Source organism: Pseudomonas azadiae, from assembly GCF_019145355.1.
Taxonomy (GTDB): Bacteria; Pseudomonadota; Gammaproteobacteria; order Pseudomonadales; family Pseudomonadaceae; genus Aquipseudomonas; species Aquipseudomonas azadiae.
On sequence record NZ_JAHSTY010000002.1, the window covers coordinates 1,074,736 to 1,132,406 of the forward strand.

The 57,671-nt window shown below is 53.7% G+C and carries 49 protein-coding genes and 3 pseudogenes (2 of these 52 only partly in view); 27 read left to right on the plus strand and 25 right to left on the minus strand.

The genetic code is table 11. The features are described from left to right. Positions 1-833 carry the 5' portion of an aromatic alcohol reductase gene (locus KVG91_RS21350; protein WP_169378904.1) on the minus strand. The gene continues 121 nt to the left of window position 1, outside the view, so only the first 833 of its 954 coding nucleotides appear in the window; its start codon is at positions 831-833; the stop codon falls past the left edge of the window. 96 nt (positions 834-929) lie between these two features. On the opposite strand from KVG91_RS21350, the gene KVG91_RS21355 reads away from it, so the two are divergent. Beyond that, positions 930-1,373 carry a winged helix-turn-helix transcriptional regulator gene (locus KVG91_RS21355; RefSeq protein ID WP_169378905.1) on the plus strand — a complete coding sequence of 148 codons (444 nt, stop codon included), beginning with the start codon at positions 930-932 and terminating at the stop codon, positions 1,371-1,373. Between the two features lie 235 nt (positions 1,374-1,608). On the opposite strand, the pseudogene KVG91_RS27670 reads toward KVG91_RS21355, so the two are convergent. The 3 genes and pseudogenes from KVG91_RS27670 to KVG91_RS21365 form a co-directional block, all read right to left on the minus strand. Next, positions 1,609-2,092, minus strand: a pseudogene (locus KVG91_RS27670) (hypothetical protein). A 133-nt stretch (positions 2,093-2,225) separates the two neighbouring features. After that, a complete protein-coding gene (locus tag KVG91_RS21360) occupies positions 2,226-6,191 on the minus strand; it encodes a DUF4365 domain-containing protein (RefSeq protein WP_169378906.1) in 3,966 nt (1,321 codons plus the stop codon). Between the two features lie 279 nt (positions 6,192-6,470). Next, complete coding sequence (locus tag KVG91_RS21365; protein ID WP_169378907.1) at positions 6,471-9,092, minus strand: HD domain-containing protein; 2,622 nt, start codon at positions 9,090-9,092, stop codon at positions 6,471-6,473. Positions 9,093-9,413: 321 nt separating this feature from the next. Between KVG91_RS21365 and KVG91_RS21370 the strand changes: the two genes are divergently transcribed. From KVG91_RS21370 to KVG91_RS21380, 3 genes are all read left to right on the plus strand, one after another. Beyond that, positions 9,414-10,094, plus strand: coding sequence for a hypothetical protein (locus KVG91_RS21370; protein WP_169378908.1), 681 nt, complete (start codon positions 9,414-9,416; stop codon positions 10,092-10,094). A 143-nt stretch (positions 10,095-10,237) separates the two neighbouring features. Further along, positions 10,238-13,318 carry a TrlF family AAA-like ATPase gene (locus tag KVG91_RS21375; RefSeq protein WP_169378909.1) on the plus strand — a complete coding sequence of 1,027 codons (3,081 nt, stop codon included), beginning with the start codon at positions 10,238-10,240 and terminating at the stop codon, positions 13,316-13,318. Positions 13,319-13,490: 172 nt separating this feature from the next. After that, positions 13,491-14,861 carry a hypothetical protein gene (locus KVG91_RS21380; protein WP_169378910.1) on the plus strand — a complete coding sequence of 457 codons (1,371 nt, stop codon included), beginning with the start codon at positions 13,491-13,493 and terminating at the stop codon, positions 14,859-14,861. Between the two features lie 66 nt (positions 14,862-14,927). Here KVG91_RS21380 and KVG91_RS21385 read toward each other — a convergent pair whose 3' ends face one another. Further along, positions 14,928-15,263, minus strand: a complete 336-nt coding sequence (locus KVG91_RS21385; RefSeq protein WP_169378911.1) for a hypothetical protein — start codon at positions 15,261-15,263, stop codon at positions 14,928-14,930. Positions 15,264-17,026: 1,763 nt separating this feature from the next. Here KVG91_RS21385 and KVG91_RS21390 point away from each other — a divergent pair. Together KVG91_RS21390 and KVG91_RS21395 are read left to right on the plus strand one after the other, a co-directional pair. Beyond that, complete coding sequence (locus KVG91_RS21390; RefSeq protein WP_169378912.1) at positions 17,027-18,733, plus strand: AAA family ATPase; 1,707 nt, start codon at positions 17,027-17,029, stop codon at positions 18,731-18,733. After that, on the plus strand, positions 18,733-19,560 hold the full coding sequence (locus KVG91_RS21395) for a hypothetical protein (RefSeq protein ID WP_169378913.1): 828 nt from the start codon (positions 18,733-18,735) through the stop codon (positions 19,558-19,560). The genes KVG91_RS21390 and KVG91_RS21395 overlap by 1 nt, the downstream gene beginning before the upstream one ends. 282 nt (positions 19,561-19,842) lie before the next feature. On the opposite strand, the gene KVG91_RS21400 is transcribed toward KVG91_RS21395, so the two are convergent. The 7 genes and pseudogenes from KVG91_RS21400 to KVG91_RS21430 form a co-directional block, all read right to left on the minus strand. Next, positions 19,843-20,445: a DUF262 domain-containing protein gene (locus KVG91_RS21400; RefSeq protein WP_169378914.1), complete on the minus strand. Its 603-nt coding sequence runs from the start codon at positions 20,443-20,445 to the stop codon at positions 19,843-19,845. Next, positions 20,442-20,924 carry a hypothetical protein gene (locus tag KVG91_RS27675; protein WP_225927033.1) on the minus strand — a complete coding sequence of 161 codons (483 nt, stop codon included), beginning with the start codon at positions 20,922-20,924 and terminating at the stop codon, positions 20,442-20,444. Before KVG91_RS27675 ends, KVG91_RS21400 begins: the two co-directional genes overlap by 4 nt. A gap of 32 nt (positions 20,925-20,956) precedes the next feature. Further along, positions 20,957-21,415 (minus strand): thiol-disulfide oxidoreductase DCC family protein, encoded by a 459-nt coding sequence (locus tag KVG91_RS21410; RefSeq protein WP_169378915.1) that lies wholly within the window; start codon positions 21,413-21,415, stop codon positions 20,957-20,959. A 13-nt stretch (positions 21,416-21,428) separates the two neighbouring features. Then, positions 21,429-21,904, minus strand: a pseudogene (locus tag KVG91_RS21415) (endonuclease); the annotation flags it as partial. A gap of 127 nt (positions 21,905-22,031) precedes the next feature. Then, the gene (locus KVG91_RS21420) at positions 22,032-22,520 is read right to left on the minus strand and encodes a hypothetical protein (RefSeq protein WP_225927034.1); all 489 of its coding nucleotides are present in this window, start codon (positions 22,518-22,520) and stop codon (positions 22,032-22,034) included. A 286-nt stretch (positions 22,521-22,806) separates the two neighbouring features. Next, positions 22,807-23,277: a hypothetical protein gene (locus KVG91_RS21425; protein WP_169378916.1), complete on the minus strand. Its 471-nt coding sequence runs from the start codon at positions 23,275-23,277 to the stop codon at positions 22,807-22,809. 189 nt (positions 23,278-23,466) lie between these two features. After that, the gene (locus tag KVG91_RS21430) at positions 23,467-24,009 is read right to left on the minus strand and encodes a tyrosine-type recombinase/integrase (protein WP_169378917.1); all 543 of its coding nucleotides are present in this window, start codon (positions 24,007-24,009) and stop codon (positions 23,467-23,469) included. 1,075 nt (positions 24,010-25,084) lie between these two features. On the opposite strand from KVG91_RS21430, the gene KVG91_RS21435 reads away from it, so the two are divergent. From KVG91_RS21435 to KVG91_RS21445, 3 genes are all read left to right on the plus strand, one after another. Beyond that, the gene (locus KVG91_RS21435) at positions 25,085-25,600 is read left to right on the plus strand and encodes a hypothetical protein (RefSeq protein ID WP_169378918.1); all 516 of its coding nucleotides are present in this window, start codon (positions 25,085-25,087) and stop codon (positions 25,598-25,600) included. Positions 25,601-26,982: 1,382 nt separating this feature from the next. Further along, positions 26,983-27,138 (plus strand): hypothetical protein, encoded by a 156-nt coding sequence (locus tag KVG91_RS27685; RefSeq protein WP_225927035.1) that lies wholly within the window; start codon positions 26,983-26,985, stop codon positions 27,136-27,138. 208 nt (positions 27,139-27,346) lie between these two features. Beyond that, complete coding sequence (locus KVG91_RS21445; RefSeq protein WP_169378920.1) at positions 27,347-28,642, plus strand: colicin-like pore-forming protein; 1,296 nt, start codon at positions 27,347-27,349, stop codon at positions 28,640-28,642. 24 nt (positions 28,643-28,666) lie between these two features. Here KVG91_RS21445 and KVG91_RS28085 read toward each other — a convergent pair whose 3' ends face one another. From KVG91_RS28085 to KVG91_RS21495, 10 genes and pseudogenes are all read right to left on the minus strand, one after another. Then, on the minus strand, positions 28,667-28,885 hold the full coding sequence (locus KVG91_RS28085; protein ID WP_225927074.1) for a colicin E1 immunity protein: 219 nt from the start codon (positions 28,883-28,885) through the stop codon (positions 28,667-28,669). Between the two features lie 572 nt (positions 28,886-29,457). Then, positions 29,458-30,180 carry a hypothetical protein gene (locus tag KVG91_RS21455; protein ID WP_169378922.1) on the minus strand — a complete coding sequence of 241 codons (723 nt, stop codon included), beginning with the start codon at positions 30,178-30,180 and terminating at the stop codon, positions 29,458-29,460. 180 nt (positions 30,181-30,360) lie between these two features. After that, a complete protein-coding gene (locus KVG91_RS21460; protein WP_169378923.1) occupies positions 30,361-30,843 on the minus strand; it encodes a GNAT family N-acetyltransferase in 483 nt (160 codons plus the stop codon). Between the two features lie 208 nt (positions 30,844-31,051). Further along, the gene (locus KVG91_RS21465; RefSeq protein ID WP_256664895.1) at positions 31,052-31,387 is read right to left on the minus strand and encodes a GNAT family N-acetyltransferase; all 336 of its coding nucleotides are present in this window, start codon (positions 31,385-31,387) and stop codon (positions 31,052-31,054) included. Positions 31,388-31,851: 464 nt separating this feature from the next. Next, entirely contained in the window at positions 31,852-32,196 is a 345-nt protein-coding gene (locus tag KVG91_RS21470) for a hypothetical protein (RefSeq protein ID WP_169378924.1), read from the minus strand. Positions 32,197-32,515: 319 nt separating this feature from the next. After that, a pseudogene (locus tag KVG91_RS21475) lies at positions 32,516-32,683 on the minus strand (LysE family translocator); the annotation flags it as partial. 131 nt (positions 32,684-32,814) lie between these two features. After that, on the minus strand, positions 32,815-33,240 hold the full coding sequence (locus KVG91_RS21480) for a hypothetical protein (protein WP_217894935.1): 426 nt from the start codon (positions 33,238-33,240) through the stop codon (positions 32,815-32,817). A gap of 714 nt (positions 33,241-33,954) precedes the next feature. Continuing rightward, positions 33,955-34,770 (minus strand): hypothetical protein, encoded by an 816-nt coding sequence (locus KVG91_RS21485; protein ID WP_169374745.1) that lies wholly within the window; start codon positions 34,768-34,770, stop codon positions 33,955-33,957. Between the two features lie 175 nt (positions 34,771-34,945). Continuing rightward, positions 34,946-35,290 (minus strand): hypothetical protein, encoded by a 345-nt coding sequence (locus KVG91_RS21490; protein ID WP_225927036.1) that lies wholly within the window; start codon positions 35,288-35,290, stop codon positions 34,946-34,948. Positions 35,291-36,569: 1,279 nt separating this feature from the next. Continuing rightward, positions 36,570-37,355, minus strand: coding sequence for a hypothetical protein (locus tag KVG91_RS21495; RefSeq protein ID WP_318840898.1), 786 nt, complete (start codon positions 37,353-37,355; stop codon positions 36,570-36,572). A gap of 553 nt (positions 37,356-37,908) precedes the next feature. Here KVG91_RS21495 and KVG91_RS21500 point away from each other — a divergent pair. From KVG91_RS21500 to KVG91_RS27695, 3 genes are all read left to right on the plus strand, one after another. Further along, the gene (locus KVG91_RS21500; protein WP_169374746.1) at positions 37,909-38,331 is read left to right on the plus strand and encodes an RDD family protein; all 423 of its coding nucleotides are present in this window, start codon (positions 37,909-37,911) and stop codon (positions 38,329-38,331) included. A 208-nt stretch (positions 38,332-38,539) separates the two neighbouring features. After that, positions 38,540-39,001: an anti-virulence regulator CigR family protein gene (locus KVG91_RS21505; protein ID WP_169374747.1), complete on the plus strand. Its 462-nt coding sequence runs from the start codon at positions 38,540-38,542 to the stop codon at positions 38,999-39,001. Between the two features lie 205 nt (positions 39,002-39,206). Then, entirely contained in the window at positions 39,207-39,707 is a 501-nt protein-coding gene (locus KVG91_RS27695; RefSeq protein ID WP_225927037.1) for a superantigen-like protein SSL4, read from the plus strand. Positions 39,708-39,805: 98 nt separating this feature from the next. Here KVG91_RS27695 and KVG91_RS21515 read toward each other — a convergent pair whose 3' ends face one another. Together KVG91_RS21515 and KVG91_RS21520 are read right to left on the minus strand one after the other, a co-directional pair. Next, a complete protein-coding gene (locus KVG91_RS21515) occupies positions 39,806-40,015 on the minus strand; it encodes a hypothetical protein (protein WP_076950740.1) in 210 nt (69 codons plus the stop codon). 346 nt (positions 40,016-40,361) lie between these two features. Then, entirely contained in the window at positions 40,362-40,784 is a 423-nt protein-coding gene (locus tag KVG91_RS21520) for a glycine zipper domain-containing protein (RefSeq protein ID WP_076950739.1), read from the minus strand. Between the two features lie 250 nt (positions 40,785-41,034). On the opposite strand from KVG91_RS21520, the gene KVG91_RS21525 reads away from it, so the two are divergent. The 7 genes from KVG91_RS21525 to KVG91_RS21555 all read left to right on the plus strand — a co-directional run bounded on the left by KVG91_RS21525 (position 41,035) and on the right by KVG91_RS21555 (position 47,086). After that, entirely contained in the window at positions 41,035-41,196 is a 162-nt protein-coding gene (locus KVG91_RS21525) for a hypothetical protein (RefSeq protein WP_169374748.1), read from the plus strand. Between the two features lie 5 nt (positions 41,197-41,201). Beyond that, a complete protein-coding gene (locus KVG91_RS21530) occupies positions 41,202-41,519 on the plus strand; it encodes a hypothetical protein (protein ID WP_169374754.1) in 318 nt (105 codons plus the stop codon). A gap of 482 nt (positions 41,520-42,001) precedes the next feature. After that, positions 42,002-42,715: a hypothetical protein gene (locus KVG91_RS21535; protein WP_404822456.1), complete on the plus strand. Its 714-nt coding sequence runs from the start codon at positions 42,002-42,004 to the stop codon at positions 42,713-42,715. A 117-nt stretch (positions 42,716-42,832) separates the two neighbouring features. Next, the gene (locus KVG91_RS21540) at positions 42,833-43,102 is read left to right on the plus strand and encodes a hypothetical protein (RefSeq protein WP_169374750.1); all 270 of its coding nucleotides are present in this window, start codon (positions 42,833-42,835) and stop codon (positions 43,100-43,102) included. Between the two features lie 129 nt (positions 43,103-43,231). Further along, positions 43,232-45,343: a TonB-dependent receptor family protein gene (locus KVG91_RS21545; protein WP_169374751.1), complete on the plus strand. Its 2,112-nt coding sequence runs from the start codon at positions 43,232-43,234 to the stop codon at positions 45,341-45,343. A 271-nt stretch (positions 45,344-45,614) separates the two neighbouring features. Continuing rightward, positions 45,615-46,157 (plus strand): sigma-70 family RNA polymerase sigma factor, encoded by a 543-nt coding sequence (locus KVG91_RS21550; RefSeq protein WP_217894936.1) that lies wholly within the window; start codon positions 45,615-45,617, stop codon positions 46,155-46,157. Then, positions 46,154-47,086, plus strand: coding sequence for a FecR family protein (locus tag KVG91_RS21555; protein ID WP_169376348.1), 933 nt, complete (start codon positions 46,154-46,156; stop codon positions 47,084-47,086). The genes KVG91_RS21550 and KVG91_RS21555 overlap by 4 nt, the downstream gene beginning before the upstream one ends. Before the next feature lies 1 nt (position 47,087). Here the strand turns inward: KVG91_RS21555 and KVG91_RS21560 are convergent, their stop codons facing one another. After that, the gene (locus tag KVG91_RS21560) at positions 47,088-48,905 is read right to left on the minus strand and encodes a sigma-54-dependent Fis family transcriptional regulator (RefSeq protein ID WP_169376347.1); all 1,818 of its coding nucleotides are present in this window, start codon (positions 48,903-48,905) and stop codon (positions 47,088-47,090) included. 291 nt (positions 48,906-49,196) lie between these two features. Between KVG91_RS21560 and KVG91_RS21565 the strand changes: the two genes are divergently transcribed. The 8 genes from KVG91_RS21565 to KVG91_RS21600 form a co-directional block, all read left to right on the plus strand. Beyond that, a complete protein-coding gene (locus KVG91_RS21565) occupies positions 49,197-50,291 on the plus strand; it encodes an ABC transporter ATP-binding protein (protein ID WP_169376346.1) in 1,095 nt (364 codons plus the stop codon). Then, on the plus strand, positions 50,291-51,388 hold the full coding sequence (locus KVG91_RS21570) for an ABC transporter ATP-binding protein (RefSeq protein ID WP_169376344.1): 1,098 nt from the start codon (positions 50,291-50,293) through the stop codon (positions 51,386-51,388). The genes KVG91_RS21565 and KVG91_RS21570 overlap by 1 nt, the downstream gene beginning before the upstream one ends. Then, positions 51,385-52,251 (plus strand): carbohydrate ABC transporter permease, encoded by an 867-nt coding sequence (locus KVG91_RS21575; protein ID WP_122511609.1) that lies wholly within the window; start codon positions 51,385-51,387, stop codon positions 52,249-52,251. The genes KVG91_RS21570 and KVG91_RS21575 overlap by 4 nt, the downstream gene beginning before the upstream one ends. A 10-nt stretch (positions 52,252-52,261) precedes the next feature. Further along, positions 52,262-53,062 (plus strand): carbohydrate ABC transporter permease, encoded by an 801-nt coding sequence (locus tag KVG91_RS21580; RefSeq protein ID WP_076950728.1) that lies wholly within the window; start codon positions 52,262-52,264, stop codon positions 53,060-53,062. A 10-nt stretch (positions 53,063-53,072) separates the two neighbouring features. Next, on the plus strand, positions 53,073-53,345 hold the full coding sequence (locus KVG91_RS21585; protein ID WP_003232363.1) for a DUF2160 domain-containing protein: 273 nt from the start codon (positions 53,073-53,075) through the stop codon (positions 53,343-53,345). A 160-nt stretch (positions 53,346-53,505) separates the two neighbouring features. Then, the gene (locus tag KVG91_RS21590) at positions 53,506-55,248 is read left to right on the plus strand and encodes an ABC transporter substrate-binding protein (protein ID WP_076950727.1); all 1,743 of its coding nucleotides are present in this window, start codon (positions 53,506-53,508) and stop codon (positions 55,246-55,248) included. 395 nt (positions 55,249-55,643) lie between these two features. Beyond that, positions 55,644-57,023, plus strand: coding sequence for an iron-containing redox enzyme family protein (locus KVG91_RS21595; RefSeq protein ID WP_169376342.1), 1,380 nt, complete (start codon positions 55,644-55,646; stop codon positions 57,021-57,023). A 12-nt stretch (positions 57,024-57,035) separates the two neighbouring features. Continuing rightward, a protein-coding gene (locus KVG91_RS21600; RefSeq protein WP_169376341.1) for a methyltransferase crosses the window boundary here: on the plus strand, positions 57,036-57,671 show its 5' portion. 309 nt of this gene lie beyond the right edge of the window; the window shows 636 of its 945 coding nt (coding positions 1-636); its start codon is at positions 57,036-57,038; the stop codon falls past the right edge of the window.

The following is a 57,671-nucleotide window of genomic DNA, read 5'->3' on the forward strand; positions in this document are numbered from 1 at the left end:
GCGAATACAGCGCGATACTTCTTGATGTGATGCGTTGGATCTTTCTCCAACTCTTTGAGCAAGTACGGAACAGTCCACACGTTACGTTTGAATGGACGGCCCAGTACGCGTTCGAGAAGGCTCGCAACCTCTCCATACGTCACTGTGTCTCCTGAGAGATAAACGATTTCATTGTTAAAGCGCGGTTCGAAAAAAACGATTTTCGCTGTCAATGCACCGATGTCGTCTGGAGTCGTGAGTGTCACGCTGGTCTCGAGGCTACCAAGCGCGTTGACGGTATCGTTTTCCAAATCAACCACCTCGAATACAGGCTCGAACAGGAAGCTGGTGAACATACCCGTCGAGATGATCACCCATTCAGTTTTATCCTGGGCACGAAGCAATTCGCGGACATCAAGCTGAGCATCGAACAGATCCTGAGGACTGCCCCGACCGATTACTTCGAAGTCGACACCAAACTGCCACGGGAAGTAGCGCTTCACACCGGACTTGAGCGCAGCGGTAGCCAGCTTCATCGGAGTTTCCCGGCCTGCGACCATGCCCGCACAGCCTATTACGGTATCGAAGCGTGCGAATACCTCAGCCAGTTGATCGATAGAGTCGTGCACAAGGTCTGCGGCCACCATCTGGATGCCTAGGCCACGAAGCCCATCGATTTCGGCCTTTTTCTCAGGCACTTGAGTGTTGATGGTCGAGTCCCTGAGAAGGACGCTGATTGTGGAACCGGGCGCGCGCACTGCCACGCTCGCGAGATTGCGCAAGACCGGGAGCCCAAGCTCACCGGCGCCTAGAACCAGAATGGATTGCGGGGAAAATTGGGTCACTTCGGTCATGATTTCTCCTGAGACCTGTTGCCTGTAAGATGAACCAATGCTTGCACGATTAGGCAGCGCTCGTAAGAAGGCACACCTGTGATACCAGACAAAGAAATGACCGATCAGGAGGCTCTCAGCCAGGCAGAGATAATCTGCCGAACGTTGAGAGAAGACGATGATGGTGTCAGACGGGAAGTGCTTGCTCATGCAGGCAGCCGCTGGTCGTTGGGCATCCTGCACGCCTTGGGGGTGTACGGCACCATGCGTCATGCCGAAATAAAAAGGCAGATGACTGGTGTAACTCAGCGGATGTTGACCAAGACGCTACGCTCCATGGAGCGAGATGGCCTAGTGGTTCGCCGCGAGTTCGGTGAGGTTCCGCCACGTGTCGAGTATGAGCTGACTCCGCTCGGTATGGGGCTGTTGGTTCGTATGTCCCCTATCTGGACTTGGGTAGTCTCGAACGTCGAGGATTTCCGCAAGGCACGGCAGATTTTCGACAGCCAGGTTGATAAGAAACCTGAATGGCAAATACCCACGTCGATTCCATTGGATTGAGAACCGCCTCGATAATCATTGCTCACACCGCCCGAATGGGCCTGCAACCATTGGCAAAGTCGTTGCTGTTCAAGCTTTCTCGCCACCTGCGCTCGCAGGCTCGCCAACCGTCCCTGAGATATTCACACGTATTCAGCCCATCGAAGCGCGTCGACTGGATAAGACTCATGATCACGGTCGGCTCGGCAGTTGCCACGCAGGGAGTCGACGACAGCCAATTGGATTGTTCAAGCGCCTAGCTGAAGGTTTGTGTACGCAACCACACTTCTACTTTTTGCCATCGGCCAACCTCGGAAAGCTTTGACCTTGCTGTATCTAGAGTCTCAAGCAGTCGCTGTCTTTCCGCACGAGAGGGGAACCAATCATCAATCTCGACGCTGCAGTGTTTGGACTCGCTGAATGCCCATCTCACGATCATGTCCGCAGCGGCTCTGCAGTGATCCGCCATGTACAGCCGCCGCCCTTCAACAGACCATCCACGCTTTGCTAGCTCATCGGTCACGTCGATGACGCTAAGGTCGCCAAGTAGACTGTGGTGTCAGGATAATGGATACCTGCCAACGAGACCTCGCCACGTCGGACTCCCGATCATAATAGGAAAGGAAATGCCACGCACCCGTGGTGCTTCCAGGATCTGGAAAATTGATGGCGGCCTTGCCTGTTATGTAGTTTTCGCGGGATGCGCGTTTGAGGTCAAAGTCGAACAGAGGCTGCTTCATGTAAGTTTCCGTAACCGAATCAGCCTTTGATGTATTCCATGCGCTTATCGATCGTCTTCATCCAGCTCTGCGATCAGCTAGACGCTTGGCCTTCGAGGGGGAGTGTTCCATTTGGCGACGGAATTTTAAACGATCATTTTTCTCTTGCTCGCTCGTATTGTGAGGCTACCCGCGCGGCTGCATAAGCGGCGGAAAACTCAGTTTGTTCAAACGCATCCTGTATGAGGCTCGCGTTGAGAGCAGAGAACACTCGATGGCCCTCACCAGGCTCAACAGCTTCTAATTGGGCACAATGGGTACCTAAGAGTCGGATCGCTTCTCTCTCGCAAGACTCGTCCATCCTGGTGCCGTGGTGGGACTCTACCAATAGCATGTAGATCGTCCAGATTCTTCTTGCAGAAGTCTTCGTCAAGTCTTCATCTAGACCTGCCATCAGTATCAGGAGAGTTATTGCCTGGAGGCCGTGAGGGGGAGCATCCTTTTTCATGGCCGCTTTGACATACCAGTGCCTCAACAGCGCAGCCAGTCCGATGTCGGATAGCGACCGCTCTATAACGAGAGCGCGAAGCACAGCAGCAGCATGTGCCAGTGATTGCTCAAATGGTGAGCGATAGTCCCACAGCGCTGAGGCTATAGAAATAAATCCGGGTTCCGCATCAAGCATTTCCACGGCTAGACGTACGCTCTTGGCCGAACTTAGTAACGGAGGGAGAAGCACCATAATATCGGGTAGATGCACAACTACACCGACACGCCACTCACAGAGTTGCGCCATTTTGCGGGCCTTATCAATAGGGGTAATCAGTCCTACCTCTACCAGCGCGGCCAAGACATCAAGTGTGCAGATTCCATTAGGATCGGACTTTCCGGCACAAAAAATTCGGAAAGCAAAGTCATCAGAGTAAAGTCTGAACCGTTCGGGCTCTGCCGCGCAGATCTCTACAATCTGTGTATTGCTTCGGCCAACCGGTGCAGTATTAGAGGCCCTGTTGACTCCTCCTGACGACGACGGCTGCAGAATTGAAGCGAGATGGGGCTTCAAGGACTTTTGTAGGCCCAGGCACTTGCCACGCATTGGACTTCCATACATCGGGTTCGTGAACTCTGCAAGCTCCTCCATGGTGGCTTTGGATATCGCAATTTTCCCGAAGAAATTGACAACGGGTTCGATCAATTCCAAATCGTAGAGTACGAGCAGTGCCGTCCAGTCCAGTAAGGGAACAAGTTGCCGTAGAGCCTCAGCACCAAGAGGCTGCCAAGCAAGCTCGCTATTCATGGAAAGATGGTACTTTCGATCATCACGGCTCGACACCTTCGCAGTTTCCCAGAGGTGCACGACATCGCAGATGGAGGACAGAACAAATCGAGGACGCCATGAGAACGGAATGACTGTGAAACCTTGCTGCAATCCGTATTCAAGCCGACTCTGGAGCGCTTCCTGATCTGCGGTTATGCCTATAAGAGACTTGAGACTTTCTACCAACTCTGTGGCAGAAGAACCCTCCCGAATTTCCCCTCTCCTAAGCATTCGAGAATTGGGGAATTTCTGGAAAAACGCATTTGCGCGTGTCTGAAATTGCTCACGATCGCTGGCAAGATCGAGGTCAGTGATCGCTAACGTGGAGCTCAAATGCATCATCAGGTAGGCGCCTTCCTGGCTCTCCACATTTTGATCCACCAAGTCACCTGCCCGAATAGCAAGCTCAACAAGCCTGCTGCTGGTCTGATCCCCAAATTGGATGAGTGTAAACAGTAATTTCACACACTCTAGCCGTTCATGTTTGGTTTCTGCGGCTTCAAATACCTTCTCCGCCGCCTCCACGGCGTCCTCAACGTAGCCACACCTTGTAGCGATAGTTACGTAAGTGTTGAGTGCAACCTGATCGTCAGTTCCTTTGGCTAAAATGCCCTGCAATCGGTCTCGTGCTTGTTCTGTTTCTCCAAGATGATCGAGTGCCAATGCTTCGAAGGCTGCCATCCGATCCCCAGGCTCAGCCCGAACCCTTTTGCTCTGACAGAGTTCTAGAAGTGCCTGCCAGTCTTTCAGCGTCACCAACGCGATCCCCAATCGGGCTGCCATCTCTGGAGAAAGCAACAAGTGCTCTGTGATTTTCTCGCATAGACGCACGCACAGCACCGCATACTCAAGATCTGTAGGATCAGCCTCCTGGAATAGGGTGAGCGCAATGCTCAGAGGTCGGCCCAGCTCTTCATAGCGGGAATGCAAAGATTTCCATGCATCTTCCTTCGCCAGCCTGCTCACCTCTAGGGCAATGTAAAACTCTGAGAGTGCGGCTTGATCTCTCAGGTCTGGATGCGACTGTAGTTCTTCGATCCACTGTTTTACAAAGGTAGGCTGAGCCATCTTATGGGCTGAAAGGGAGGCAGCGATTGCTGCGGGCCCGAATAAAGGATGGCCTCTATCCAAAGACTCTATACATGCCCTGAAGCCTTGCCAGCAAAGCCTAAACTTGCGTGTCTCGTAAAGCAGCAGGATGTTCCACAGTTGTTTTTCGGAAGACTCAGGCAATTGGTCGTTTGCCGCTAGAGCAAGATCAAAGTCTTTTAACTGGGCAGCGACGCTTCTCAAAGCCTCCTGAATATTTGGTAGGCCCGGACGTGTACGCGTCGCTTCAATGAGGTCTGCAAGTATGCTTCGGCCCTTTCCGAGTGCTAAGGCGGTTGCAGCCCATATGTCCGCAATCTGCTCAATATTTGAGTCCCAGCCCACCGCCTTGATAGAAGTGACAGCATCGGTGATTGCTGTCCAAGCACTCTCTAGCGCCTGCCGATCTACGCCAGGCAGACCGGACGGCGGGATGACGTCTTTACTGATCGTGCTGGCTGTAGCAACCGCGAGAGTAAATTTGGAGCGGGCCCTAAGTAGCAGCAACAGCTGGTAGGAATCATGAGATCTGTCGCATACATCTAGGCCCGCCTCGGAGTCAGCTAATGCACTATCTGGATCGCCGGACAGCCAGTGCGCGAAGGCTCTTGCGAACGACCTCTTAGGCTCTGGCAGGTGATCTGCAATCTCAAGCGAAAGTTTGTAGTTCCCTTGAACCGCGTGCAGCCTCGATCTAGTCCCGATGATTACGGGGGCATCGCCCTCCAGCAAGGCGTGTAGCTCTGAGAGCGATTCTGGCCTAGTTTCGAATCTAATCCGAATTTCCGCTTCCACTTGTGCTGCAAGGTATTTGGGAAGGTTGTTTTCCTCATACGCGTTGCGATAGGCAACAACTGCTGCTTGATCAGCGCCCGACTCAACGTGCCAGTTTCCGCGTAAGCACCAGTATTCGCCAAGCTCCAATTCCGTCGCTTTTGCCAACATGGACTCGGCTTGATCTAGCTGATGCAGAGCTCTCTCCAAAGCATTGATACGCAGCTCAGCCCTGGCTTGGGTCAGATGCCAAGCAAGTGTGCCCGGCGCAGGGTTAATCCAATGCTCGTCTTTGGGGCCTGCAAGGGCCTCTATGAAGGTCACGCCTCTAGCTGCAACTCCTTGAACGGCACTTTGAACCAATATCAGACGATTTTCTGAATCCAGTGCAGGATGGGTTTGTTCCGCTTTTGCGCTCAGGGCATGCCCTGCTCGGGACAGCTCATTCTGATAGCGAATTTCTTCAGAAAGGTCGGTAGATGACGTGAGACGATTTTTTACCGGAACCCGAAGGGTGACGTATTTCTGCTCCTCAGGCAGCTCAGCTACATTAACGCGCAGCAGCTCATCTCTGATCCAAACGTAGTAGAGCCTGCAATCGACAGGATCCGGATCGACGGAAAGATCACAGATCACCAAGAGCAGGGGCTCCACCGCTCGGTCATAAAAGCGGACAGTCGATGCCTTCAGTGCTATGGAAAGATATTCCCCATCCGCCGTAATGTTAGGGGAACGAGTGCCTTTCAACTGAATGCGAAAAATATCCGTTGCTTGTTGATTTGGCGTAGTTTGGACTTGGTAGTCGAAGCCATAATCGTCCGTCCCACCTAGGCTCTTTAGTCGCCAATTCCTGGGTGTACGTGCCATTAGGCAACGATCGGCATCAGCATCAATATCGTGCTGATCCCCCGTCATTGGTAGAGGCCCTTCAACTGGCATGAGGTTTCCTCGGCATAGCTAAAAGAAATTTTGGCAGCCGCTTTCTCGGCTCTCGCCCGTTTGCCCCTAGGATTGTCGGAGAGATAATCAGGAGGCTCAGCACCGGAAGCTTTGGCTCAGGGCGATGAGCCAAAACGTTTTGTATGGTCGAATCATATGAAATGGATGCTCTCTGCAGACTGGCTCGCGACATCGTCAGACCAAGCGGCACGGTTCGACTTTCGCTAGGGCTCCACGTCAGATTGAAGCATCCTCCACTAACTGAGCTTACTGCGAGCTTCACTCTTCGAATGAGCTCTCAGACCCGGCGGATTCATCATTTCGCCTAAACACTGTAACGTTTCGTATTATCGGTGTGCCGTTAACCGTTCCGACCTCCACGTCTTCATCATCGACCTCGTAATTTTCGCTCCAGGCTTCGCTGATCACTATCCTGATCAGCTGTGCAAGGTTTGATCTTTGCCAAGAAAAATCTGGAGCCAAGGCTCTTGGCCATTGTGTCTGACCTACGGTTAACACTGAGCCGCTGTGTTTCGGAATAACCCAAATGTTGCTAACTGGCTCGAAGGAGCTTTTGAAATCTCGAGGATGGACATCGTCGGTGTCCTCCTCATAGGAGAATTCCCCGTCGAATGTGATCACCACCTCCGACGTGTCTTGGAATCGTTCACGTATCTCTCTGACGCTTAACCAGTCACTCGGGCCCTGGCATGCTATCGGCAGTTCACCAATGTCTCCTCCACACTCAAGTACAACTTCTGCACATCGGGCTTTGTGAAGCTCATCAGATCTAGCCGCCGCAATAATCTTCGCCTGCTCTGTTGCCCATGCCGCGAGCTGTTCTTTAGACAGAGTTGGCAAGGCGGAATCGCGAGACGCAGTTAAGGTTTCGCCTACCAACAAACCTTGAATGTTAGACATCCGAGACGCCCTAAGTCCTCCGATCGTGACCCATCCTCCATCAGCGCCGAAGAAACTACTTGGTTGGATAAATGCGCGACCTAGCGGTTTTCCAGTCTCATCAAGGATAGGTCGTATCGCGGAAATGCTCGTCCCATGCCTGTGTCTGTTTGACATTCCAAAGGGGTTAAGTCGGCTAAGCAAATCTGCATCAGGTAGGTCAAGCCAATCGCCGGAACTTACCGCTGGAAAACTTTCACCGCCTTCTTCAACCTCAATCGAAACGTCTAGGTTTGGCGCTATCGATGCAATGAGCTGTTTTAGAGTGAGAATGTTTTCGCCAGATTTACTGTTGAAAAGTATTCCCCCTTTAGTCCGTGGATCGGCCTTCAGCAAAATCTCAATCCTCGTCCCCCCGTCGACTGGTGATTGACCCCGTATCGCTTGGGCGAGAATGGGGCGCGATACAGTGCCATCTCTAAACTCTAATACGCGAGCGGCGGCTTCGCCTAAGTCAAAGCGGCGAGAAATCACCTTTACTAAGGAACCAATCATAAATACCGAGAAAAAGCCGATTCCATATCGTCCTATCGCGTTCATACCCTTTGCGATGAGACCAGGAAACTCCTGAGCTGCGAGTGATGACCGCCAAAATGATGTGCCGAAATCAATCAACGGGCCGGTCAAAACGAGCTCTGACATCCCAATACCATTGTCTTCGACGGTCAACCAGTGGCCATCCGTTTTTTCTATGAGGGACACCACTATGTTGCCCCAGGTATCGCGTCGTCCGGCTTGATAACGTCTACGTGCTTGGATGGCGTCGGTACTATTTTGGATGAGCTCCCTGATGACTACAGTCGGGTCGTCACCATAAAGCTTGGCGCCCCCCAGTGTTTCAACAACTTTCGGGATGTCTGAAACTTTTAACTGCGTATCAACCGGACGCCATCCTCGGGTATGAATAGTACGCGCTAACGATTCGGGGCTGCCGGCGCCCTTGACTCGCCGGGCTCGAAAGAACAATCCCTTTGCTCTGTTTTGCATCAACAAGTCTACATCCTGCAACTCGCGATTCACCGCCGAGATCGTGTCATATGCGAGCCACCAGGCGTCCGCGTCGTCGATATCGAAAGGTGCGCCAGCGGTGAAGACCACGGCTTCATGCTCGATATGGGGCGCAGCTAGCCGCTCTTGGAATGACCAATGCAGGGCAGATATGCCTTTGGGGTGTGATATCGCTCGCAGAAACCTCGGAGCTCTGCGCTGATCCAAATGGAGTGCGTCGGCAATACGGAGTAAACAAGCGAGTTTCACGCGGTCAATCTTACTCTTCGTCTTGCCTGCAAGAGCACCAAGATCCTCCGAAAGTTCCTGCTCCACTCGTGCTACCGACCACCAGTGGCTGTGCGCGATGAGTCCGATTGTCTCGCCATAAAAAAAGCGTACATCTGCATCGTCAATCAGGTAAAGCGTATCTCCGTTAACGGACGGCCAGCCTTGAGTTGCTAGCTTCTCAGCTTGTTGGGCATGCAACTGGCGTAAGACTTCAGGTACAGCACGGTTGACGATGATTGGTGAAGGGTTATTGACCGATTCGGGATCATGGTCATCTCCCCCAAGCAAAGCCGTCACGGTATCTTTCCATGCCACGGTCTCCCTCAAATCCTCAAGGCCGTTCGGATAAGCGGCAAGACTCATAGCCGAATCGTGCAGAAGGACACTCGCCCCGAAAACGAATGCTTCGGCAGGAGAAATTGTCAAGGCGCCTTCTGAAACGAGCGATGCTGTCTCCCACAAGGCGTCTAGGTGACTCAAGTCGTGGACTGTCATGCCTGGCATAGCTGCTACGATCTGAGCGACCAGTTGGCCCGCTTTTTCACGCATGGCTAGGTATCGTTCTCGGAAAAACTCCTGCTCAGCGGTCGTAATGTCTATTTGTGGATTGACGAAAGCGTGGCGCCACAACCAGGTCAAACGGAAATCAGAGACAGCAGACATAGTGATCCTTCCCCTAAGTGCTTCCTTGGTGAGCGTAGACCTAACTCTGCATCGATCAGTTGGCTACCCCGTATTGGTTAGGTTCGCGAACATCTAGCATGGTCTCACAGGCAGGTGGCCATCATAGCACCTTGACATTGAGTGCAATGCGGAGGACGCCAGTGAGTTCTTCTGTAGTCTGCTCTTTTACCTAGCCGGAACTAAGACTCATGGACGTCTATGGCCAGCGATCACACTGATTAACAACAGAATTTTCTCGCGAGCTAAAGTTTTGCCGTCGCGAAAACCGTTAGGTATATAAAACCATGCGGAGTGCCGGCAATGAGCGTAGTACCGATCAAAAACTCTCGGCCATTTTATGTGCCGCAAAGTGTCGAATTTACCCACCGGGCAGTCAGTCATGTATCTGCCACAACGGAAGACGGTCGCACTGTCGATATGTCGCTCGGATACTCGCGATATCAATTGAGTGCTCGGCAGGCCGACGCTATTGCCCAGGGGCTATTGATGTCTGTCATGCGCACAGGCTTGGACATTGCGAGCATGCCTTGGGACGGCGGACGTCTCGTGAAAATATCTCCGCTCTCTGGAGATCTAGGGGCTCCCAAATTTTCGGACGATACGATCCATGGTAAAGGCGCGTCGTTCCGATTTTTCGGCGTTTGTTGGACATATGAAGGTGTAGGTGCAGACCCAAACTATCCGGCAAATGCGCTCTGCATCCGGACTATGCATGACGGTGGGATCCTGTTCGGTAAGGGCAATGTCGATTATCTGCTGACTGGTGAGCAGGCGTACCAGCTGTTTCAAAGCCTCGCTAGCTGCGCGTATTCACTTGAAACCAGATCTTGGATGGTCTGGGACAAGATTATCGAATGGCGAACCGGCTCGGACTCAGATTTGAAGGATCAAACACTCGAGGAAGAGATGCTCCTCAAACATCTCAAGCTTTGCGAGCTTAGCTCGAGGCGAAAACGTGAGGCTAAAAATATCGGCGATTAGTGAAGGGGGATCCGGCGATGCCCATTTTCCGTATTCATTTGTCCAGATTTACTCATATTCCGGCAAAAGTTGTGTCAATGAGCTTTCATCAATGGCGGGTGGAGCTTCATTTGAGGTTCTGATCGGATATCGGGGAATGTGCAATGCCAGTTATTTTGCAGGGCTCAACATGGAAAAAATGGGATCTCCACGTCCACACCCCAGAGTCGTTGGTTCACCACTACCCCGGTGAAAAGGAAGCGGCGTGGGAGGCTTTTCTATCCGATCTAGAGGCATTGCCACCTGAGTTTAAAGTTTTAGGCATCAATGACTATCTGTTTGTAGATGGCTATGCCCGCGTTTTGCAGGAGCTGCAGAGGGGCCGTCTTGCGAATATTGAGCTTGTCCTTCCCGTTGTGGAGCTTCGACTAGATAAATTTGGTGGCATTCTTGAGCAAGGCGACGAGGGATACAGGCCTTCGAGTTGGAGTCGTATTAACCTCCATGTTGTTTTCGATCAGATCGACCCGCAGCTTATTCGCGAGCAATTTATGCCTGCCATCTCTCATGGGTACTCCCTGGTACCTGGATCCCCTGGCGAGCGATGGGCTGGTGTCATTACAAAGGCCAATCTGATTGAGCTTGGGGAGCGTGTCGTTGCCTCAATGCCAGAAGCTATGAGGGGGAGAGCTCCCTCACCTCTAAAGGTCGGTTTTAATAATCTCAACGTTAGCTTTGATGCAGTTCGCGCTGCTCTCAATACGCAGCATTTTCATGGTAAGCACATCATTGCGGTGGGCAAGAGTGAGTGGGACAGTCTGCGCTGGAATGATCATACGATCGCGGACAAGAAAACGATCATCAACGAAGCAGATCTAGTTTTCACTGCTGCAGCCAATCCCGAGGCTTACGTGAGGGCTCGTGATGGGTTAAAGGCTGCTCAGGTCAACGCGCGCCTCCTTGACTGCTCAGATGCGCACTCGCTTAGCACATCGGGTGACAAAGACCGTGTTGGAAACTGTTTCACTTGGATCAAGGCTGACTCCACATTCCAGGGGCTCGTTCAAGCGATCCATGAGTTCGATGATCGCGTGTACGTCGGTGATGCCCCGCCTAAGCGAATGAAGGTTGAACAGAATAGAACCAAATTCATAAGCTCAATAAAAGTGGGAAAGGTCACAGACTCGGGCCTTGCCGAACCATGGTTCGACTTGGACATCCCGCTCAACCCTGATTTGGTGGCAATCATCGGTAACAAGGGCAGTGGTAAAAGCGCTCTATCCGATGTCATCGCGTTGGTTGGCAACACAAAGCACTACGCGAAGTTTTCATTTCTAAAAAACACCCGGTTCCGTAGCCCAAAACGCAGATTTGCGGAACATTTCTTGGGATCCTTGACTTGGCTAGATGGCTCCGTAATGGAGAAAATCTTGCAGGAGGATCCTGAGCCAAGCAGCGTCGAGCGGGTTAAGTATCTTCCGCAAAGCTACTTGGAAGACTTGTGCAATGAATTGGGTGAGGGTGGATCTACAACGTTTGATGCAGAGCTGCGAAAAATCATTTACTCCCACGTTCCCGAGGAGGAGCGGCTCGGCAAAGCGTCCATGGATGAGCTCTTAGATTTCAAGGTTGCAGAAATTGAGCAGGCTCGTAAAGGCGTTAAAGAAAGCATCAGTAAGATCAACGCGGAAATCATTGAGGCAGAACGCAGATCGACAAATGATTTCTTGAGGTCGCTACATGAGTTAGTGGTGTCCAAGCAGGGAGAAATCGCTGCGTTGGAGGAGGCCAAGCCCCAGCCGGTGCTCGACCCGAGTGCTTCACCTGAGGCTCTGGCTGAGTCGAAGCAAGCCGCTCAGCAAGTTGAGGTTCTCGAAGATGAGGTTCGAAAGATTGAGGCTGAGGAGGCGGCGCTCAAGAACACGAGAGCTACGGCACTTAAAAGAGAAGCGATCGCCAAGAGAGTCTCCACCGCCCTTACTAATTACCGTAAGCAGCATGCGACCTTCGTTGCTGAACTGAAAGACCTACTCGCTGATCTTGATGCAGAGTTGCCAATTGATTCCTTGTTGCAGTTAAAGGTCGATTCAGGGCCGATTGAAGCCATCGCTGTAGCGGCACAAACGCAGGTCGCTGCGATCGATGCCGATTTGAAAAATGAAGATCAAGGTAGTATTTCGCAGCGAAGATCTCTTACGACGGCCCAGTTGGTTGAGGCCAAAGGCATGCTTGGAGAGGCGCAGCGACTTTATGTTCTCTACAAAGAAAATCTAGCGAACTGGGAGCGCGCTAAGGCAGAGCTGATTGGGTCACCTGATAAGCCAGGCAGCCTTTTGCAATTGCAAGCCGAAATAGCGTCTCTGGCGCTTTTGCCGGAGCAGCGAGCGAGGCTCCGTGCCGAACGCTCAGAGAAGACTCGGGAGATGCATGGTTTGATTCAGGCCATGGTTGATGAGTACGGTAGGCTCTATCTTCCTGTGCAGCGCTTCGTTAATTCGGATGAGCAGAGAGAGCTCAATTTACCTCTGGATTTTCAAGTTCGGATAGAAGAAAAAGGCTTTTCCGAGCAGCTATTGAGGCGCATTAACCAACGGGTCAGAGGTTCTTTTATGGGCGTCGACGAGAGCTCCCAGAGGTTGCGTAATCTGCTGCTTGCTTCCAATTTCGAGACCCCAGACGAGGCGGTGGCCTTCGCAGATATGATTGATGATCTGCTTCATTTCGATCGTCGAGAAGGAATGCCTGAGAGGGCGATTCTCCTGACCGACCAACTCGCACGAACCGTCACTGCGCAGGATCTTCTAGATTATCTGTACTGCTTAGACTACTTGGCTCCTCGATATTCTTTGACCTACGAAGGGCAGGAAATAGGCCAGCTATCACCTGGCGAACGTGGACTGCTGCTTTTGGTTTTTTACCTTTTGGTCGATGAGGATGACATACCGATTGTCATCGACCAGCCCGAAGAGAACCTGGATAACCAGACCATTTTTCGCGTTCTGGTTAAGTGCATCAAGCGAGCGAAAGAACGCCGGCAAGTAATTATGGTGACGCACAACCCGAACCTCGCAGTGGTTTGTGATGCTGAACAGATCATTTATGCGGCATGTGATAAGGCTGCGAGCCGATTCGATTATGAAGCCGGTGCGATTGAGCATCCTGACATCAAAGCCCGAGTGGTCGAAATTCTTGAAGGTACGGAACCGGCTTTCAAGAACCGGCAGGGTAAGTATCGATTGCAATAGACCAATGGCTTTGCGGAGCATCGTAACGGATGTGCTTAGGGTAATGGCCCGCCTTTGCGGGCTTAGCCATGGGTATGCTGATGGTATGAGTAGGTATGTTAGGAGCCAAACCGGGCACTCATTACCTGCGACGGCCTATACGAGCTGGTTTTTTTCACTAATGGATTAGCTGTTGAAAGCACTTCCTATTTCGATGTTTGAACTACTCGCCCTGGCGCTGCCTTGGGGGCTTAGCTTCGTCGACCACTATCCCTATGAAGGCTGCGCCGAGGAGGAAGGATGGATTTCCGACGATGGCGCCACCTGGGGGGTGGTCTGCTATAGCCCAGAAGCAAACACTTATTCTAGCTTGGTGGTCAGGCGCAGAATCGATCTCGTTTGGACGGTCATATATGGCGTAGGTGGCTTCGCACTATTCGAGGAAGCTAAAGCTCAAATTACGAGTCGATTGGAAGAGGGAAGGGCTCTTGAACCGTTGCCTCCAAGCACGCCTAGGCGACAACATCTTTTCGCAGGTGCTTCAGAAGATGCTGGCTCACTCTTCAGGTTGCTAAGACGAAAATCAAAAGCTCAGACAGCTTGGGTGTTAGGCCATCTCTACCTTTCGATGCCTAAGCCCGATCAGAACTTCGTAACCGATTTTCGCTCGAGCAATTCCCACACGAGACTATGGGAGCTTTTACTTCTGGCTTCCTTTCGTGAGCAGGGATGTTTTGTTAGTCAGGATCATCCCTCGCCGGATTTTCATATACGGCGCCGAAGCGGTGATGGAGCCTGGATCGAAGCTGTTACCGCCAACCCACCGGATGCGGATAGGTATGATCATGTTGATAGCCCGCTGGCACCTATTCCAAACGATCCTAGAGATCGGTGCATGGGAGGGGCGGCAGTCCGCTTCCATAAAACATTAAGAAGCAAGATCGATCGGCGATATGACCAGTATTCGCATGTTCAAGGTCAGCCTTTTGCGATAGCCCTTGCGGACTTCCATGCGCCGGGATCGATGATGTGGAGTCGAGAAGCGCTGATCACCTATCTGTACGGCGAATACGCAGAGGTACAAAATCTGGATGGTGTGCAAGCCGCAGTAAGCGTTGCCGTACAGGCGCTTTTGGATAATGAAGGCACCCCTGCGGGCCTATTTCGTTCCGGGGAAAATGACGGCCTCTCCGCAATTGTCTTTAGCAACGGATGTACCATCGCCAAGTTCGGGCGAGTTATGCAGACTATGAGTGGCATCGACTACGGTTTCACGCGCACCCGCGTCGGCATGATTTTCGATCGGACACCTGGCGTGTTAGAGGGCATTCCATTCTGTCTTGACGTCAGCAGTCGAGAGTACCAGGGGCTTTGGCCCCAACGTTACGAGCCTTGGTCAGCTGAGCTCGAAGTCTTTCACAATCCCTTCGCTACGTACCCTTTCCCTAAAAACGTTTTACCGGAAGCGCAGCATTGGTTTCGAAGGGACGGATCAATTGTCTGTGAAGCTTTTTACGAGACGTCTGTTCTTTGGTCGGAAACTCATGTAACGAACAAAAACTAAGCTGGCGGGCCAACAAAACGAGCTTGGGTTACCGCCAGATTTTATCGATCAAATGTCGGTAAGCTTTCAAAACAGACGGAATGGATTGGTGTACTTACTGGCTTTTCGCAGATACCTGGAGGCTAAACGCATCCCCGCACCTACAAATTTCACTTTTTGCAGCGTCCCCTGCCGATCGTGGAGAAAGTGGAACTGGGCATCCAGCTTTGAAAGTTCGACCAGAAGCAGCTGGCGGCCTTTTTCATCCAAGTGGGGGTTACAAAGCTCATCGTCGATTGCTTTTCGGTAACCACGGTACTCTCTCTTCATCGCCTCAGTTCTCCAAGCTGACGTCACCGGCATGACAAGGCAGAGTAAAGCAGTCCCGTCGAGGGCAGCGGCCACAGCTGTCGTGCTGAGCAAGCCATCGCGCCATAGACCTCCTATTATTAGAAAGGGGATGCTGACGACTACCGCCAGAAAAACTGGTTGGGTCGGGTAAGCCAGCAGTGGATGAGGGCGATACCGTATTTTTCGCATAGAGCTTCCAAGGCTTTGATAGATGATGAGATATTGGCAGTTGTGACAATGCTTGTCTTGCTAAGTGGGTGCTCAAAAATTCAGAGTCAGGAGCGTAGGCATTGAGGGCATTTTTACTTTTTATGATCCTGCACTCCTGAAAACATCAGGGTTTACCCAGCTCGCTCACTCAGGTCGCGGCATAGGTAAACACCTTCAAACTTGCGAGGGGCGAACATGACGATTCCGACGCCATGGGGTGTAATTTTCAAAGCGGGAGCATGGTGCTGGCGTCGCATCACCATAGCGCTGCTTTATAAAACCTATTCCGAGGCCCATCAACGGTGGACGAAACGTAACAGTTTCGGCGCTCGGTGGGAAAAGCTTGGAAAACATGTCGAGTATTCTCTCTATCTAACAAAGCCGACCGACGCTGAACCTCGGGTTTCCAAAGTCGCTTTCCGTGCGGTCGATGCTACGGTAGTGAGATTCGATTGCGTATTTGAGGCTGAGGGCGCAGGACTTCGATATCAAGATGCGATAACCGTACATGAGCTAGATCGCTCGCCGGTCGTTTTCAACCTCACGCGCGTTCCTTCGCAAGATTTCCTATCGCACCTCAAGGGTGATATCCGATTTTCCGTGGAGAGCTACCAATTCCGAAAATGCTCGGTAGCACTAGAAGGCAATCAGATACCCGAGTTCGATTCGCTTACCTCGTATCTCAGTCATAACTGGTTGGTAAGTGACACTTGGAATCGCCGGTGGGGCACTTTCTGGAATTGCAATTCGATCACTTACGCGAAGCAAGAAATTGAGATTTATTGGAAATGGGGTTTTGGCACTCGGGGCGGATCTGTTTACACGCCGGGATACAGTAGAACAAATTCGAAGGCACCTTTTTGGTCTTTTGGACGCAGAACGGTGGTTTGGGTGATGTCCAGACCTTGGATCCTAACGATGCAATTCTGGATAGCCATCTGGTCGCGTCAGTTTGTGTTGGATGAGAATGACCGATTGCGGCGTCGATAGTTTTCTGCGTAGGGGTGGTCGCTACCTATTCACCAGACCTTTATATCGTTCTCGAGACTCCAGGATCTGATCCCTGAGCTCTTCAGGATCAATCCTCATGCCACCACGAGGCGTGACCTGAAGCGTCTTTAAGCGGTTCGCAGCCTTGATGAATTCCCGTTCCTCTGCCTGAACCCACGCGGGCCGCTTGTCTTTCCAAAATAGCCAACCCATTTGCCCGGCCTCATCTTTGATCGGATGCTCAGCAGTATGTGGGAGCAGCCGCCAATGTCCAAGCTGGGAAGTGAGCTTGGTCATCATTCAAGCAGAGCGCGCAAATCAGGATCATCGAAGAACGTAAGAATGGAGCCTGGAGGGCGAGACCAGGTACCTGGTGGGGCTCGGTTTGCGACAGCGGCTTCGAACAGACACGCCCGACCGTTGGGCGATGGATTATTTCTCCACCTTGCGCTGGTAGCTGATCGGGACATCCCTCTGATTGCTCCGGCATAGGGATTGGGCAATCAAGCCCGGCACTCGAAAACCTGAGGTTGGAGTGATGCTGAAACGCCATCTTGATGGTGTATATTCGGCCACGGATAGACGGACGTACCTGAACCCAGCGGCCTTGTCGAAAACTGCTAAGGAGAGCTCCATTGAAAATCATTTATAAAGCCCGTGAGAGTCGTCGTACCAATCCTTTGCCTGAAGGTGAAGACGACGTGTTGGAACTTCTCTCCAACGATTGGAACGACTACGGGTACGAAACCACTTTCATGACGACCTGTAGGATTGCTGGCGAGAGGATACAGCTGGGTGCAATAAAGATTCTTTTTGAAAAGTCCAACTCCCGTCGCTATTTGAAGGAGCTCTTGCAAAATGGATGGGATGGATCATTTCCAATCCCAAACGAATCATATATTTCCACACCTGGCGAAATCACCTTCTACGAGCAGCTTGTAGGAGCCCTCTCTCCTAAAAAGGCTGTCAAGGCCGCTGAAGCGTTGCGAGATGCGAGTTACTTGATTCATGTCAAGGATGATGCCAGCGCGCAAGAAATGATACAGGAAGGGGGGTTTAAAGACTCTTTGCAACGCGAGCGCGGATCTATCGATGCATTTAATAGTGGATGGAAGATTCTGGATCAAAAGTCCTTAGCAGCTCGCGATGTTGACTTTAGTTTCAAGGATGTATTTGGTCAGCGTTCTAGTCTGACATTTAAATTTGGTGTAGGGGAAACATCGCTTCCAAGGGATATAAACGTATTGATTGGTGCAAACGGCACTGGGAAGTCTCAACTCCTTCATCAGATGGTGAAGGCGTGGCTTGCAGATCCTAGACAAGTTCGATCTGGAGATTTCGCTGTGCCACCTGATATCAGTCGATTGATTGTAGTTTCTTACAGCCCCTTTGAGCAATTTCCAGTGGATATGGAAGATTCTAAGCTCAATGACAAGGACGCTTATAAATATTTTGGGTTGCGAGGGGTTTCTAAGTCTTCATCTCCAAAAAGGAAACTAATCACCCTTTCTAGAGACATTCCTCGGCAAGACACTGTTGCTTCTCTGGTCTCCTGTGTTATGGATGATCAGCGGTTTCGCCATATTCAAGGATGGGGACGAAAGATTGCCACCGCTGAGCGTGTGCTTCGTGCGGCAATTAAATTTGACGCTATCGCTTTGAAGTTGAAGAGCAACATAAACCTCAAAGACTTATTCGAAGATCTGGATGAGCTTGATAAGGCTGTCAGTGTCATAAAGCAAGGAGGGAAAGAGGCAAGCTTTATTACTATAACAGCTTCTAATATTCGTCACATTGACGCTAATATGTTGGAGCGATTTGTCAATGCCGAGCAAGGTGTGTTGTTCTTGGCTGACGGCGTTATACAGCAGTTGAGCTCAGGGCAGCGACTCTTTACCTATCTTGTTATCAACGTTCTTGGGGCAATTAAACGCAATACCCTTATTTTGATCGACGAGCCGGAGCTTTTTCTTCACCCGTCGCTTGAGATACAGCTTGTGGATATGCTCAAGCAGATTCTTCAGAGCTTCAACTCGCGGGCTGTGCTTGCCACGCATTCTGTCTCGACTGTGAGGGAGATACCAGCCGACTGTGTTCACGTCCTTGAGCGAACGGATGATTCTCTGATAATTAAGCAACCTCCCTTCCAGACTTTCGGGGGAGATTTTCAGCGTATAGCCTCATACGTGTTTGGGGACAGAGCAGTATCCAAGCCCTTCGAGCGCTGGATCGAAGATCAGTTGGAGGGCATGTCAGCCGAAGAACTCATCCAGTCCCTTGGCGACGATGTAAACGAAGAGCTGATCATTCAAATCTTAGCGATGGGGCGCGACCAATGGTGATGTCTCTACCGTTACCTCCACATTGCAGTGTCGGTCTTATCAGTGACGTGGTGCAGGAGCGCGAGAAAGGCGTAAATTTTGCCTATTTCACGGGTATTCAGGCTGAATGGGAAAGCAGGACGCAAGAGTACCTTCGTCACCGAGGTTCGCCCCAGTATGTGCATCAATGGCTTGGGATAACGCCATCCAGAAAAACTAGCTTTCTGACCCTCTATCTGAGCCATAGAGAAGGTAGCTCCCAGCGAGTGGTCATCGAAGATCTCAACGATCATTCCTTGAACTACTGCCCTGCATGTGGAGAGTTCGGCAGACCGAACACTTTGGATCACTACCTACCCAAAGGGAAATACCCGCATTTCTGCATAACTCCTGCAAACCTGTTTCCAATGTGCGACAGATGCCAGAAAGAGAAGGGCGAAAAAACAGGCACAGTAGCCGAACCCCGATTTTTCCTGCATCCCTATTTCGATGCCTTTCTTTCCGAGCAGATATTACGAGTAATAATCGAGCCACCCTATAATGCCCCTTCCTTCCGGATCGCAATATCAAGCGCGCTCGATGCTGAACAGACTGCTGTGGTGGCGAGCCACATTAGGGAACTGGAAATCGAGGCAAGGTTTGCACACTTCTTCAAGGATGAGATCGTTCGAACGTGGAAACAGGCGGCTAAGATGCGGTCTACAAGGGTTCCAATTGAGCTTGCACTACAAATGTTCGACGATATGTATGAGCAAAACACTTGGCAGCAGCTCTACCATGCATCGGTGCTAGGCAACGCGGACTTTATTGATTATCTGCAGCATGGAGACCTTCCTGAGGACGTTTAACTTACTTATACGGTTGTGAAAATCAATCTCCGCGCGCCTCACCTCCACATGGCACCAATTTGCGCAGCCTCATCAAGGATTAGGGGGGAGCAATATGGGGGGAGTCGCGTCAACTCTTCAAGCTGGGAAGTGAGCCCTGTCATCATGCAAGCGGAGCGCGCAGACCATGATGGTCGGAGAGCGTAAGGATGGAAGCCCGGAGGGCCGAGCCCCGTCATCACGGGGCTCGGTTTACGACAGCCGCCCCCAGAGGGGTACGCCCGACTATTGGAAATGCAAAGATTATCGAATAGCTCGTTGATCAAATGACCGAGGCACTACGCCCAGCGCACAAAGATCGTATGTTCTGCGCAATGCCACCTCGTCACCAGACGAGACCCTGACATGGGTAAAGATCGTCGACAGAAAGCGTTTCCTTTCGCCGTTGCCGAGCTCAGACCAAATTCTAGGCTGTCCTTGTGCATCAGGAATCGCCAACCGGTCGAGGAGATACTCTTCCAGGCTGTGCAGACGTTGTTGGCCATCAATCAAAATTTCACTGTTTTCGGCCAATGCCCTGCTACCGATCACTGGCTCGTACCAGTCATTCGTGAGGTAGCTCCCCAGATCCCCGCCCGACCATACTGCAGAGATGAAGCGAGACTTCTGACCGAGGTTCCACTCCAACCCACGCGCCCACGATGGAACGGGCATGCCCATAACGAATCGCGCAGCCCACGGAAACTGCTCACGAGCGGAGGAGGGGTCTACGAGATACTTTTCCCAGTGGCCCACTAAGACCTCGATGGGACAATGACTGATGGTCGTGGGCAGAAGACGCTGCGGCATATGAATGTGTAGGTCTGATGTTCCGCCGTTGGCGTAGCGTTTAAAAAATGGAGTCATGGTTTTCCTGGGGCGTTCAGATAAGGCGAAGTGTTCGATTCAATACCGGTGCATCGCCAGGCGTCGACCGTTTCGATGATCAACAGATCTCGTTCGATAGAAACGTGGATCTGGTCGCTATCGACAAGCGCGTGCACATAGCCTTCGATGTAGGATGCTGCCTTATCGAATGCGGAAGGTGAGTCGGATGACTCAATGTAACTAATCAGTCGTTCCCAGGTTCTCCGCTGACGGTTGCCCTGGATCGTCTCGGGAAACGATATCGCTCCCCGCAGAATCTGAATGGATGAAGACATTGATTGGGTCAAGGCTGATTTCTCACCGTGTACATACAATTGAAAACGGTGTGTTTTGGCAAAACTTGAGCTGAATGAAGGATTTTTGTGCAGATGCTGCAGAGACGCTAATGCCCCTTCAGCAATAGAAGGCATTCGCGATATCTGTAAAGTGGAAAGCGAAAAGACCATGCGTTCGATCATATATCACCGACCCTGACGCCTGAATCTGAGGTCTAGTGAACCAATGCGACGTTTGCTTTCAAAAAGCGCTTATCGTGATCTGCCGCTGGAAGGTGGGTGGAGTCGTACTGACCAAACAACCGATAGCGATTTACCGCGATTTTGTCGTACATCCAATCTCGCATTGCTGCTGGTACAACACGTGCAGCCTTGAGCCAGCGCCACGGGACATTTAGGCGACCTAAAATCTCGAACATCGTCTCAGAACGTATGGACACCTTGTTGTTTGAGATGAGAACAATGGTGTTGAATTTGTCCTGCGGCAGTCCGGCCCACCTCAAAAGCTCTTGGCCCTCAGGCGACTGAACCGCAGCGAGCTGAATTCGGTGAGCCTTGTCATAGTGGATGATGAACCTAGCCCACCCGTTGCAGAGCTTGCATGTGCCATCGAAGAGAACTGCCGTGTCGCCCGATTGTAGGAACGGGGCAGGGGATTCGGTTTTCGTGGTCATTCAGTCTGCTGTTTCATTTACAGTTCCCTGCCTTTCGGTAGCCCGCAGATTTAGCAGCGGATTCTGAGTCGAAGGTTACCTGGTTCTTCGAGGACACCTTGTCGTAGCTTGGGCAACCTTCAGGTAGATGGTAAACGTGGCTTTTACTATTGCCAATGATGTACCCGGCTGACTCAGAGCGTGATGCGGTTGTTGTTTTTGGTGATTGCGCCGACTTTGCCGTAATGCCGATGAACACTCCGTCACCCACCGGCTTATAGCCTTGAGTCCAACTCCGTTCTTTAGTCACGAAAGGATTGGGATGCCCCATGATCGCGGTGATACGGTTATTTCGCTCCTTTTCCCAAGGCGTAACTGGAAATTGCTTGTCCCATGCCATTAGAAGCTGTTGCTGCTGGCGATACATATTAGGGTTGTATCGGTCGAAGAAGTAGAACGTCGTCTTGGATACCGATCCTTCACCTTGTCTCGCGGTTCAGTCGCACGCTTTGGCCGACTGGCGCCACGAATCTAAGTCATCGTCGAATAGGTCTGACTCGTCTCTCTGCAGTTCCGAGGCGGCGTCCGATTCCTCGGCAGGAGACGGCCCGGAGATATCTTCAGGCGACCAGTCATCTTAGAAAAGGAACATATCACGCGTAAAATCAGCGATTCCGACTTCGCTGTCGTCCAGGATGTCACGAGCAAAATGTCTGAAAATCCTGCCTCCATCAACGCCACGTCCGACATCCTTATCTTTGATTAGAAGGACAGTCCAATTCTCATACAACGCACCGGCAGCAATTTTCGCCCAGGCGAGGTGAAACAACTTATAAGTCTCACCGATAAGCATGGAGTCATACACCACGACAAGCATCCTTTTGGACGCATGCAAAAGCTTCACGGGGGAGAGAACTGCCAAGGTAATAGACTGCTCGATCAAATCGATCACCCTTGTGTCAGGTTGTCCTTCCCAGAGCACTACGAATCTCTGAATGCACACGACCTCGAGTGGCATGCAGTCAACGCCGAATAACTGCTGTGTAGAAAAAATCGTGTACGCGCCCTCACCATCATCGTTGTGAGGCTGCTCATGTTCGGTATAAAGCCAGCGGGAATAAATCATGTCGGATACCGTTTTGGCGAAGGATTTTCAATTTATATGTGGGGCGTCACTGTGGCGCGCCGAGACATCGATTGGTAATGGCTGGAAGTTAGCGGCAGAATTTGCTGTGGCATTTTGATGCTTTATCATTGGTATAGCGTCTAAAGAAACGAGGGAATGGTTTTCCCAGAAGCTACCGATAGGTCAAGGTGCTTGAGTCAAGAAGAGTGCGGCTAGGAGCGTCTGCCGTGTCGACGATCCGCAAGATTTCGTTTTATGAAAATATCGATCTAGTCTTCTACAACTCTCAGTCCAAAGCTTTTTCAAATTTCAGGCTTTGAAGTCTCATTGGTAGAACTTCAGTAGGGCACCAATCAAGCGCAGCAGAGATGCATAAATGCCAGATCACCATTTGGATGCGGAGAACATCTTTCGTGGGGTGACGCCACATCAGCTTGCGTGGTTTCAGAATTGATTGGAGAGTATTGACAACCCCTCTGGGGTAGCGCCCACGACCGTCTCCGTCTGCAACTACAGCGAATGCGAAACAACCACAATCTTGGTAGCTGTCCGCAATCTTTGTTAAACGATTTCTAAGCTCTTTCTTGCTAATTCTAGAGGCAACAATCCACCAGATTAACTCAACGTCTTCAAGATCGATCCATTCGGGCGGTATATCACAGTTGTTTTCATATTGCTCAAATGGAAGCAGGTTGGTTGGATTCAGTCTCCCTCGTGACGGCTGTCCGAAAGTTAAGTCAACTTGTTGGTTGTTCATTCATTTCTTCTTAGTTAAGGTGTAGGCGTAACAGGGCTATGAGGTGCGAAAGGCGCCATTTTTGGGGGTGTGGGCAATTGACTAGCTTGTCAGCTGTCTTTCGGCAAGAATTTCGGGTAGGTGAGCCCCACTAAAGACTATTCCGTAAGCTTAAAAGCTTGGCCCAGTCTCGCCCTTTCACTATTCGTATTAGTTTTGCGGCGGGCGCTTGTTGTTAGCGTAGTGGTGGGTCATGTTCCGGCTGATTGTGCCCATGGCAGGATTGAAACGCTTGGATACCTGCATCGCCGCTTCTGCCTTAGCTATAATAACCGAACGACGCACGACGTGTGGCGAGCGTCCACCATGGCTTACGTTCGCAGCCTTCAGCCAGCTCACGAGCTTCTTACGAAGTTCTTCAGGCTTCATCGGAGAGTTTGAAGCTGAGCCGCTGGGGAAAATGTAGTCGTTCTTTGAGCTGTTCCTCAGATTCAGTATCTGTACTGCAAGATCTACGTCTTGCTTTGACAGTGAAACTGCTCTGAATTTTACTGTTTTCTCGACTCCAAGCACCAAGTCTTGCGATTTGAACGGCAAATATTCGCTGGGCCTCATGCCTGTGAGCATTAGGGAGAAAAGTAACCGGTCTGTAAGCGAGCCTTTCTGTTCGAGAGTTTCTTTTATTTGCATAAGCTCACCTCGACTAAAAGGCCTGGTCGCTTTGCTTTGCATATCTTCTTTTGTTTGGCTCATCATCAATCACCGTCATGAGAGGGCTGCCATTTAAGAGGAGTGGCTGCGCTGACGTCAAGGTGTTTTTGCACTTTTCTCGGCGTGTGGTAATCTTTTAACAGTATATTAAAAGTAGACCCTTAATTTGAGTTTGTGGTTTTTAAAAAGTTTCTGGCGCGGCTTTTTTTATTGGCTTTTCGGTATAGTCCTAGTGGTGGGGGCTTTATTTTTTGCTTAAATTGTAAATGCTGTTGCTGCTCAGCGATTACCTCGAATGCAATTGATTAAAAGTTTGTTGATGGCTTTTGCTGTTGAATTGAGTGGCGGTCAACAATTTATATTTATAGCGGAGGCCGCTTATCCATTGTGCGAGTTTCCGTAAAAGACCGACGCCGAAATTACGAAATGTGGAATTAGCGATTGCAGGGCATGAGTGGTGACTTGAGTAGTGTTTCGGTAGATCGAGTCCTTGGTGAGGTTACGATGCGGTGGGCAGCCGGTGAGCATAGAGTTTCACAATGCTGATCCTCCAACTCTGGGAGCCGCCTCCTCATGCGAGCACGCTCTGAAACTGCAAAGTATCGCAAGTGATCGTCAGACCGAACCGGGTGGCGGGCTTGGCTCAGGTATTTTGTCCTGAGTTTCTCCCCTCGTTAAGGTGCAACGCTTAACATGCAACGAGTTGCACCTTTGCAAGCTTTGGGGCGACGACGGGCTACGGTAATATTTCATCGGCAGAGAGCCCGGATTCATTGATGTTGACTAAGGTGCAGCTTAAAGCTATCGTAGTGGCGCTTGAGGAAGTATTGGGTTGAACCTTATATAAGAGTTCGAATCCCTGGTTTCCCGCCAAGATTCAAACGAAAGCCTCGCGAATGCGGGGCTTTTGTGTTTCTGGGGTTTGGCAAGGTTGGTAGCATAAAGGCGGATCGTTTTCGCATCATTTCAGGTGGGGGGCTCGCCTGCGGTGTTGTTCTTCATATGGGGTGGGCCTACCTTTCGGCCCATGCGCGGTGACATCGTCGGCTCTGCTGTCCGCTGCTTGCTAGGGTGTAGGACGAAGCCTTCAGGCTTGTTACGCCACGTGGGTGAGCCGTTGATCTACTATCTGGAAGGCACGCCACTCTGGGTTTGCGGCGCATTTCTCTTGGTCTGCTACTACGGTCTGAGTGCCAGGAAAACCAGTCGTGAAAGTCAGCGGTCGCTGATCATCACACCGGTTGTTTTGGTGGTCTGGTCACTTCTTTCTCTCGGCTACGCGGACCGCGTTGAGTTGACCGTGGGCAGTTGGTTCGCGGGAATGCTTTTAGGTGGCCTAGTCGCATTTGCACTATTTTCTCGACGCGGTCTGACTTTGGACGAGGAGGGCAAGCACCTGATCGTGCCTGGAACATGGAAAGTTTTTGGTATCTCGCTTCTCTTTTTTGCCGTGAAATACTTCATCGGTTATCAAGCTGCCGTACATCCAGAATTCTCGGCCACTGGGGAAATGCTCGTCCTTGCTGGTACCGCATCGGGGTTTACGGTCGGCTTGTTCTGCGGACGCACGGGGGTCTTCTACTTGGCATGGCTTGCACTTCGAAATGTCCATGGAAGCAAACGCACTATTTGAACTCGCTCGTTAATAGCTCGACGCGCGCTCATAGAGAGGATCGAGCAGCAGCCTTGCAGTCCACCCGCTGTCATTCGATGACCGCCTTCGCAATCAACGACGCGAACGCCGCTGGTGTATCCACACTCATCTCGACCATGAGCCGTCCTTGGCGAAAGACAGCAATCGGCCGAGTGGCATGAGTGGCGCGACGGATGAGTTCACGCTGGCCGCTGCGGTGCAGAACCTGCGACGGCTGGCCAAATTTTCATCTCAAGGGCCACCAGTCACGGTATAGGTGCGCCTGCACCAAGCAAAAAACCTCAAATTAACCCACTAGCAGAGCAGCAAAGGTCACCGAAGGGCCGAAAAACCACTCAATGTGGTGAGTAGGTTCTCCGGTGGTGCTGGTGCCTGAGTTCAGGCAATTTGAAAATCCGACTTTTTCAACAGAATCGGCCAAAAACCGCCGCTCACCTGAGATAAATTTCGAACGTTCCAACGCCTGGAATGGGACCCTCGTAGCCGCAAAACAAAGCCTGTTAACATGCTCTCAACGCGGCGCACATTGACCTATCCGAAGAAAATCTTCAAGCGCCGCCTGATAGATCGTCAATGGCTGATTGTCCGTATTGAATAGTGCAAACGGAATCATCGTAAGATGTGAAAACGACGTGGAGTTTATCGAGTAGGTTTTCTGCCTGCAAAAGCGCTGATCCTTATTCAATATAAAATTAAACTTGAAAAGGTTTGTCCGCGTACACCAACTGGGGATCAAACCCAGACTCAGGCCCGTCAAGTAATCTTGTCCGCAAGCGCCGCCAGATGAAAACTCCGAGATCTTTATTTCTAATGCGGGCAGAGGCGGGGCGGCAACGCTGGAGCCCGCATCCTGTGCATCGGGAATAACTTTGAATGTCGCTACGTATGCGTCCTTGCCGAAGCGACTGTCTTTCCATGGGGAGTTTATTGCGTAACTGAAGCTGGAGATGATTTCTTTTGTTGCGGGTTCTGCGGGTTCATTGATTGTCGGCTGGGACGAGTAAGATGTGCAGCCGGAACAGAGTATCGCAATGCTGACAATCACAAACCCGTTGGCTATTAAGCGACACATACTCAGTTTTCCCTAACTATTAATTAGCCGACATTCCTGTCGCTTAATGCCTTATAGCATATCATCTACACGCCGGATTGCTGAATCAGAATAACATCGCAGACTGTACGCGCGGCACATCGGGAGAGAGAAAAGGCCGCCACCATGATTTCTTTGCCCCAAAGCGTTCCTGCACTGAATGTTTGCCCCGGATACAGAAGCTAAAGGGAATGAAGCTCACAGCGCCTGCTGTTGGAGCTGATAGTCCTGATGACACCGCTTTCTACGGGAAACGCTGGTCTATAAATCAATGCTGCATGGTGACGCTGTGGTTGATGATTTGATTGATAGGAAGGTGACAAGGCAAGCATTTGCAGAGCATTACAGCGGTGATGACGTGTTGGCCTTCCTGATGAGCCTGGGCCACATCAAAGCGAGGGAGAATGCATTGAAGCATGGGGTTTGAAATCATAACCTTATGATTTAAAAGTGAAAAAATCTTTATAAATGCATAAGCGCATATGTTCATTTGTGTTTTCAGCTGGATTTATGTACAGTGGTTTTGCTTCGCGTCTAGTATCGTATGAAGACAAACAGGACACAGCCTGCTTTTGGGCTGCTGAAATTTAAGATTTGAGCATTTCTGATTTATGCCAAGTCACAAGGAGATTCATATGTCTACAAATGGAATTGAGCTACCTCCTATCATCGTCACACCAGATCCCCTTCCGCCTCCACCGCCGCTACCACCAGTACCTGTTGTTGTACCAGGAGTACCTGGTGCGCAACCTCCTCCTACAGCAGATGTGCCTGTTGGGACTGATGTTGAAACCCTTCTGAGCCTCCCGAAAATCCGCTCTGAAGGATATATTATACCTATTGCGGGTAAAGCAACCCGAGCACAAGTGGATATAGAAGCCGCTTTCAATGCGAATTTTCCAAATATTGCAGCTGAAACTGAAGGAGAAGTAGCCACTGCGCTTGGAGATGTTAGCCTACTAACTGACCTGGAAAAAAAGCAAAAAGAAAAAACTGTTGTAGATGTTTTGATTGCTCAATCGCAAGATCTACTTACTAACAATAATGCTGTTGCTAATTCGTACTTTGGGCGAGATCCGCTTGCAGTAGAATTTAAAAAGAACGCAGTATATCTCGCAATGGATATTACTGAAGCTAAACGTCCAGGCACTCCGATTGAAGTCTATAGGTCCTTTGTCGCGTCTATTTCAGCTGTTTATGAAAGTAAAAAGCTGGTTGAAAAAATCCGGATTCTCACTGAAAAGTCTAATGCTTTGACCCAAGCGGTTGCAGCAGCACAAGCTGCAGAGGATGAACGTATTGCGGCTGAAGCAGCAGCAAAAAAAGCTGCAGAGGAAGCAGAAGCAAAACGAATTGCCGAAGAAAAAGCAAAGGAAGAGGAGGAAATTAAGGGGGCTATCAAATTCACTGCTGATTTCTACAAAGAAATCGGAGAGAGATATGGCGCTCAAATGTCGGCATTAGCTACAGATTTGGCTGAAACGGCCAAAGGTAAAACGCTTCGTAATGCTGAAGAGGCTTTGAAGGCTTTTGATCAATACAGGGATCATCTGGATAAGAAGTTCAGTGCTGCAGATCGTGCCGCCATCGTGAATGCTCTGGATTCACTTGATCGAGCCGAGTTGGCAAAAAACCTCAACATCTTCGCAAAAGGGTTTGGCTATACTGGCAAAGCCTTTGATGCGTATGACTTGGTTGAAGAGGTGAAGAAAAGCTATGCTTCGGGTGATTGGAACAACACTGTGCTGAAAGTTGAAACACTTTTTGCCGGCAGCGCAGCTACAGGTCTAATTGCTTTTGCTTTCGGAGTGACCGTCTCCACACCAGTTGGTATCGTAGCTTTTGCCCTGATTATGGCACTTGTCAGTGCTTATATTGATGATGCGCACGTGAAGCAATTCAACGACGCTCTTGATGCAATTTTGCCTTAAAAAAGAAGGCGAAAAGTGGCCTTTTTAGGCCACTTTTTTTAATGCCATATAAATTAAATATATACAAAAAATGGGGACTGCTAGGATCGTGCAGGCCACATAAAAGATAGCATACAGACCATTTTTTCCTGGTGACTCAGTAAATAAGCCAGTAGTCCAGAATTCTCGCGTAGTGAAGCGAAGCGCCGCTTTTTCGATTATCATCCGCGAAAAAGGGAATAAAAAAGTACTACATAAACCCATCGTTAAAAAAATGGGGTTTGTTCTTTCTACGAATGCTTCCCCTCCAAACCATTTAGTAAAAAATAAAATGAAAATTCCTATCGAGATTATAAAGTTCTTGAAATAATATTTAATATACAAAGTTTGCTCGCGTTAAAGTCAGTTTAGTTTATCGGCTGCCATGCACATATCTATAATAGCAAATATGGTTAATGGCTATGGGCTATCATCTGGAATGGGGCACGCCCTCACCTCTAGCTTGCAATTTAGCACCAAGATGAGCTAATTGTTAAAGTGATTAATTCTGTCTGCTGAATGAAATATTTTGCTAATGCGTATATTTTGTAGATTAAGTTTTAAACTATAAAAGCAAGCAGCAAGTTATTCATCAGTAACTTCTAACCAAGTGGCCAGCGACGCGGTGAAAGCCGCTTTGCTGGACAGCCAGGCCCTTCTGTCTGTCGTCTCTGAAGCGATTCTGACCCCGGTTGCTGCACTCTTGGGCGATAGCCCATTCACAAAAAGCAACTTTTGGCCGAATTCTGCCTGTCGCGAAAGGCTGAAAACGGCCAAAAGCGGACTTCCGGGTAATCCTACGAAATAATGGATTTTTCACTGTTATTATTTATGAAAACTTCAGTGTTCTCAGCATTCGCCTCTTGCTCAAGCTCAATCTGTGCTCTTTTGAGATAGCGACGGATTCGGGTGTCTCGCGTTTGAGCAGTTCGAAAGCCATCAAGTCCTAAGGACACCACAACGGCCAAAGATCCAATTGCTAGAATGTACAATAGAGCTTGCGTGGGCCAAGCTGGAGTTTTTTGAAGGTATGCGGTAAAAAGACTTACTAATGCTGATATAAGTATTACTGTAATAAAGTGTTGGTTGATCAGGAAAGGCTTAGACGGCGGGCTTAGGGTTTCGGAGTATTCGGCGATAGCTTTAAGCTTCATTGGCGTGTATTTAACCTGCTTGATTCTTTGTAGAAAAAAAGCATAAGCCAAGATGTCGGTACGCTCTGACAATCGTTGCTGAGCAATGTCGTACTGCTCGTACTCAATAGGGTAGAGCTTTGCTAGCAGCGTCTCTACTGACTTAAAAAACACCATCATAGAAACGGCCATTCCCGTCATGCATATAAACGGCCATAGAGGATTTTTGAACCAGTAAAGAGTGGACGATATTGTAATCATTACCAGCATTGTCACCAACGCCGGTAGGAGGTATCGCTTACGTCCACAGACTTTTAATCGTTCATAGCCAAATATACGATTACTTTCAACGTAGATTTTTTTTATTTGCGACCAGTTTTTATGCATTTCGTCATTCCTTTCGACAGAGACTGCACTCTATTTTCCTGAGTTTTTTCGGTTTGCACAAATTGTTTTAAGCCGTGAGCAGTCAATCTGCGACAGACAACAACTGGCCTGAAAGCTGTCAGTTATGAATGATCCAGCAGAAGTCCCTCGGGCCTCTTTTGACCTTTAGGGGGATCGCCTTTACAGACGCATTCCCATCTCGAAAGCACGAGTCTCAAACCCGAACTCTGTGTACATGCGAGCAGCACGTGCATTGAACGGCCAGACGGACAACCTCAAGTCGTGGGCGTCATTTTCGATAGCCCAGTTTTTAACGAGCTGAATAAGCATACGTCCAATACCTTTCCCCCAAAATTGCTCGGCAACACATACCGATCCAATGCGAACAACATTCAGCGGTTGCATCAGCGGCCCAGAGCTTGCTGACAGGCTGGCAGTAATGAAGGCTGCGGCCTGGTGACCGACATTCGCGATGAACACAACCTGACCCGGTTTCTCGAAAAGACCTGACCAGTGAGGAAGATCGCGCGAAAAGTCTTGGGTGGCAGCCGCGTAAATATCGGGGCGGGCAGCGTGGTGCACCGCGTTAAGCAATTGTCCTAACTCACAGATGCTCAATGCGTCTTGTACCGTTGCTGCTCGGTAAGTAATGGCTTCGTCCATGATGTGCAACTCTCCTTGATTGTGTGGGTGGTTCGCAGGGATCCCGGTCTTTGTCTCATGGCAGGGATGATATTCCAATGGCTGCTTTTGGGCTGTGGATTCAACCGGTCGATGCAACAGATTGGTTAAATCCGCAGGCCGAAAGTAGCCATTCCGGACGCTCCTGCACGCAAGAGTGATCGCCATGCGTTGAAGGACTATCCATCAGTCATTTGATATGTCGGTAGACCTTTGTTGTACGGACCGAAAATCCGGCCCCCTCATATAAACGATGGGCAGATTCACGATCTGGATTGGAGGTTAAATCCAGAGTTCTCGCGCCGAGGTCACGGCTTTTTTCTATTGCTGCTTGTATGAGTGCTTTGCCGACCCCTTGACCTCGAGCACTGGCATCTACTACGACGTCTTCGATCCAGGCACGAATACCTGTCGGAATGCGAAAATGAATCAGGGTTAGCGCCCCCAAAATGTTTCCTCCACTTGCTGCTCTCACTACCAATAAATCGGAGCACTCTGAATCCACAATCTGCTCCAAATCTTCCATTGTCATCGCTTGAGCGTTTCTGGAAAGCTGTGGGAGAAGGTCATTCAAAGATCTGAGCAGCACAGGATCGGTTTCTTGAACCACCTCGACAATAGCGGATTGATTTTGTCATTAGAGATCCTCAAGTGAAGGGTGGTGAAACTTCAATGGTTCAATTCGACACACTACCCCGCAGGGTCTGCGAGTGACCGCTTTTGGCCGATTGTGTTGAAAAAGTCGGCTTCGAATTCCACGGCAGAAAAGTACGCACCTGAGATTGAAATCTGAGTTTTGGGCAGAAGGTTCAGGCCTCGGATTTCACGTAGCAACGTGCAAAACAGGTGTTTTCACCCAATCAGTATTCGAGCGTTTTGGGTAAACCGACTTTTTCAACACAATCGGCCGATTTCCGCCACTCACGACAGGCCGAAATCGACCCAGCGCAGCCTTTCTGCACCGGCAGAAGTCGTCCTGCATGTGACCATTCAAAAGTCCGGGAACAATCTTCCGACTTTGTTCAGCCCCACAAGACGAATGAACCCACGCGGGCTGACAGGCTCGGACAGGTAAGTACCGTCCCTCGGATTCATCGCGATTGTCTGCTCACCATTCCACCAAAGCAGATCTCCGTTGTCAGAAATGCTCCATAATATGTAGCTGGACAGATCAAGGCTGTGCCAGCGCTCGGATTTTATGAAGTCCCAGCCAATGTTCTGCTTGCGCAGATTGAGGTTCGGGTTGTCTGAATCGTCCAGAATGGAAAAAAAACCATAGGGACGAGCCCCGAAATCCTGAAGCACCGCCTCCAGTTCAGCCTTTACCTTAGGCATTTCCAAAATTCTTCCTTTTTAAACTCTCAATCTGATGCCGCAATATAGCTAATGAGGGTGCCTTTAAGTAATTCTCGTTGGTAGCGCCTGATAGGCCCCTGGTCATGGCCATCGCACCCTATCATGGCAGGCAGGAGACGTCCCAATGCGGACAGTGGGTTTAGAGCTCAAACGCAGGACCGCTCATCCTCTTGATTGGCATCCGTACTCACCCCATTTTAGCTCTGCGTAGGATATTTAGTCTTGTTCGGAGAAGTCTCCGGTCGACGCAACAGATTGGCTAAATCGTTCAGCAGTGTTCGTAAATCTAGTGTTTTTCGAGGGCGATCAACCCGGCGCAAGTCAGCAGGTGACCAGTACCGGCGAGGCACGAGGTGCGGTAGCCGTAGCGCGTGGAGTTGCTCACGGACAACAGGTTATTCGGGCCGGGTGCCATATTCCGGGTGAAGGAGGCGGGGACGAAAAGGGAGAGGGTGGCGAGGTACATCTGAACTTCGGTATCGATTGGGCAGAGGTGGCCACGAGGATAAGAAATCGGCAAGCGCTTTAACAACTGACGAGTTCAAGTGCGCGGGTCCAGCGTCGATGAAGAGCGGCTGGTCCCGCGTGATTCGGAGATCAATGCTTTATGGCATCACACTCGTTACGCAAGTTGCTGTCTTGAATGTTGCCGCAGCTTTGACCGTTGACTTTGGCATTGCAGTAAGCGCGTTGATCGTTGTCACTGATGTTGCCGCAGCTTTGGCCATTCATTTCCGCCGAGCAACTGGCCCGAAGGTTGTTGTCCCGGATATTGCCGCAGCTTTGACCGTTGACTTTGGCATTGCAGTAAGCGCGTTGATCGTTGTCACTGATGTTGCCGCAGCTTTGACCGTTCATTTCCGCCGAGCAACTGGCCCGAAGGTCGTTGTCCCGGATATTGCCGCAGCTTTGGCCACTGGTTTTGGCCTCGCAATAAGCGCGTTGATCGCTGTCACTGATGTTGCCGCAACCAGCATAAGCGTAGGTACTCAACATCAATAACATCGCAATGATGGCTCTCATCACTCTCTCCATGGGGTGTCAGGAAATAGCCTGACGCTGACTGATCCAAGATGATCTTGTTGCTGTAACGAGCAATCAAATTGACATCATTTTTTTGGGAAGTTCCATGGGGGGATATGACTTTCGGGCGTACAGTTTTTATGTTTCGGCGACACCTGAATCGCCCCTGGCTTCGTAGGCATGCGGAGTGACCGCTTTTGGCCGATTGCTGCCCGTCACTAACGGCAAAAATCGGCCAGAAGCAGCCACTGGACAGGCCTGTTGTCAGTCGCTAAGACCCGGCGGCTTCGATGAAGTCAACAAAGATGTTGCCTGTATGAATCCCTCAAATGTGCGAGGCAATGGTAACGGTGTGCGTGTAGGGAATTTAGAAGAGGGTAGGCGAGCTCTTGCTCTTCCCAATAACGGCGACGGTCGGCCAACCATCGAAATACAACGACCTGACGTAAAGAGAGCCGGTGATCAGATACATTACGATTAAAGAATGCTGACATGAAATGAGTGGTCAAGTGGAGTGCAATTTCCCGTTGGAGCTGATTGAAAACTGCCCCATTACTTTTGGACATCAGCCCACCTCTTCTGTCTTGGAACCACCCAGTTCGGATCGGCATTTTTGCGCTTCTGCCTCGACCCATTCAATCATCCAACCGTTCTCGAACCCTGCTGACGTTCCTAATTGATCCGTGCATTGACACAATGGTTGCTTTGGACTGGTCAGACCGTCGAAAGAGCAATCGCTTTTTCTAAGACGGCTTGTAACATCTGCTCCGGTGATTGTTCCTTGTTGGAGAAGCTCGGTGACAATTTATCAGAGTCGTTTTCAGCCGATTGCCTGAGAAGGGTGAGCGGCCCCGATTGTCCTAACTGCTCTTGGTAAAGACTTTTTATACTGTCCCTAAAGCTATCAGGGTATGCCGCTTTCTCGACCCCTGGAAGATCATCGAAATAGTCCATGATGCCTTTGAAGATTTCACTGTTGTCACCGCCGTTCGTTATATTGGCGTACAACTTGGAAAAATATGTTTCATCCTGCTTACTAAGCTCCCCATAAGCGGCATATCGTTCTGCATCCGTATAGGTTCCTGAATCATCATAAACAATATTGCTTAGCCCGTTTCGCGCCATACCTTCAAATGGGTTTGGAAGTTTTTCGGGGGGGAGCTTAGAAAGCCCAATTGCGTAATCCAGTGACTGCTGACCTAGCGCCAAACGGGCAGGGTCGTCTGTTTTGGGAAGTAGATCCTCATTATTAAGATTCCCGCCAGCAATCCGCTGCCCGAAATTGTACATATCGCTCTGACCTTTTGCATATTGTCCTTTTAAATCCCTATTGGACATAGATGTTTGTTTATCATCAGCGTTACTTAATGCGTACAGTGCCCGTGCAGAATCGGAGATCGTGACGGTCTCCGTCGTCTTGAGGGCGGCATCCCCGGAAGGTAAATTTACAGGGTTGGACGAAGGAAGCTTCTCTTGTGTAGAAAGCTTTGCCTGTGTACTTGCTTGATACGATTTAATCGAAATGTCCATGGTGATACTCCATACGCTGGAGAGAGCTCGAGAGCTATTTTCAGCTTGGGTGTCTATACAAAATATCGGATTATTTGATTTCAAATTCGACAGTGTAGTTATAGGGAGGCGCAGATTGAATGGCTGTGATATGGGCGTTGCAAGTAGCGTTATCGGAACCAGTGCTAGTGCCCATTTAAGTCCAGCTAGGAGCTTTAGACGTTGGATTGACTTGGTGGCTTGCTGCAAAACGACATTTCTTATTACCTGAAGTATAGAGGAACGGCATTCCTGAAACCGTATCCGCGACCCTGGTCAGGGAAAATGTTGCCGTTGCAGACGGCAGAATCGTACTTGGGGTGGGGGCTACACTCCCTGAAAAGTACTCGAAAGTGTACGCGGCTGGGCCGGTCGCAGAGTTCTTCACCTTCACGGTGACGATTGTGCCTGCTTGGGCAGATGCAATCATAGAGGCGAATAGAGTTGCTGCTCCGAACAGTTTAGCGAATCTCATAAATATTCCTTTAATTTTGATAATCACTATAACTCTTGTCCTTCCGCGTCGTCTTGTATAGAAAAGACAGCAAGACTCAACCTCTATAGCGGCAGGTAACCAGAATTCTTTAAGCCAAGGGTTGCTGTTTTTGACACATCGGATGAATAAAGATTTCACAACCTGCAGGAACTAACACATATCCAGCCTGTAGCCTTTCAATTTCAATAGCTTGCGCAGTGATCCTGGTTGTCGCTACCGGCTATCACCATAGTCATGGTACATAGGTTGAGTTACTCATTTTCGCCATTGCCTTTCGGCACCACTATGCTCTGCTCGTTTCGGTAGAAAAATGACCGCCTGTCGATGCGCAGAGGTCGTTGGCACGATTCAGCAATGATTTCTAAGTCTTCGGTCTCCCACCAGCGCTGACGTGGTTAATAACACATTTCCAATGTGTGAGAGTGAGAAGAGGTTAGTCGGGTAGGCCAAGCACACGATCACTCAGAAATGGAAAGCGGGAATATCGGGGAGCTCCGATCTTGAGGGCGGCACCAGTACTATTGTCGTCGACGTTAAAAGCTCAGATGCCGCCTACGTCAGCCTCACATCCAGCGCCACGAAAGTGCAGGCAAAACGGGTCAATGCGGTAGCGGTCGAGCTGAACTGGAAGCTCAATAAAGTCTCTGCAGATCAGGCAATACGCGAAATTTCTGACTGCAGGAGGGTTGACGTTATCCAGCTCCAATAGGCGCATACAGATAGCCAATTTGCAGGCAAAGCCCGCGACGGGGAGGGCGGACTTTCCCGGAGCAAAGCGATCATATCGCAGTGATCAGGCAAGAAAGGCCAGAAAGAAGAAGCTCGGCGGCGCCCGAATGGCCGGGCAGCAGCATCAAGAAAACCAGCCATACCCAGGGCAGTTCATGGCTCTGAGGCGACGCCTAAGCGCTTCAGTCTCGGTATATTCATAATCCGAGGCGCCGAGCTTGGATCGCTGTGCGTATTGCAACAAGTCCTCGATATGGTGGGAATCTGCGATTCGCTTGAATTACCACATTGCTCTAGCCGATCAGCTTCCGAAGCGGGCATCGGTACTGCCTCGATCTGCCTTTCGTACTCGGTTTTTTCTTTTGGGGTGCTGAAGCAGCCGCAGACAAAAAGCGGCGCGACTATCAGAGTCGCTATCCGAAAAGAATTCATTACCCTATTCCTTTATGCGTACGGGCGTTATATAGCCAGTGAATCCTGGTTTAGCTTTCTGCACCAGGCCCCGGGGTTTGATGCGCGTGTTCCGATCATTTAGTCCGGCAATTGCCAAGCCTTTTTATACCTGGAATTCAGCCTTAGCGAGGGCAGCCCTCGGCAATACCTGGATGCCTGCTTTTAGCTTTAGTTGCTCTATGGCGCGCGTGCATCCGTATTCGGCAGATTTTTGAAGATATCGCATTTGTTCTTGCTTAAGGTTCTGCCTCGACATCTGAGTTGAGAGACTCATGTACAGATCGGCGCGAATTGCTTGTTCATTGAGGGAACCGATTACTTTTTCCTCCTTGGAGGCGTGCGCTCTGTCGCATCTTGGCATAAGTACTGGCTGCGGGTAGTACTTACTGTACGGGCTTGTAGGTTCAGGCAATGCATCAATCAGCGTTCGAAACTCGACTGTTTTTACATCGTCGAAGCAGTAGCTGATCATTTGGAGACCCGCCGGCGCGAACCCTTTTTTAAGGCTGGATTTCAACAAAGAGCAAACCTGACCTACAGCTTGCTCTCTGGGGGCAAATCCTATTGCAAGCCAGGCGAGTCGGTATTGGGCGGCAGGATTTTCTTCATCGGATGAACGCCTGAGTAATGGGGTCGCTTCCGCCAGCAGTGAGCGTATTTTGTCTTTGAGTGCTGCGGTTGTCCCCTCCGGTATTTTTTCTTTATCGGGTAGCTGATGTTGAAGTTTGAATAGTTCGTTATTTAAGTCGTCAATTTCATCTAGCAAAGGCAGAGCCTTGAAGTACAGCGCTTCCGCCCCGGGTGAAACATCAAGTTGCACCGCGTTTGCGAGAGCAGTGAAGCAAGCCATCAAGGCTAGCGAAAGATGTCCGAAATTGCTTTTGGCCACTGCGCCATCCTCGTAGGGTGCTGCTTTTATAGAGGTTATCCAACGCCTAGTATGCCCGCTGACGCGATGCTTTTTCCATATTCATATCCACCCGTTCTTGCTTTGCGGTCATGCGCTGTCGCATTGCCTCCGCCTCCTCGATCACCGCCAGAGTGAGTGATATGCTTTGCTGTGTATCAAACAAGGAGGTGGTATGGCTGGTAAAAAGCTTGGAGCGTTCCGAGAGTGGTTCACGCCGCGTAGGCGGCTACGGACAGGAATTGGCCTGCTTGCAATTGCTATCGTCATACCCATTTTCAGCCCAGGAACGACCGTCGCCTGGCTTATAGGGCCAGCGGGCATTTTCATGGTTGGTGGGCTTCTGCCCGCCACGAACGTAAACCGATAGTGCGCAGGTAAGCCGACCCAAAGTTCATTGAACCGCTGACACCCGCCATCTCCGTATCCAATCGAAGGTGCTGCCCGTGAAGTTAGCGGTTGAAAATCCCAGTCCCGCGCTGAGCTTTTGGCGTCTTGGAATGTTTGAAATCAAATACCATTGGAGCGTCAACGCATGGAAGTGAGGACCACTCAAAACGAATACCGGAAGCCAGACAACCTGGCCGGATTGGGGCGGCGGTTGGGAGGGCAATGGATTGATTCATTAATTACCCTTTTGGTCTTATTCGCCGTGGGAAAAACGGCTGAGTTTGTTGGTGTATCGCCAGACGCGGTCGGAATCTTGGCTTTCGGGTCTGCTGCGGCGTACTACCTATTTTCAGATGCAATGCCCAACGGTCAAAGCGTAGGTAAAAAACTGCTGGGGATGTCAGTAATTGACGAGCGCAGCCACCTTGACTGCAATCTATATCAGTCGTTCATGCGCAACATCACTACGCCTATTCTGAGCATTTTTGACTGGATCTTTATTTTCTTCGGCTCACGGAAACGCTTGGGAGACATGCTCGCATCCACGATAGTGGTCCGGTTAAAGTAGCTGTGACTTTACGGGGGGAGGGTTCGAATTGCCCGACCTCAGCTAAGTCAGATTCAACCGAAAGCCCCGCGGATGTGGGGCTTTTGCGTTTCCGGCATTCGCTATCGGGTTCAGTTGAGCATGTACAGCGAGTAGGGTGTTTATGCCGAACTGAAATCGGCAATACCAGCTACATTTCAAAGACGTATTTCCTTCGGAGAAGACGCTCATGTTCAAATCCCGCTCGCTTATAGCCGCTGTCACTTGCCTTGCCTTGTCCGTAAGCTCAGTGACGGCCCTGGCCGATCCTGGCAACGGAAAAGGCCAAGGAAATGGAAAAGGCAACGCCCAAGGCGGCCAAGGCCATGGCAACCAGGGCAACAAAGGCAAAAGTGCCGGCGCGGATGACTGGAGCCGTGGGCCCAGCATCGACCGTGGTGGCGTATTAGGCGTGATCGGCGGGCATCGTGACTATTGGCGTCCAGGTCCTTCACTGCCCCCCGGAATCCAGAAGAACCTCGCTAGAGGCATACCTCTTCCTCCCGGCATCGCCAAAAAACTGGATGGCCGCTTGCTCGGCAGGCTGCCCCAATACGATGGCTACGAATGGCAGCAAGCGGGCGCTGATCTGATATTGGTAGCCATTGCCTCCGGCATCATTTACGAGGTGCTCAACGGAGCATTCGATTAAGTCTATTGGCCGGCTCAACGCTGTGGCTTTTTTGCCGAGCTTTTTCTCGTCACCTCGTTATTTTTTTACTATGATCACTCGTCTGCGCACTCAAGGAAGAGAGGCTGAGCGCCTTGAGGCTGGTAGAAATTCATGCTCGGTCATTGAACGAGTTATGACCTTTACCCAGAATCTAACGACTCAGCCAACCATAAGGACCTGTTTGGTGAAACCGATGAATAAAATGTGTGGCATCGTTGCAGTACTAGGAATTGCCCTCTCGGGATGCGCTACGAAAACGCCAGAAAAACCTGAAGTGGCTCCGCCGGAAACCGTCGTCCAGCAAGCACCACCTGAAGTCGCGCCTGCGACGCCAGCAAAACCGCCTGTGCGGTATGAGGCCACACAGGCGAATGCTCGTGCTGAGAGCTCAACTCCCGTTTCGCCAGAAACGGCTCAGTCAGAGACAGATTTAAACCAGAACCGCGCCGAGCAATGCCGTAAAGAGCTGGATGTTTTAAAGGTCTACAACAAAGCGTCTTACGATAAATACGAGGCTGAATACCAAGTCATCGCCAGCAAGACCGCTAAATACATGGAAATTAAGGACTCACTAGGTCCCGATTTAAACTATATGGTTATGCCCGCCTATCAATTTCAAATTCGTGAGTTCTGCTTCCGAGTTAAGACCCGTCTGTCGGAGCTTGTGCTTCGCCAAGCCAAATAAGCACCGCGCCATTGCGTTCGCCGCCTTGACCGCCGCCAAAAGTGGGTGCTTTGCTGCTCATCAAACACTGTTTTGAGCCGACCCACTGCACAGACGCACTACTGCGGGGACATCAAGACGGCCAGCGTCAGTTTTATAAACGCTTCGTTCTCATCAATCGTGTTCAGTGCGCCTCGAATGTTCTCGGCGACCTCGGCGGAGCCGCGCTGCTCAACCCAGTTCGATAGCTCCATGATCGAGCCTTCGAGGGCAAGCTGGTTTTCGTAGAGTTTTGACAGCAGGGAAGGAAGCAGGTCTGAGTTCGGCATGGTTGGTTCTCCGTTAAGAGCACAGCTTAGCAGCGAGCGTAACCGCAGATTTGTTTCAGGTCGACAGGAAGCTCGCGAGGAATAAATGAACTGCTGATCCCACCCGCTGCCGAAACTGCTACCCACCCAGAGGACACAGCGATGACTGAAGAAAAGCACAAGGAACCCGAGCAAGAAACCCCGGCGCATGCCACTGAGGAAGAACGGGAACGCCTGAAGGACTTCAATAAAGACGGCATTCCGCCTGGCGCTTGCTGATCCGCTCGCCAGTGAACCCGCATGGACCGACGTAAGGTGGTTTTCGCCGGTCCCAAACAAAAGCCCCGCGAATGCGGGGCTTTTTGTATTAATGGCGCTTGTTCTTGTGTTTGTGCTTATTGCCCCTGTGTTTCTTGCCGTCGGAACGGTGTTCGTCATCCGCCAAGTTATTACCCAGCGCGCCACCCGCGGCACCGCCTAAGCCCGCACCGATCGTCGATCCTGTCGTGCCGCCCAGGCGATTGCCTATCAGCGAGCCGCCCGCCGACCCGACCCCACCGCCTATGGCGGCTTCCGCTCGATTGCCCTTCTGGGCACCGACCGCTCCACCGGCGGCGCCACCCAGGCCTGCACCTACGGCGGCCCCAGTGGAACCGCCAAGCTGTTGGCCGACGATGTTGCCGAGTGCACCACCGACGCCGCCGCCGAGCGCCGCTGTACCATCTCCGGCAGCCATCGCTCCTTGCGAGATCAGAACACCCAGGACCAGGGCGGGTAGTGTCTTATTCATGGTGTGACCTCTATGGGTTGTCAGCAGGCGCTCATGGTTGAAGTACGCCTGGCATTAGGATTGAAACAAAAGCACTAAGTTCTTGGGTGGCGGGTTTCTGGCCCAGTTGGTTGTAACAAGGTGTGCCGTAAACCAGGCCCGCCGCGATGCGCCTGGATTTTTTGACGTGTCCTACCGGCTGCCAAAACGTATGATCGAAACCAGCGCCTCATCGGGTCGCTGAGTCTCACCCGCCAAAAAGGACATGAGCATGCAAAAGCACTTCGGTAATTCAGGCCTGTTCAAGGCTGCTTCGTATCACTGCAACGACACGCTCGGCAATGGCATTGCCAGCTGGGAGCTGAAAAACAGCGCGTTGAATACGAAGGAGTTTTTGATATGTCCAAAGAACTACTCGGAGTTTCTGCTCTAGGGTTGATGGTGATCGGTGAGTTTTGTGCGATCTACAGTGAAGTGGTGACCGCCAAGTTGGCCCAGGCAGGCGCCGGCTCCTGGCAGGCGTTCATCATGCCAGTGGCGTTGATGTGCTTTGCCGGGCTCTGCCTGTTGGGCGCTTATTGGCTGGGGTACAGGGCGGTGGGTGACATCTGGGTGGTCACGGTAGTGTCGGTCACCTCGTTGCTGCTGTTGGAACCGGTCGTGATCTGGGCGCTGTTCCATGAGTTTCCTGGGCGAGGCGCCTTGATCGGGTTTTGCCTGGGCGCCCTCGGCATGCTGTCCACGGTCTTGCTGTAGCGGCACATTCTGGCCCGGCAATCGAATGTCGGGCCAGTTTACGGCTTTCAGGTGGCAATAGCCCGCACCGCCGCAACGGCGGCTGAAGGTGCAAGCCGTGACGCACAGCTCAGCAGAAGAGCTGAGCCACCGACAGCAGGCAAATAATCTGCACAACCATTTGCGCTCGAATTGGATGGTTCATTGCCGTCACCCTCATATGAAGCTGCTGGTGAGTAGGCTGCGAGCGATGTCGACAAACGCGCCAAGCCAACAACGCACACAGCAGTCGCTACCAGTATAGAGCGTTAACCGAATTCTTCCCGCTTGAGCCCCTTTACCGGCCCGACGGTCTCTGGTTACAACTATCTGCCTGCGTCCACTGCACTTTTTTGGATTTCTCCGCTCTATCCTTGTCCAAGCTCCGCCGATTCCGCGCGTGGGCAGATGAATCAGATCGGGTGCCGATGGATCGCACGTTTGCTTGCTCCACCCTTCTACGAATGCGCCAGCCGTTGCTGCTGGCAGCCGTGCTGATGCTCTGTGTCGGCGGTTGCACCCAGCAACAAGGCCAGGATATCGCCAAGCAGTTCAGCAATGGCAAACCTGATGAGTTCTTCCAGACCAGTGTCGATCGTATGGCGACGCTGGGCATGCGCGATAATCTGCAAAGCCTGTACTTACTCATGAACAAGCTCTATCTGCGTAATCCCAGCCAGTGGCGCCAGTCGGGTTATCCGGATGCCGTGAGCGCTGCGCGGGAGATTCGCCAGGCCATCGAGCAACGTCGAGCGCTGCCTGCGCTGGGTGACCGCCGCGATCTGGTGGCGCTGAGCTATTCCTTGAGCCCGGAGTTCAAGGGTGATCGGGTCGGCGCCTTCATTTATGCCATCGGCAGCATGATAGTGACCGCTCACGGTGGGCGCACCGAGTTCTACATCACCGATTCGATCAACCCGCAGTTTGTCAGTAATGCCGCGCGCAATATCGAAAAGGCCACCTGGCTGCTGAGCAAGCGTCAGGACGCCAATGGCGCGCTGCTGCTGTTTTCCAATGAGATCTCGGAGGAGGGCAGCAACCTCAGTTTCGCGGTGGAGTTCGGCAAGATTGTCGCGCGCCTCGACTTGCTGACGCAGATGCTCGATGAGCGCTACCGGCGCATCGGGCTCAACTATGCGCAGAGTCTGTTGCTGATGAATTTTCTGCCGGTGCAGTGAGTTAGGTACGGTGTTTCTCTTTCCTATGTAGGACGTGGCCTATCTCGCTCCCGGGTGCTTGAAACACGCCTCGGTCATCAATAGCCTCGGATTTTTCCGAAAGTTGAGGCCTGCACCATGGGTAAGCGAAAAACGGTTTGGCCTACTGATCGCGAAATACGTTTGCGCTTCATCCTCTTCGCCGTGATCGATGCGGCAAGTGTCCAGGGGGTTTCTTCCGAACTGTTGTTGCCGGCGCACAAGCTGCTGCGCGACTCACCGACCGAGGCGCAATTGCTCGCGGCCTTGGACGAGATCCTGGCCGTCGATGAAATGTACGGTTTCAGGCTTCCTCCGGGGTCGGAAGCGCAGGAGTTGATGCAAACGTTGAAGCAGCCTGAAAGCTAGGCGCAGTCTTGCCGCGTGTTGATGGCCTTGGAAAGGGCCCAGAGCACTGGCCCGTGGATAAGGAGTGACCTGGCGGGTGTCCACGACTTCCCACCACGTGCCCCCCCGAATTCCAAGGACCTGCCCCCGATGCTGCTGCGCCCACCACCACTCCTTTTTGCCGCCCTGACGTTCAGCTCGCTGGCGCATGCCGAAGATCTGCAATTGGCCCCGGTCGAAGTCACCAGCAGTGAAGCCAGCGCCGGTGAGGTGGCCCAGGCGCAGCTCAAGAGCGTGCCCGGCGGCACCAATTACATCGACATGGGCAGCGTGCAGCAGGGGCGGGTGAGTACCAACGAGGATGTGTTCAAGTACCAGGCCGGCGTGTACGCCAAGGCGGCAAACAACGAAGGGGTGAAACTCTCGATTCGCGGTTCGGGCCTGAACCGTAGCCCCGGTTCCCATGCCTCCGGCTTGTACGAAATGTTCGATGGCCTGCCGTTGACCGGGCCCGGCGGCACCCCCTACGAATTGAAAGATCCGCTGTGGCAAAGCCGCGTCGAAGTGCTGCGCGGCGCCAACGGGTTTGACCAGGGTGCCTTGGCCCTGGGCGGCGCGGTCAACTACGTGACCCACACGGGCTACGACGCGCCCAGGTTGCAGGTGCGCTACGAAGCGGGCAGCAAAGGCTATGCCCAGCGCGAGATCAGCTCGGGCCAGGTGCTGGGAGATGCCGACTACTACATCAGCCTCACTGACTCCGAGTCCGACGGCTACCAGCGCCAAAGCGCGGCCACCGGCAAGGGGGTGGCGGCCAACTTCGGCTACCGTTTCAACCCGGACCTGGAAACGCGCTTCTACTTGCGCTACCGCGAAACCACCAACGACACTCCCGGCAAACTCACGCGCGCGCAGATCAGCCATGACCCGCGCGCGGCCAACAGCCTCAATGCCGCCCGCGACGCCAAGCGTCTGCAACCAGGCTCCACCTGGATCGCCAACAAGACCACCCTGCAGTTGGATGACACGTCACGGCTTGAAGTCGGGCTTGCCTACCACGACTACCCCATGGACCTGCGCGAAGGCACCAACCGTCTGAAAGTCGCCTACACCGACATCAGCAGCACCCTCAGGTACATTCGTCAGGACACGCTGTTCGGCCACGACAGCCAGACCACCATTGGCCTGCGCACCACCCAGGCGATGCCCAATAACGGCGCCTCGGAATACGTGCGCACGCCTGCGGGTAACACCGTTTCCTACGCACCCGGCACCAAGACCCGCGACTACAGCTACCTGGGTTCCGACACCGTGTTGCAGATCGGCAACGACCTGGAACTGGTCCCAGACCTTTGGTTGACCACCGGCCTTGCGGCGATCTACACCCGCCGCGAAACAGCGGTCAGCTACCCCGACGGCCAGGCGCCGCTCAGCCAGCACGACTGGGACTACGCGCCGCGCGTCGGCCTGCGTTACGACTTCACCCCGCAGTTGCAGGTGTACGGCAACCTGAGCCGTTCGGTGGAGCCGCCGCACGCCTGGTCGATGATCTGGGGGTCCAACAAATATTTCACCAGCGGCCCGGCCAAAGGCTTGGCGCGCGAAGGGGTGAGCCTGAAAAACCAGACCGCCACCACCCTCGAAATCGGCGGCCGCGGCGAACAGTGGTTCGGCCAGTGGGACCTGGCGCTTTACCGTTCCGAAGTGCGTCACGAATTGCTCAGCGTGGAAACCCAGGCGCAAACCGCCACCAGCAGTGCCATCGTCGCCGAAGCCAATGCCAGCCCCACCGTGCACCAGGGCGTGGAACTGAGCCTGCTCAGCCCCTTGTGGGACGGCGGCGGCAACGGCCAGCTCGCCCTGCGCCAGGCCTACACCTTCAGCGACTTCCACTACCGCGACGATGATCGCTTCGGCGACAACACCTTGCCCGGCATCCCCAGGCATTACTATCAGGCACAACTGCGCTACAGCCACCCGACGGGTTTCTACACCAGTTTCAACACGGAGTATTCATCCAAAGTGGCGGTGGATTACGCCAATTCCTACTACGCCGCGTCCTACAGCATTTTCGGCGCCACGCTTGGCTACGACGCGCCAGGGCAGGACTGGCAGGCCTGGGTCGACCTGCGCAACCTGGCCAACCGGCGTTACGCCAACACCGTCACACCAGGCTATGACGATAAGGGCCTGGATGCCGCACGTTCGACACCGGCGGATGGCCGTGGCATCTACACCGGGGTGTCGTGGCGCTGGCGTTAACGTAGGCACTGGCTTGCCTGCGATACTTGTAGTGAGCGGGCTCGCCCCGCGCTGGGTGGCGAAGCCGCCCCAAAACCAGGTGCCTTAGTTATATCTGGAAGAATGCGTTGGCCCAAATTGGGGCGGCTTCGCCCCCCCAGCGCGGGGCAAGCCCGCTCACTACAGTTCATGTACCTGCAATCACTGACAACGGGAGCCCCTTGCTCCTACACCGTTTTACTGGCATTGTTTGCGCAATTGGTAACCTTTCCCATTTGAGATACTTTTGCGCATGCATGACATTCCGGCCGCGCGGGGCGATTCCGTCCGGCAGCAGACCCTTACGGCGATGTACAGCGAGCACCACGGCTGGCTGCACGGCTGGCTGCGCAAAAAACTGGGCTGTTCCCAGCATGCCGCCGACCTGGCGCACGACGCTTTCATTCGCGTGCTGATGCTGGCCGAGCCGCAAGCTATCAAGGAACCCCGTGCCTTTCTGGCCACTACGGCGGGGCGGCTGATGATCGACGGTGCCCGGCGTCGCCGCATCGAAAAAGCCTACATGGAAGCCCTCGTGATCCAGTGCGAAGACGCCGGCATGCCCGACCCGGCCGCGATTCACGTGGCGCTGCAAGCGCTTGAGCGCATCGCCGAGATGCTTGCCGGCCTGCCGGCCAAAGCCCGTGAAGCCTTCCTGTTGAGTCGCCTCGACGGGCTGACCTACAGCGAAATTGCCATGCGGCTGGGCGTCTCTTCCAGTACCGTCAAAAACTACATCTCCAGCGCCCTGGTGCACTGCTACCACAGCCTGCACCCGGCAGACCCGCTGGTATGAGTTCCGAGCAGATCATCCAGCAAGCGGCGCAGTGGCTGACGCGCCTGCACGACGAAGACGTCACCGACGCCGACCGCCAAGCGTTCAACGCCTGGTGCCAGGCCGACCCGCGTCACGCCGTGGCCATCGAACGCATGGGGGCGTTGTGGGGCAGCCTCGATACCTTGCCCGCCAAACCCGCCCGCGTTGCCCTGAACCACGCATTTGCCCCGCAGCGGCCGCGCGGCGCACAGGTGGTGGGCTTGCTCGGCGTGGTCCTGTGCGGCTGGCTGGGCCTGCAGCACCTGCCGGTCTGGATGGCCGACCAGCGCACCGGCGTCGGCGAGCGCCGGCACATCGCCCTCGCGGACGGCAGCCAGTTGCAGCTCAACAGCAACTCGGCGGTGGACGTCAAATTCGACGGCCATCAACGGGTCATCGAACTGCTGCAAGGCGAACTCTGGGTCGACGTGGCCAAGGATGCGCAACGGCCCTTCGTGGTCCGCACCGACCAGGGCACCGCCACTGCACTGGGTACGCGTTACCTGGTCAAGCGCGCGGCGGACGGCACCACGGTGGTGACCGTGATTGAGTCCAGCGTAGCGGTCAAAGGCGACGCCAGCGATGGAGTCAGGGTCTCGGCCGGCCAGCGTTCGGTCCTTGATCACGGCCGCGCCCAGCCACCGCAGACCCTGGCCGATACCGACCCCGATGCCTGGACGCGCGGCCTGCTCAAGGTCAACGACCAGCCCTTGAGCGACGTACTGCAAACCCTCGCTGGCTACCGCCAGGGCATGCTGCGCTTCGACCCCGAGGCCCTGCAGGACCTGCGGGTATCGGGTGTGTTCAAGTTGGACGATACGGCGGCGGCGCTGTCGTCCCTGGCGGATAACCTGCCGATCCAGGTGGAGTACTTCACTGACCTGTTGGTGGTGGTCAAGCCGCGCTAGATCAGCCGTCGTTCTGGCGTAGACGCTTGTACAAGGTATTGCGGCTCACCCCCAGCTCTCGCGCCAGGTGGGAAATGTTCCCGCCGGCGGCCTTCAAGCGCTGGGTCAGGTCGATGCTGTCGTCCAGGTACTCACTGGCGGGCAGCGGCGGCGCCAGGTTCAAGTCGACAAAAAAGTCATCCGGCAGATGCTCAGGGCGGATCGGTTGCTCCTCGGCCATTGCCAGCGCCACCTGCAACACGCTGCTCACCTGACGCAAATTGCCCGGCCACGGGTGCTGCTCGAACAGCGCCAGCACCTCGCTGCTCAGCCCCGCCCATTGGGTCGGCTCACGGTGTTGCTGCCATAACTGCTGGAACAGCGCCCGCTTGTCGGTGCGCTCGCGCAAGGGCGGCAGTTCCAGGGTCAGGCCGCCGATGCGGTAGTACAAATCCTCACGAAAACGCCCGGCCTGCACCCGCTCGCGCAACGCGCGGTTGGTGGCCGAGATGATGCGCAAATCCACCGGGAACAACTCGCTGCTGCCCACCGGCTGCACGCAACGTTCCTGCAACACGCGCAGCAGGCGCGCCTGGGTCGGTAGCGGCATATCACCGATCTCATCGAGAAACAGCGTGCCCTTGTCCGCCTTGCGGATCAGGCCGATGCTGCCTTTTTGATTGGCGCCGGTGAACGCACCTTTTTCGTAGCCGAACAGCTCCGACTCCACCAGCTCCGACGGGATTGCCGCGCAGTTCACCGCAATAAACGCCTTCTGGCTGCGCGAACTGGCCTGGTGCAGGGCCTTGACGAACACTTCTTTGCCCACGCCTGTTTCGCCGTGGATCAGCAGCGGAATGTCCTTTTCCAGCAAGCGCTCGGCCTGGCGCACGGCTTTTTCCACGCGCACGTCGCCAAAATGCAAGGTCTTGAGGCCAATCGAGCTAGGCTTGACGGGCGCGGGTTCGGTAAACACGCGCGCCTGCACCGGCGTTTGCCAGGGTCGACGCAACAAACACTGGAACCGATTGCGTCCCGCGGCCTGCAGGGAAAAGGGCAGCCCCTCCGGCTGGTTCAGCAATTCGAGCAACGACACCTTGAACAAGCTGTCGATCATGACCCGCGACAGGCTGATGCCCAGCAGGTTGTCGGCACGGCGGTTGGCCGACAGCACCTGGCCGCTTTCATCAAAGATCAGCAGGCCGGCCCACTGGCTATCCAGGTTGCTCAGGCCGGTGTTGAAGGTCAATTGGAAGTGCTCGCCGCGAAACAGGTTGAGGATCAGCCGGTTTTCCACGGTCTGGCTCATCATCTTGACCATGCCCAGGGTGTGGGAGGGCGGCAAATAGCTGTCGCTGGACACATCCAGCACCGCGATGATCTCGCGCTGCGCATCGAAGATCGGCGCCGCCGAGCCGGTCATGAAGCGGTTGGCCTTGAGGAAATGTTCATCATGCTCGATATGCACCGCCTGGGCACAGGCCAGTGCGGTGCCGATGGCGTTGGTGCCGCTGGAACGCTCCATCCAACTGGCACCGGGGTTGAAACCACGGGCCAGCGTGGGCTCGATGAAGCGCTGGGTGCCCCAACTGGTCAATACCTGGCCCTGGTTGTCGGCCAGCATGATCAGGCAATTGGAGTTGCTCAGGATGTTTTCGTAGTAGGGCAGCACTTCCTGGTGGGTGGTCTGCACCAGCGAGTGCTGGCTTTCCAGCAGTTGGCTGATGCCCTCGGCGGGGAGCTGATCGAAGCTGGGCGTGCTCTGGTGGTCCAGGCCGAAGGCGCGGCAACGGCGCCAGGATTCCTGGATAAGGGTGTCGTGAGCCAGTGGTTCGGCCATGGTGTGACCTGCATTTTTATTGTTATGGGGTCTTGCGCAATCTACCTGGAGAAACCGCTCCCACATTGGTTCTGCAGTGTTCAGTCGATAGGGTTCAAAGAGTGTTGTTCAGTACTGTTCATTGTCAAGCCCAGGATTGTTCAGTTGTTCAGCCAGGTTTGTTCATTTCTGTTCACTCTTGAACATCACTTTTGCTGCATTTCCTTGCACATCAAGGCTTTGCGGGTTTTGGCACGAAACTCGCTCTGACATCTGGCCAGATTCATTCCAAATAATAAAAAAGGTCGTGTCATGTCATTGACCCTGGAACATGTCTCCCGTGTTGTCGAAGGCCAAACCTGGATTGACGACGCCAACCTGCGTTTCGAAGCCGGTTCGTTCAACGTCCTGCTCGGCCGCACCCTGTCCGGCAAGACCAGCCTGATGCGCCTGATGGCCGGGCTGGACAAGCCCGACAGCGGCCGCATCCTGATGAACGGCGTGGATGTCACGCAAAAACCGGTGCGCCTGCGCAACGTGTCGATGGTGTATCAGCAGTTCATCAACTACCCCACCATGACCGTGTTCGAGAACATCGCCTCGCCGCTGCGCCAGGCCGGCGTGTCCAGCGAACTGATCCAGAGTAAGGTGCTGGAAACCGCCAGGATGTTGCGCATCGAGAAATTCCTGCAGCGCCACCCGCTGGAGCTCTCCGGCGGCCAGCAGCAACGCACGGCCATGGCCCGCGCGTTAGTCAAGGACGCCGAGCTGATCCTGTTCGATGAGCCGCTGGTGAACCTGGACTACAAACTGCGCGAAGAGCTGCGTCAGGAAATGCGCGAGCTCTTTGCCGCGCGCCACACCATCGCCATCTACGCCACCACCGAGCCCAATGAAGCCCTGGCCCTCGGCGGCACCACCACCATCCTGCACGAAGGCCGAGTGATCCAGAGCGGCAAGGCCGCCGAGGTCTATCACCAGCCGCAGACCGTGCTGGCCGCCGAGCTGTTTTCCGAGCCGCCGATCAACCTGATGCCGGGGCGCATCAGCGGTAACGAAGTGAGCTTCGCCAATTTCGTGCACTTCCCGCTGAACGTCGACCTGCGCCCCATCGGCGAAGGCGAGTTCCGTTTCGGCGTACGCCCCAGCCATATCAGCCTGGTGCCGAGCAACGACGACGACCTGGAGCTGGCGGTGACCGTGGAAGTCGCCGAGATCAGCGGCTCGGAAACCTTCCTGCATGTGCGCAGCGAGCACTTCCTGCTGGTGCTGCACCTGTCGGGGGTGCACGAATACGACGTCGACGCGCCGATCCGCGTGTATATCCCCACCCATAAACTGTTTGTGTTCGATGGCCAGGGCCGTTTGGTCCAGGCCCCTGGGCGCCGTGTTGCGAGGGTTGCCTGATGGCCGAGATCCATTTGCAGAACCTGGCGCATAGCTACAGCCCTGCGCCAAGTGGTCCTGAAGACTACGCCATTCGGGAAATGAACCACGTGTGGGAGCAGGGCGGGGCCTACGCCTTGCTCGGGCCGTCGGGCTGCGGCAAGTCGACCTTGCTCAATATCATCTCCGGCCTGCTCAGCCCGTCCGAAGGCCAGGTGCTATTCGACACCAAAGTCGTCAACGACCTCACCCCGGAAAAACGCAACATCGCCCAGGTGTTCCAGTTCCCGGTGGTGTACGACACCATGACGGTGTTCGACAATCTGGCGTTCCCGCTGCGCAACCAGGGCATGGCCGAGGCGAAAATTCACAGCAAGGTGCAGGAAATCGCCGAAGTCCTCGACCTGCAAAGCCTGCTGAGCAAAAAAGCCCGCAACCTCACCGCCGACGAAAAACAGAAAGTCTCCATGGGCCGTGGCCTGGTGCGTGACGACGTCTCGGCGATCCTCTTCGACGAGCCGCTGACGGTCATCGACCCGCACCTCAAGTGGAAACTGCGGCGCAAGCTCAAGCAGATCCATGAGCAATTCAACATCACCATGGTCTACGTGACCCATGATCAGCTGGAAGCCTCGACCTTCGCCGACAAGATCGCGGTGATGTACGGCGGCCAGATCGTACAGTTCGGCACGCCCCGTGAGTTGTTCGAGCGGCCGAGCCACACCTTTGTCGGCTATTTCATCGGCAGCCCTGGGATGAATCTGATCGAAGTGCAGGCCGAGGCGGGCGGGGTGCGTTTTGCCAGCACCCACCTGCCCTTGTCCGAAGCCTTGCAGCAACGCATTGCCAGCGCCAGTTACAAAAAACTGCAGGTCGGCATTCGCCCGGAATTTATCCATGTGTGGGACGAGCCCAACCCTGACGCCATGCAGGCCGAAGTCACGCACCTGGAAGACCTCGGCACCTACAAGATCATCACCCTCAACCTCGACGGCACCAAGCTCAAGGTACGCCTTGCCGAGGACAAGCCGGTGCCCGAGGGCACGGCCTCCATCAGCTTTCCCGCGCAATGGCTGATGGTCTACGCCGACGATTACCTGCTGGAGGTGCTGCCATGAATAAGGTGCAGAACAATAAAGCCTGGTGGCTGGTACTTCCGGTATTTTTGCTGGTGGCGTTCAGTGCGGTGATCCCGATGATGACCGTGGTCAACTACTCGGTGCAGGACATCTTCGACCAGTCCAGCCGCTACTTCGTCGGCGCCGACTGGTACAAGCAGGTGCTGCTCGATCCGCGCCTGCATGATTCGCTGCTGCGCCAGTTCATCTACTCGGCCTGCGTGCTGCTGATCGAAATCCCGCTGGGCATCGCCATCGCCCTGACCATGCCGACCAAGGGCCGCTGGTCGTCGCTGGTGCTGATCATCCTCGCCATTCCACTGCTGATTCCCTGGAACGTGGTGGGTACGATCTGGCAGATTTTCGGCCGCGCCGATATCGGCTTGCTCGGCTACAGCCTCAACGCGATGGGCATCAGCTACAACTATGCAGCCAATACGGCGGACGCCTGGGTGACGGTGCTGGTGATGGACGTGTGGCACTGGACGTCACTGGTGGCGCTGCTCTGCTACTCGGGGCTGCGCGCGATTCCGGATGTGTACTACCAGGCGGCGCGCATTGATCGTGCATCCGCCTGGGCGGTGTTCCGACATATCCAACTGCCGAAGATGAAAAGCGTGCTGCTGATTGCGGTGATGCTGCGTTTCATGGACAGCTTCATGATCTACACCGAGCCCTTCGTCCTCACGGGCGGCGGGCCGGGTAACGCCACCACGTTCCTCAGTCAGACGTTGACCCAGATGGCGGTAGGCCAATTCGACCTGGGCCCGGCCGCGGCGTTTTCCCTGGTGTACTTCCTGATCATTCTGTTGGTGTCCTGGCTGTTCTACACCGCCATGACCCACTCCGACGCCAACCGCTGAGGCCGCCAACATGAGCAAACGCAAGCTTATTCCGTTACTCATCTACATCCTGTTCCTGCTGGTTCCGATCTACTGGCTGCTGAACATGTCCTTCAAGAGCAACACCGAAATCCTTGGCGGGCTGACTCTGTTTCCGCAGCACTTCACGCTGGCCAACTACAAGGTGATCTTCACTGACCCGAGCTGGTACACCGGCTACCTCAACTCGCTGTACTACGTCAGCCTGAACACGGTGATCTCCCTGAGCGTGGCGCTGCCGGCGGCCTATGCGTTTTCGCGCTACCGCTTCCTTGGCGACAAGCACCTGTTCTTCTGGCTGTTGACCAACCGCATGGCGCCGCCGGCGGTGTTTCTGCTGCCGTTCTTCCAGCTGTATTCGTCCATCGGCCTGTTCGACACGCACATCGCCGTGGCCCTGGCGCACTGCCTTTTCAACGTGCCGTTGGCAGTGTGGATCCTGGAAGGCTTCATGTCCGGGGTGCCCAAGGAAATCGACGAAACCGCCTATATCGACGGCTACTCGTTTCCCAAGTTCTTCGTGAAGATATTTATCCCGTTGATCGGCTCCGGCATCGGTGTGACCGCGTTTTTCTGCTTCATGTTTTCCTGGGTCGAACTGCTGCTGGCGCGCACGCTGACCTCGGTCAACGCCAAGCCCATCGCGGCGGTGATGACGCGCACGGTCTCGGCCTCGGGCATTGATTGGGGCGTGCTGGCGGCGGCGGGGGTGTTGACTATCCTTCCCGGCATGCTGGTGATCTGGTTTGTTCGCAACCACGTGGCCAAGGGCTTTGCCCTGGGCCGGGTCTGAGGAGTCGATGATGGAATGGATGGCCTGGACCACCCCCACTGCGTTGTTCTTTGGCGGCATCGCCCTGATTCTGGCGGGCATGACCACCTGGGAACTGCGCTCGCCGAGCATTCCTCGGCGCGGTTTTTTACCGATCAGCACCACCCGTGGTGATCGCCTGTTTATCGGTCTTCTCGGCAGCGCCTACCTGCATTTGCTGGTCATCGGCGTTACCGACTGGAGCATCTGGGTGGCGTCCGCGCTCTCCCTGGTATGGCTGTTGAGTGTGATGCGTTGGGGCTAGGTGTGCACACCCTGTAGGAGCGAGCTTGCTCGCGAAATCGTCAACGATAACGCAGTGTTCCTGGTAGCCCGCGGTGTCTTTGAGTTCTTCGCGAGCAAGCTCGCTCCTACAAGGGAGGTGACCGCCGATAGTCCCGTATGAAAATAACCAGGAGGTCTCTATGTTGAATAAGAACAATAAGCTGCGACATAGCATTTCATTGGCCGCCGTACTGGCCCTCAGCGGTTTGAGCGCCACGGCGTGGGCCGATGCGTATGAAGATGCCGCGAAAAAATGGATCGGCAGCGAGTTCAAACCGTCGACCCTGACGGCCGAACAGCAGTTGGAGGAGTTGAAGTGGTTTATCAAGGCCGCCGAACCCTTCCGTGGGATGAAGATCAACGTGGTGTCGGAAACCCTCACCACCCACGAGTACGAGTCCAAGGTACTGGCCAAGGCCTTCAGCGAAATCACCGGGATCAAGCTGACCCACGACCTGCTGCAGGAAGGCGACGTGGTGGAAAAGCTGCAAACCCAGATGCAGTCCGACAAGAACATCTATGACGGCTGGGTCAACGACTCGGACCTGATCGGTACGCACTTTCGTTACGGCAAGACCGAATCCATCACCGACCTGATGGCCAACGAAGGCAAGGACTTTACCTCGCCGACCCTCGACCTCAAGGATTTTATCGGCCTGTCCTTCACCACCGCGCCGGACGGCAAGATCTACCAATTGCCCGACCAGCAGTTCGCCAACCTCTACTGGTTCCGTGCCGACTGGTTCGAACGCCCGGAGCTGAAAGCCAAGTTCAAGGAAAAATACGGCTACGACCTCGGCGTGCCGGTGAACTGGTCGGCCTATGAAGACATCGCCAAGTTCTTCAGCGAAGACGTCAAGGAAATCGACGGCAAACGCATCTACGGGCACATGGACTACGGCAAAAAAGACCCGTCCCTGGGCTGGCGCTTCACCGATGCCTGGTTCTCCATGGCCGGTGGCGGCGACAAGGGCCTGCCCAACGGCTTGCCGGTGGACGAGTGGGGCATTCGCGTGGAGAACTGCCATCCGGTCGGCTCCAGCGTGACCCGTGGCGGCGACACCAATGGTCCGGCGGCGGTATTTGCCACGCAGAAATACGTGGACTGGATGAAAGCCTATGCGCCGCCGGAAGCGGCGGGCATGACCTTCTCCGAATCCGGCCCGGTGCCGTCCCAGGGCAATATCGCGCAGCAGATCTTCTGGTACACCGCGTTTACCGCCGACATGGTCAAACCGGGCTTGCCGGTGGTGAACGCCGACGGTACGCCGAAATGGCGCATGGCGCCGTCGCCCGTCGGACCTTACTGGGAAAAGGGCATGAAGAAGGGCTATCAGGACGTAGGTTCCTGGACCTTCCTCAAGTCGACCCCCGAGAAACAGAAACTCGCGGCCTGGCTTTACGCGCAGTTCGTGACCTCCAAAACCGTCTCGCTGAAGAAGACCATCGTCGGCCTGACGCCGATTCGTGAGTCCGACATCAATTCCCAGGCCATGACTGACATGGCGCCCAAACTCGGTGGCCTGGTGGAGTTCTACCGCAGCCCGGCCCGGACCGAATGGTCGCCGACCGGCACCAACGTGCCGGACTACCCACGCCTGGCACAACTGTGGTGGAGCAACATCGCCGCCGCCGCCAGCGGCGAGAAAACCCCGCAGCAGGCCCTGGACAACCTGGCCAAGGAACAGGACGCGATCATGACGCGCCTGGAACGCTCCAAGGTGCAACCGGTGTGCGGCCCGAAAATGAACCCCGAGCGTGACGCGCAATACTGGTTCGATCAGCCGGGCGCGCCAAAACCGAAACTGGCGAACGAGAAGCCCAAGGGCGAGACCGTGAACTACAACGACCTGCTCAAATCGTGGGAGGCGGCGCGCAAGTAATTGCATTGAGGGACGGACAAAACGGCACTCAGGTGCCGTTTTTTTCGCTTCAAATACTGAAACACAGATCAATTGTGAACACAGATAAAATGTGGGAGCTGGCTTGCCTGCGAATGCGCAATATCAGCCAGCACTGCTTTCCCTGACACTCCGCTTTCACGAGCAAGTCGCACCGCCGCATACCCTTGGCGCCGCCTGCTCCCCGCATAAACTCCGCGCCGTATCCCTCGCCTGTGGCAACCCTTACCCATTGCCGCTGATCTACAGCTTCGCAACCCCGATTGAATTTTTTGCCCACTTCAAGGCTCTTCACTCTAGAAGCGTGTGGTTGAGCGCTCTTGCGTGGCCTCCTTGTGGTGGGGCCTGGTGTATCGGACTTTGCGGAAACTGCCATCATGACTCTTTTCACAGCGCTGTCAGGCCAACCGGCCTCCATCTCCCACGCGGGGCCCGGCCATTATCAACGGCTGTATCAGCAGCTCTATGGCGAGGCGCAGGGTGCGCAAGAGGCTGCGCGGGATTTCCTGCAGGCGCAGTTGGCCCAGGTCGAGGATGCGACCAACGAATTGCCGGACAAGCCCGAGCAACTGCACGCCTGGGTTGAGCAGCGGTGTGCCGAGGTGGCCCAGGCGTACGCCGAGTACCTGGAGCAACGCCAGCAAGGCCGGCCACGTCGCTACTTCCAGAACAAGGCTCACGCGTTGTATGTATTGCAACGTGTGGCGCCGACCAAGCAAGTCGATGGCGCCTGGCTCTACGGCCTGTTGCGCTATTGGCAAGACCCGCGTTTCGATGGCTTGCTCACCACTTACCTTGAAGAGCTGGGCGACGGCGAAGCCGCGCAGAATCACGTGGTGATCTACCGCAAGTTGCTCAACCAGCACGATGCCGACAGCGACGCCGGCCTGGAAGACGCGCATTACCTGCAAGGCGCGTTGCAAATGGCGTTGGGCCTGTGCGGCGAAGAGTTCCTGCCGGAGGTGATCGGTTACAACCTGGGCTACGAGCAATTGCCGCTGCACCTGTTGATCACCTCATACGAGCTGAGCGAGCTGGGCATCGACCCGTATTACTTCACGCTGCATGTGACCATCGACAACGCCAGCAGCGGCCATGCGTGCAAAGCCGCGCAGTCGGTGCTCAACCTGCTGCCGCTGGGCGAGGGCAGGGCGGAGTTCTACCGCCGCGTGGCCCAAGGCTATCGCCTCAATGACCTGGGGCCGGGCACAACCGCCATCATCAAGGATTTCAATTTGCACGATGAACTGGTCGCCCTGCTGGAGCGCAAGCGCTCCTACGGCCAGCACATGCATTCCGATTACTGCCGCTTCGAAGGCAAGACGGTCAACCAATGGCTGGCCCAGCCGGGACAAATCGGCGCCTTTCTCCAGGCCCTTGAAGACAAAGGCTGGATCAGGCGCAACCAGGACCCGGGCGAGAGCCGCTTCTGGCAATTGATCGAGGGCGCGGGCGCCGCCATGTTCGGGGTGTTCAGCGGCTATGAGAAACATGTGCTTCACGACTGGATTGCGGGTGACTGGATCAGCGACCGACGCGTACCGCCGGCTCGTCCGGGCCGTGGCAAAAGCTTACCCCAGGACCCGCACCCGCCGGCCGATCCGGACACCCAGGCGCTGGTGGACTCGCTGCGCGGCTTGCCGGATGAACAACAACTCCAAACGCTGATTGCGTGGATGTCCGCCCGCCGTCATTGCACCCCGGCCGGGCTGTACGCCACGCGCCGCTTTATCCAATTGCGCGCGCGCCTGCGCTAAGGAATGTCGTTCATGTCTGCACAACAACTCGCCGATCGCGCCTTGATCAACCTGGGCCGGGGCCTCAAGGAGAACGGCTACCGGTTCATCACGCCCACGCCCTTGACCCACGAGCGCGTCTTCGGGCGCCAGGCTTCACCGTTGGCGAACGACCTGCGCGACGTGTTTGGCTGGTCGATGTCCTTTGATGCCGACCTGCTGCCGGCGGCGTTGCGCGAGGAACTGCTGCAAGCCGATGTCGTTGAAAAACACGACTCGCTGTGGCGCAGCGCAGTGCGCTGGTCGAGCCTGGAAGATCTGTTGTTCGCGCATTCGGCTTACCCGACCACGCAGTCGGATGCGGTGTTTTTCGGGCCGGACAGCTATCGGTTCGCCCAGGTGATCGAAGCGCATCTGCAGCAGCGCTTCGAGCCCGTGCGCCGCGCGGTGGATATCGGCTGTGGCGCCGGTGTCGGTGCGCTGGTCATCGCCCGTGCGCGGCACGACGCGCAGGTGCTGGCGGTGGATATAAACCCGCGCGCCCTGCGCATGACCGCAGTTAACGCCGAGCTGGCCGGGCTGGGCAACGTCACGGCCTATCACAGCGACGTGCTGGCGAGCGTGGAAGGCGACTTCGACCTGATCGTGGCGAATCCGCCGTACATGAAT

What these genes read in the sequence shown, in the direction of transcription:
- KVG91_RS21355 (WP_169378905.1), top strand. Translation starts at nt 930, where the DNA reads ATGACCGATCAGGAGGCTCTCAGCCAGGCAGAGATAATCTGCCGAACG.
- KVG91_RS21360 (WP_169378906.1), bottom strand. Translation starts at nt 6,191, where the DNA reads ATGCCAGTTGAAGGGCCTCTACCAATGACGGGGGATCAGCACGATATT.
- KVG91_RS21365 (WP_169378907.1), bottom strand. Translation starts at nt 9,092, where the DNA reads ATGTCTGCTGTCTCTGATTTCCGTTTGACCTGGTTGTGGCGCCACGCT.
- KVG91_RS21370 (WP_169378908.1), top strand. Translation starts at nt 9,414, where the DNA reads ATGAGCGTAGTACCGATCAAAAACTCTCGGCCATTTTATGTGCCGCAA.
- KVG91_RS21375 (WP_169378909.1), top strand. Translation starts at nt 10,238, where the DNA reads ATGCCAGTTATTTTGCAGGGCTCAACATGGAAAAAATGGGATCTCCAC.
- KVG91_RS21395 (WP_169378913.1), top strand. Translation starts at nt 18,733, where the DNA reads ATGTCTCTACCGTTACCTCCACATTGCAGTGTCGGTCTTATCAGTGAC.
- KVG91_RS21400 (WP_169378914.1), bottom strand. Translation starts at nt 20,445, where the DNA reads ATGACTCCATTTTTTAAACGCTACGCCAACGGCGGAACATCAGACCTA.
- KVG91_RS27675 (WP_225927033.1), bottom strand. Translation starts at nt 20,924, where the DNA reads ATGATCGAACGCATGGTCTTTTCGCTTTCCACTTTACAGATATCGCGA.
- KVG91_RS21410 (WP_169378915.1), bottom strand. Translation starts at nt 21,415, where the DNA reads ATGACCACGAAAACCGAATCCCCTGCCCCGTTCCTACAATCGGGCGAC.
- KVG91_RS21420 (WP_225927034.1), bottom strand. Translation starts at nt 22,520, where the DNA reads ATGATTTATTCCCGCTGGCTTTATACCGAACATGAGCAGCCTCACAAC.
- KVG91_RS21425 (WP_169378916.1), bottom strand. Translation starts at nt 23,277, where the DNA reads ATGAACAACCAACAAGTTGACTTAACTTTCGGACAGCCGTCACGAGGG.
- KVG91_RS21430 (WP_169378917.1), bottom strand. Translation starts at nt 24,009, where the DNA reads ATGAGCCAAACAAAAGAAGATATGCAAAGCAAAGCGACCAGGCCTTTT.
- KVG91_RS27685 (WP_225927035.1), top strand. Translation starts at nt 26,983, where the DNA reads ATGCTGCATGGTGACGCTGTGGTTGATGATTTGATTGATAGGAAGGTG.
- KVG91_RS21445 (WP_169378920.1), top strand. Translation starts at nt 27,347, where the DNA reads ATGTCTACAAATGGAATTGAGCTACCTCCTATCATCGTCACACCAGAT.
- KVG91_RS28085 (WP_225927074.1), bottom strand. Translation starts at nt 28,885, where the DNA reads ATGGGTTTATGTAGTACTTTTTTATTCCCTTTTTCGCGGATGATAATC.
- KVG91_RS21455 (WP_169378922.1), bottom strand. Translation starts at nt 30,180, where the DNA reads ATGCATAAAAACTGGTCGCAAATAAAAAAAATCTACGTTGAAAGTAAT.
- KVG91_RS21460 (WP_169378923.1), bottom strand. Translation starts at nt 30,843, where the DNA reads ATGGACGAAGCCATTACTTACCGAGCAGCAACGGTACAAGACGCATTG.
- KVG91_RS21465 (WP_256664895.1), bottom strand. Translation starts at nt 31,387, where the DNA reads ATGGAAGATTTGGAGCAGATTGTGGATTCAGAGTGCTCCGATTTATTG.
- KVG91_RS21470 (WP_169378924.1), bottom strand. Translation starts at nt 32,196, where the DNA reads ATGCCTAAGGTAAAGGCTGAACTGGAGGCGGTGCTTCAGGATTTCGGG.
- KVG91_RS21480 (WP_217894935.1), bottom strand. Translation starts at nt 33,240, where the DNA reads ATGAGAGCCATCATTGCGATGTTATTGATGTTGAGTACCTACGCTTAT.
- KVG91_RS21485 (WP_169374745.1), bottom strand. Translation starts at nt 34,770, where the DNA reads ATGGACATTTCGATTAAATCGTATCAAGCAAGTACACAGGCAAAGCTT.
- KVG91_RS21500 (WP_169374746.1), top strand. Translation starts at nt 37,909, where the DNA reads ATGGAAGTGAGGACCACTCAAAACGAATACCGGAAGCCAGACAACCTG.
- KVG91_RS21505 (WP_169374747.1), top strand. Translation starts at nt 38,540, where the DNA reads ATGTTCAAATCCCGCTCGCTTATAGCCGCTGTCACTTGCCTTGCCTTG.
- KVG91_RS21515 (WP_076950740.1), bottom strand. Translation starts at nt 40,015, where the DNA reads ATGCCGAACTCAGACCTGCTTCCTTCCCTGCTGTCAAAACTCTACGAA.
- KVG91_RS21520 (WP_076950739.1), bottom strand. Translation starts at nt 40,784, where the DNA reads ATGAATAAGACACTACCCGCCCTGGTCCTGGGTGTTCTGATCTCGCAA.
- KVG91_RS21525 (WP_169374748.1), top strand. Translation starts at nt 41,035, where the DNA reads ATGCAAAAGCACTTCGGTAATTCAGGCCTGTTCAAGGCTGCTTCGTAT.
- KVG91_RS21530 (WP_169374754.1), top strand. Translation starts at nt 41,202, where the DNA reads ATGGTGATCGGTGAGTTTTGTGCGATCTACAGTGAAGTGGTGACCGCC.
- KVG91_RS21535 (WP_404822456.1), top strand. Translation starts at nt 42,002, where the DNA reads ATGCGCCAGCCGTTGCTGCTGGCAGCCGTGCTGATGCTCTGTGTCGGC.
- KVG91_RS21540 (WP_169374750.1), top strand. Translation starts at nt 42,833, where the DNA reads ATGGGTAAGCGAAAAACGGTTTGGCCTACTGATCGCGAAATACGTTTG.
- KVG91_RS21545 (WP_169374751.1), top strand. Translation starts at nt 43,232, where the DNA reads ATGCTGCTGCGCCCACCACCACTCCTTTTTGCCGCCCTGACGTTCAGC.
- KVG91_RS21550 (WP_217894936.1), top strand. Translation starts at nt 45,615, where the DNA reads ATGCATGACATTCCGGCCGCGCGGGGCGATTCCGTCCGGCAGCAGACC.
- KVG91_RS21555 (WP_169376348.1), top strand. Translation starts at nt 46,154, where the DNA reads ATGAGTTCCGAGCAGATCATCCAGCAAGCGGCGCAGTGGCTGACGCGC.
- KVG91_RS21560 (WP_169376347.1), bottom strand. Translation starts at nt 48,905, where the DNA reads ATGGCCGAACCACTGGCTCACGACACCCTTATCCAGGAATCCTGGCGC.
- KVG91_RS21565 (WP_169376346.1), top strand. Translation starts at nt 49,197, where the DNA reads ATGTCATTGACCCTGGAACATGTCTCCCGTGTTGTCGAAGGCCAAACC.
- KVG91_RS21570 (WP_169376344.1), top strand. Translation starts at nt 50,291, where the DNA reads ATGGCCGAGATCCATTTGCAGAACCTGGCGCATAGCTACAGCCCTGCG.
- KVG91_RS21575 (WP_122511609.1), top strand. Translation starts at nt 51,385, where the DNA reads ATGAATAAGGTGCAGAACAATAAAGCCTGGTGGCTGGTACTTCCGGTA.
- KVG91_RS21580 (WP_076950728.1), top strand. Translation starts at nt 52,262, where the DNA reads ATGAGCAAACGCAAGCTTATTCCGTTACTCATCTACATCCTGTTCCTG.
- KVG91_RS21585 (WP_003232363.1), top strand. Translation starts at nt 53,073, where the DNA reads ATGGAATGGATGGCCTGGACCACCCCCACTGCGTTGTTCTTTGGCGGC.
- KVG91_RS21590 (WP_076950727.1), top strand. Translation starts at nt 53,506, where the DNA reads ATGTTGAATAAGAACAATAAGCTGCGACATAGCATTTCATTGGCCGCC.
- KVG91_RS21595 (WP_169376342.1), top strand. Translation starts at nt 55,644, where the DNA reads ATGACTCTTTTCACAGCGCTGTCAGGCCAACCGGCCTCCATCTCCCAC.